We start from the raw sequence: 57,671 nt of genomic DNA, 5'->3' as shown, positions 1-57,671 counted from the left end.
TGGTCTAGTCGATCATCCGGTGACCTCTTCGAAACGCTCCACGGATCGAGCGCTGCAACGTCGTCGCCGCTCTCCCAGATCGCAAAGAGGCAGACATGGCCCCCCGCACTCGCCAAGGGCTCAACGACTACGGTCTCTACAACAGCGTGCGCGATGAGCGCGACGCCTGTGGTTTTGGCATGGTCGCCCAGTTGGACGACCAACCTTCCCGCTCGCTGGTGGACACCGCAATTGCGGCGCTCTCGCGCATGACCCACCGCGGCGGCGTGGCGGCCGACGGCCTCACCGGCGATGGCTGCGGCCTGCTGATCCGCAAACCGGATGCGTTCCTGCGCGGGCTGGCGCGCGATGCCGGTATCGCCCTGGGCACGCGCTACGCGGCCGGCGTGGTGTTCCTGCCGCTGGACGAAGCCGATGCCGCACGCTGTCGCACCGAACTGGAAACCCAGTTGCACCGCGCCGGCGTGCAGTTCCGCGGCTGGCGCGTGGTGCCCACCGACGACAGCGTCTGCGGCCAGCTGGCACGCGACACCTTGCCGCGCATTGAACAGGTATTCGTCGATGCCGGCGCCGAGCAGAGCGAAGACGGCTTCACCCTGGCGCTGTTCCTGGCGCGCCGCCGCGCCGAGCAGGCGCTGCGCGAGGTGGAAAATTTCTACGTCACCACGCTCTCGCCCAACGGCATCAGTTACAAGGGCATGGTGCTTCCGGACAAGCTGAGCACGTTCTACCCGGACCTGCAGCGCAGCGACCTGTCCTCCAGCGCGATCGTCTTCCACCAGCGCTTTTCCACCAACACGCTGCCGCGCTGGCCGCTGGCGCATCCGTTCCGCCTGCTCGCCCACAACGGCGAGATCAACACCATCGAAGGCAACCGCCGCTGGGCGCAGGCGCGCAGCAAGGTGTGGCAGACCCCGCGTTTCGACATCGCCGAGTTCGACCCGGTGATCTCCATGCACGGCTCGGACTCGCAGAGCCTGGACAACATGCTCGAGCTGCTGATCGCCGGTGGCATGGACCTGCTGCAGGCGCTGCGCATCCTGGTGCCGCCGGCGACCCAGTCGCTGGAGTTCAAGGACGCCGACCTGGCCGCGTTCTACGAGTTCTACGGCCTCAACACCGAGCCGTGGGATGGCCCGGCCGGCATCGTCGCCTGCGACGGCCGCTATGCCGCCTGCATGCTCGACCGCAACGGCCTGCGCCCGGCGCGCTGGATGCTGACTTCCGACCGCCATTTCCTGGTCGCCTCCGAGGCCGGCGTGTGGGAGCTGCCCGCTGAGCGCATCACCCGCAAGGGCAAGCTCGGCCCGGGCGAGATGATGGCGATCGACCTCAAGCGCGGCGATCTGCTGGACTCGGACGCCATCGACCGCATCAACCGTGCGCGCGCGCCGTACAAGCAATGGCTGCAGCAGGGCGTGACCTATCTGCAGACCGAACTGATCGACCCTTCGCTGGTGGAAGAACCCTTCAGCGAGCAGACCCTGCGCAGCTACCACAAGCTGTTCCAGCTCAGCACCGAGGAAGTGGAGCAGATCCTGCGCCCGCTGGCCGAGACCGAGCAGGAAGCCACCGGCTCGATGGGCGACGACACCCCGATGGCGGTGCTCAGCCGCCAGACCCGGCCGCTGTACGACTACTTCCGCCAAGCCTTCGCGCAGGTCACCAACCCGCCGATCGACCCGCTGCGCGAAGGCATCGCGATGTCGCTCACCACCCAGCTCGGCAAGGAGACCAACATCTTCCACGCCGGCGCGGAGACCGTGAACCACGTCATCCTCAACTCGCCGGTGCTCAGCCAGCGCAAGCTGCGCCAGCTGCTGAAGATGGAGCAGTACGTCGAGCGCAACCGCCTGATCGACCTGTCCTACAGCGTGGAGGAAGGCCTCAAGGCCGGCCTGGAACGCATCTGCCAGGAAGTGGAGGCGGCCGCACGCGCCGGCGCCGTCATGCTGTTGCTGTCCGACCGCTACCCGGTCCCGGACCGGCCGATGGCGCATGCGCTGCTGGCCACCGGCGCGGTGCATCACCACCTGTGCAAGGTGGGCCTGCGCTGCGACGTCAACCTGATCATCGAAACCGGCACCGCGCGCGATGCGCACCACATGGCCTGCCTGCTCGGCTTCGGCGCCACCGCGGTGTATCCGTACCTGGCCTACCAGACGCTGTTCGACCTGGGCCGGCGCGGCATCCTGCAGCTGAGCAAGGGCGGCGAGCAGTCGCAGATCGGCCGCCGCTACCGCAAGGGCATCTACAAGGGCCTGTCCAAGATCATCTCCAAGATGGGCATCTGCACTATCGCCAGCTACCGCGGCGCGCAGTTGTTCGAGATCGTCGGGCTGGATCCGGACGTGGTGGAGCTGTGCTTTGCCGAGACGCCCGCGCGCATCGGCGGCGTGGGCCTGTCACGGCTGGATACCGAGGCGCGCGAGCTCACCGCACGCGCCTGGAACGACCAGCTCAAGCCGGAAGTGGGCGGCCTGCTCAAGTACGTGCACGGCGGCGAGTACCACATGTACAACCCCGACGTGGTCATGACGCTGCAGCGCGCCACCCGCACCGGCGATGCCGGCGACTGGCAGAAGTACGTCGATGCGGTGCATGCGCGCCCGGCCTCCACGCTGCGCGATCTGGTCCAGCTCAAGCGCGCCGACACCCCGACCCCCCTGGACGAGGTGGCCCCGGCCGAAGATGTGTTGCGTCGCTTCGACACCGCCGCGATCAGCCTGGGCGCGTTGTCGCCCGAAGCGCATGAGGCGCTGGCCATCGCGATGAACCGCCTGGGCGGGCGCAGCAATTCGGGCGAAGGCGGCGAAGACCCGGCGCGCTATGGCACCGAGAAGCGCTCCAAGATCAAGCAGGTGGCCTCCGGCCGCTTCGGCGTGACCCCGGAATACCTGGTCAATGCCGAGGTGCTGCAGATCAAGGTCGCCCAGGGCGCCAAGCCCGGCGAAGGCGGCCAGCTGCCCGGCCACAAGGTCAACGAGCTGATCGCGCGGCTGCGCTACGCCAAGCCCGGCATCGGCCTGATCAGCCCGCCACCGCACCACGACATCTATTCGATCGAGGATCTGGCCCAGCTGATCTATGACCTCAAGCAGGTCAATCCGACCGCGCTGGTGTCGGTGAAGCTGGTGGCGCATGCCGGCGTCGGCACCATTGCCGCCGGCGTGGTCAAGGCCGGCGCCGACCTGATCACCGTGTCCGGCCACGACGGCGGCACCGGCGCCAGCCCGGTCAGCTCGATCCGCTATGCCGGCGTGCCGTGGGAACTGGGCGTGGCCGAGTCGCACCAGGCGCTGGTGGCCAACGACCTGCGCGAGCGCACCATCCTGCAGACCGACGGCGGCCTGAAGACCGGCCTGGACGTGGTCAAGGCGGCGTTGCTGGGCGCCGACAGCTTCGGCTTCGGCACCGCGCCGATGATCGTGCTGGGCTGCAAATACCTGCGCATCTGCCACCTCAACAACTGCGCCACCGGCGTGGCCACCCAGGACGAGCGCCTGCGCGCGAACTACTTCACCGGCCTGCCCGAGCGCGTGGAGCATTTCTTCCGTCTGCTGGCCGAGGAAGTGCGCCAGTGGCTGTCCTACCTGGGCGTGCGCTCGCTGGACGACATCGTCGGCCGCACCGACCTGCTCGAACAGCTGGAGGTCTCGCCACGTGCCGGGGTCAAGGTCGATCTCTCGCGCCTGCTCACGCATGCGCAGTACGACGGCAGCCATTGCGCGGCCCAGCGCCTGTACGAATCGCCCGACAGCCTGGCCACGCAGATGGACGGCCTGCTCGCCGATGCGATCGCCAACAAGCGCGGCGGCGACCACCGCTTTTTGATCCACAACACCGACCGCTCGATCGGCGCGCGCCTGTCCGGCGCCATCGCGCGCGTGCACGGCAACCACGGCATGAGCGATGCGCCGTTGAACCTGCGCTTCCGCGGCACCGCCGGGCAGAGCTTCGGCGCGTTCAACGCCGGTGGCCTGCAGCTGGAGCTGGAAGGCGAGGCCAACGACTACGTCGGCAAGGGCATGGCCGGCGGCCGCCTGGTAGTGCGCCCGCCGCGCGGGGCGCGCTTCGAGGCGCGTAGCACGCCGATCGTGGGCAACACCTGCCTGTACGGCGCCACCGGCGGCGAGCTGTTCGCGGCCGGGCGGGCGGGCGAGCGCTTTGCGGTGCGCAACTCCGGCGCGCTGGCGGTGGTGGAAGGCGCCGGCGACCACTGCTGCGAGTACATGACCGACGGTGTGGTGCTGGTGCTGGGCAAGGTCGGCCTGAACTTCGGCGCCGGTTTCACCGGCGGGCTGGCCTACGTGCTGGATATCGAACGCGACTTCGTGGACCGCTACAACCACGAACTGATCGACATCCACCGCGTCTCCGCCGAGGGCTTCGAGAACCATCGCCAGCACCTGCACACCCTGATCAGCCGCCACCGCGAGCTGACCGGCAGCATCTGGGCGCAGCAGATCCTGGACGAGTTCCGCGACTACATCGGCAAGTTCTGGCTGGTCAAACCCAAGGCCGCCAGCATCGAGTCGCTGACAGAGTCACTCAGGCGTGCCGCCTGAGTGACGGGATTGGGGAGTCGGGAATCGGGAATGGTGAAAAGCCCGGTTCGTCGGCTCCACTCCCGTCTCGCAGAACCGCCGTTGCGATTCCCCATTCCCCATTCCCGATTCCAGCCCTATGAGCCGCAAGCAAGCCTTCCAATTCCTCGACCTGCCCCGGACCATGCCCACGCGCATTCCGGTGGAGCTGCGTACGTCCGGTGACTGGGGCGAGCTGTACGGCAAGTTCGACAAGGCCGACGCGCAGTACCAGTCCGGCCGTTGCCTGGACTGCGGCAATCCGTACTGCAGCTGGAAATGCCCGGTGCACAACGCGATCCCGCAGTGGCTGCAGCTGGTGCAGGAAAACCGCATCGAAGAAGCCGCCGCGCTGTGCCACTCCACCAATCCGCTGCCGGAAGTGTGCGGGCGGGTGTGTCCGCAGGACCGCCTGTGCGAAGGCAGCTGCACGCTGGAGGAATTCGGCGCGGTCACCATCGGCGCGGTGGAGAAATACATTGTCGATACCGCCTTCAAGATGGGCTGGCGCCCGGACCTGGGCAACGTGCAGCCGAGCGGCTGGCGGGTGGCGGTGATCGGCGCAGGCCCGGCCGGCCTGTCCTGCGCGGACCGCCTGGTGCGTGCCGGCATCGAGGCGGTGGTCTACGACCGCTACGAGCAGATCGGCGGCCTGCTGCAGTTCGGCATTCCCAGCTTCAAGCTGGACAAGTCGGTGATCGGCAAGCGCCGCGAGATCCTCGAAGGCATGGGCGTGCAGTTCCGCCTGGGCGTGGAAGTGGGCCGCGACGTCAGCATCGAGCAGTTGCTGGGCGAGTTCGATGCGGTGTTCCTGGGCACCGGTGCCTACCGCTACACCGATGGCGGGCTGCCCGGGCAGGACCTGAAGAACGTGCTGCCGGCATTGCCGTTCCTGGTGCAGAACAGCCGCATCGTCAGCGGCAACGACCCGCACGGCCGGCCGATCGCCGGCTGGGAAGACCAGATGGCGCTGCCCGATCTCAACGGCAAGCGCGTGGTGGTGCTGGGCGGCGGCGACACCGGCATGGACTGCGTGCGCAGCGCCATCCGCCTGGGTGCGGCCAAGGTCACCTGCGCGTACCGGCGCGACGAGGCCAGCATGCCGGGCTCGGCACGCGAGGTCGCCAACGCGCGCGAGGAAGGCGTGCGCTTTTTGTTCAACCGTCAGCCGCTGTCGATCGAATCCGGCGCCGACGACGAGGCGATCGGCGTGACCGTGGTGGAAACCCGGCTCGGCGAACCCGATGCCAGCGGGCGGCGCAACGCCGTGCCGGTGGAAGGCAGCGAATCGCTGCTGGAAGCGGACGTGGTGATCATCGCCTTCGGTTTCTCGCCGACCCTGCCCGACTGGCTGGCAGCGCAGGGCGTGGAAGCCGGCAGCAACGGCCGCATCGTCGCACCGGCCGACGACAATGGCCGCCTGCCCTACCAGACCAGCAATCCGCGCCTGTTCGCCGGTGGCGACTGTGTGCGCGGCGCCGACCTGGTGGTCACCGCGGTGGCCGAAGGCCGCGATGCGGCCGGCAGCATCGTGCAGCTGCTGGGTGTCAAGGCGCAGGTCAAGGAACCGGCCGCGGCCTGAGTGCCGACCAGCGCGTGGGCTCGGCGCCCACCGCTGGTTACCGGCTCGCACGCAGCGTTGGCAGCCAGGCCGCATGACGCTCCTCGATGCAGCGCATCCACCGCGACCCACCGTGCGGAAGACGCTCCTGTAGGCGACCAGACTCTCGCCTGACTCATGCCCCAGGGCTCCACCTGCCTGCCACGCAGGCCAGACGCCTCGTGGCGCAACGCCGATATCGCATCGCAGGGTCGTGGCTTGTCCGACCCGCAGCGCGCGAGGACACACGCACCTCCTCCGCGATCGACACCTCGCTGGACACACCGCGCGCCGGACAGCAGTGCCAGCAAACGCAAGCGCCCAGCCGCCATGCAGCCTTTCGCACGCACGCTCGAGCCTGCCATCGGCATTCACGCAGGCCCGCAGCGATCTGCAGCCTCGACGATTGCAGCCACTATCAAAGTGTGATTTAAGTCACACATCTGCTGTCGCCCTCTAACGCGATCCTGCCGACCCACCTCCAGACGCGCAGGACGCCCTGCGCCGAACCGGATGTGCTCGGCAACGACGGCAGTCGGTCCCATCCCGGTGCGCGATACCGCCGCCGCGGACTCCAGACCTCAGTCATCTGTCGCCGCGCCCCGCGGCGGCGAAGCCGTGGGCCTCACCTAAGGAAGCAACCTCATGACACAGCAACTCACTACCGGCCAACACGGACGCGACGACTGGGTGGACTGGCTCCGCGGTGCCAGCGTGTTGATGGTGATCGTGCTGCACGCCTATGGCTTCGCCTTCGATGCCTACCCGGAACTGCGCGGCGGTGCGGCGGAAGAAAGCAGCGCACTGATGCTGTCGATCGAGCGCCTCAACCGCTCGCTGGCGCCGCTGCGCATGCAGCTGATGTTCCTGCTTTCGGGCCTGTTCGTGGCACGGGGGCTGGACAAGGGCATCGCGCCCTACCTCGGCGGCAAGCTGCGGCACGTGTTGTATCCCTACCTGCTCTGGTCGGTGCTGATCTTCGCCCTGCGCGAGGCAGGCTCGGTGCTGGCCAAGGCCGAACCCATCGCCTGGCTGGACCTGGGCAAGATCGCGGTCGGCAACGTGGCACTGACCTGGTTCCTGTTCTACCTGTTCGTGTTTCTGGTGCTGATGCCCTTGCTGCGCCGGCTGCCGGCGCCGTTGGTCCTGGCCGCGACCGTGCTGGGCTCGGTCTGCCTGGGTCCGCTGCTGCGTCAGGGTGCCGATCCGTTCTATTACTTTGCGTTCTTCTACATCGGCACGCTGCTGGCCGGCCGGGTGCCGGCACTGCTACGGCAGGCACCGCGCTGGATCTGGCCACTGTCGTGCCTGAGCCTGTGCGCCATCGTGCTGATCGCCAATCTCACCGCGCTGCACGGCATCTGGATCGGCTACCTGCCGCTGGTGCTGATCGCGCTGCCGCTGCTGATCACCGCGGCGATGTGGGCGAACCGGCAACCGGCCGCACAGGCGATCCGCTATGTGGGCCGCAACTCGGTGGTGTTCTACCTGAGCCACTTTCCGCCGTTCATCGTGCTGGCCTACCTGCTGCCGCGCTGGATCGACGAGGGAACGGTGCTGTTCTTCGCCTTGTTGAGTGTCGGCGTACTGGGGCCGGCCGTGCTGTGCCTGCTGCGTGCACCGGGCCGCCTGCCCGCGCTGAATCTGCTGTTCTCCGCACCGCTGCCGGTGCGCCGCCCACGCAGCTTGCCTGTCGCCGGCAAGCTGCATGCCTCGCCGGTGTCCGCATAGCGGGAGTCCATGCCGGCAGTGCCGCTCAGTGGCGCTGCCGATCCGGCTGGTACGGCTGATGTCGTGCGGTCATACGACCACGCACTGCCGTCAGAACCCGGTGATGCATTCCATGCCGCATCACCTAGCCGACCGTAGGGCCGGCAACCGACCTACAGCCCTGTGGCAGGGCTGCAGGCCAGGCGATCAGGCCGCCTTGTCCAGCGTGGCCATGTCGATCACGAAGCGGTACTTCACGTCGCTCTTGAGCATGCGCTCATAGGCCTCGTTGATCTGGTCGGCGCGGATGGTTTCGATGTCCGAGACGATGTTGTGCTTGGCGCAGAAATCCAGCATTTCCTGGGTCTGGCGGATGCCGCCGATCAACGAACCGGCCAGGGTGCGGCGCTTCATCACCAGATTGAACACACTCGGCGAAGGATGCGACTCTTCGGGCACGCCCACCAGCACCATCGCGCCGTCGCGCTTGAGCGCATTGAGGAACGGGTCCAGGTTGTGCGGCGCGGCCACGGTGTTGAGGATGAAATCCAGCGTGTTGGCCTGTGCGGCCATCTGCGCCTCGTCCTTGGACACCACCACTTCGCTGGCGCCCAGGCGCAGCGCATCGGCGCGCTTGCTCTCGGAGGTGGTGAACAGCACCACGGTGGCGCCCATCGCCTTGGCGATCTTCACCGCCATGTGGCCCAGGCCGCCCAGACCGACCACGCCCACCTTCTGACCGGGACCGACCTTCCAGTGCGCCAGCGGCGAATACGTGGTGATGCCGGCGCACAGCAGCGGCGCCACTGCGGCCAGGTTGTCGCTGTGCGAGATGCGCAGCACGTATTTCTGGTCGACCACGATGTGGTCCGAATAGCCACCGTAGGTGTTCTCGCCGCCACCGAACATCGGGCCGTTATAGGTGCCGGTGAAGCCCTGCTCGCAGTACTGTTCTTCGCCTTCCTGACAGGACGCGCAGCTGCGGCAGCTGTCGACCATGCAGCCGACGCCGGCCAGATCGCCAACCTTGAAGCCGGTGACCGCATCGCCGACCGCGGTAACGCGGCCGACGATTTCGTGGCCGGGCACCGACGGGTAACGCGTGTTGTGCCATTCGTTGCGAGCGGTGTGCAGGTCCGAGTGACACACGCCGCAGTAGGCGATATCGATCTGCACATCGTTGGGGCCGGGCGCGCGCCGTTCGAACACGAACGGTGCAAGCGGCTGATCGGCAGTTTGGGCGGCGTACGCGTGGGCTTGGCTCATGGGGAGACTCCAGGATGTGACGTCCCCCGCGACAGTGCGGGAGACTAAAAAAGGGTGGCGCTAGCTTAAGACAGGCGCCTGTCGCACTCCTGCGACAGTGCGTCTTGCCTGCCGGGTTGCGGACGCGACCGCAGCGGCATGGTGCACCCCGCAGGTGTTTGCGCACGATCAAATCGGCGTTTGCCGGCGTGAATGGCGCGCTAACGCCGGAGCTTCTACGCTGACCAACCACCATCCTGCGCTGCACCATCCCTGCTGGCCGTGCCCTCCCCCCGCGGCCGCCTACGTCGATGCCGAAGGAGGCTTCCATGTTCCGCTCTCCCCCCAAGCTCCCATCCTTGCGCAGTGCCGCACTCGCACTGACCTTGCTGGCCGCACTGCCGCTGGCGCACGCCAAGGAGCCTGCGCGCCCTGGAAAGGAATCCAGCGGTTTGAAGTATGTCGGCGTCAATCTGTCCGGCGCCGAGTTCAACTCACGCAAGAAGCCCGGCACCCTGTTCAAGGACTACACCTATCCGGCCGCGTCGGATTTCAGTTATTTCGCCGGCAAGGGCATGAATACGATTCGCCTGCCGTTCCTGTGGGAACGCCTGCAGCCACAGCTCAACGGCGATCTGGATGCGGCGCAACTGGCGCTGCTGAAGAAATCGGTGGATGCGGCCAAGGCCAACAAGCAGTACCTGATCCTGGATGTGCACAACTATGCCAAGTACAACGGCAAGCGCATCGGCAGCAGCGAGGTGCCCACCGCCGCGGTCGCAGATCTGTGGCGCCGGCTGGCGCTTGAATTCAAGGACGACAAGTCGGTGATCTTCGGGCTGATGAATGAGCCCAACGGCATTTCCGCCACCGATTGGGCGAGCGCGGCGCAAGGTGCGATCAACGCGATCCGCAAGACCGGCGCCAGGAACCTGATCCTGGTGCCGGGCACCGCCTACAGCGGCGCGCACAGCTGGCGCAGCTCCAACTATGGCGTCTCCAATGCCAAGGCGCTGGAAATCCTCAAGGACCCGGGCAATAACCTGGCCTTCGAAGCGCACCAATATCTGGACAACGACTACAGCGGCACCAAGCCGGTGTGCACCAGCGCCACAGTCGGCGAGGAAAAGCTGCGCGGCTTTACCGCATGGCTGCGCGAGAACAAGCAGAAGGGCTTTCTGGGCGAATTCGGCACCGCCAACAATTCGGTCTGCGACCAGGCGCTGGAAGGCATGCTGACCTACATGGAAAAGAACAGTGACGTGTGGCTGGGCTGGACCTGGTGGGCTGCTGGCGCCTGGTGGAAGCCGGAATATTTCTTCACCGTGCAGCCGGGCAAGGACGGCAGCGACAAGCCGCAGATGTCGATTCTGAGCAAGTACGCCCGCCGCGCGACCAAGTAAGCCGCGCGGGAAGGTCGATCACGGTGGTCGCAGCGGTTGCTGCAGCCACCGTTTTTTTTGCGCGCCATCCGCGTTGTCCTGCCCCGTGTCACCGATGACATCCACCGAAGATTGCAGACCGCGCGCTGCATCCATCGCAGCCGCAATCCCATCTGCCTGTTGCAGGTTGCAGCAGGCGCACTGGCTGCCCGCTGCGGAAAGCATGACGCAGCCCACACCTATCGCGCGCTGCACTTGGCAAGTGCCGAAGTTCCGCAATCGCACCAGGTGACTTTGCACGTGCATGCGTGTTGATCGCGCAGCAGCACGGTGGCGATTGCGTGTGCTGCGCCGCGCGTTGGGTTCTGATAATTCCCCGCGCAGTGCGGCGCATGTCGCAATTGCGATGTGCATCGCTGCCGCGCGTGCGACGCCAGCAACCTGCGGCGTTGCGATCGCACCACGGCCGGCCAGCGATGCGGGATGCGGCGCATTTCCGCAGCCATTCGGCGCAGATTGCAACCGGCATGCAACGCGAGTGACCGCGCGGTGTCGCTTTACCACAACAAAGCATGTGCATGTTTGGCAATAACTGCGAAGTCGCTCACAGCTCGAATTAAGTGATAGCTCGCATTCGTAGTTTGAATGTCTCGATGCGCTTAGGGTGAAACGCGATGCAGTGTCGTCATGCACGTGGCAGGTCCACGCCAGGGCAATGCATCTCCCCCGCGAATGTTTCAGGAGTCACCCATGCTGCCCTCCCCTACTCCGACGCGCCGGCTGTCCAGCCGTGCGTTGTCATTGCTGCTGCTTGTCATCGTGCTGCTTGCAGGTGTGCCGTTCGCACACGCACAGAACCGCCTGAAGTACGCAGGCGTCAATCTTTCCGGTGCCGAAATCAAATCCTCGCAAAAGCCCGGGGTGCTCAATGTCGACTACCTGTATCCGGCTGCCAGCGATTACCGCTATTTCGCCGGTAAACACATGAACATCGTCCGGCTGCCGATCCTGTGGGAGCGCCTGCAACCCAAGGCTGGCGGCGAGCTGGATGCGGCGCAGCTGGCGCTGATCCGCCAGGCCGTGGCCAACGCAAAAGCCGCCAATATTTACCTGATTCTGGATATCCACAACTACGCCAGGTATTACGGCAACAAGATCGGCAGCGCGCGCGTGCCGATCAGCACCTTCAACGATCTGTGGCGACGCCTGGCGATCGCCTTCAAGAACGACAACAGCGTGATCTTCGGGCTGATGAACGAGCCTTACGACATCAATCCGCAATCATGGGCCAATGCCGCGCAGGCATCGATCGACACCATCCGCAAGACCGGTGCCAACAATCTGATCCTGGTGCCCGGCGCGCTATGGAGTGGCGCGCACAGCTGGTATTCCACCGTTGCCGGCCAGTCCAACGCAGTGGCGCTGGCCTCCATTCGCGACCCGCTCAATCGCTACGCCATCGAAGTGCATCAGTACCTGGATACGGACTCCAGCGGCACAAGCGCCGGCTGCGTCAGCAGCACCGCCGGTGCCGACCGCCTGCGCAGTTTCACCCAATGGCTGCGTCTGAATCACAAGCAAGGCTTTCTCGGCGAGTTCGGCACCGGCAACAACGCCACCTGCAACAGCGCACTCAACGGCATGCTGGGCTACCTGGAAACCAACCGCGACGTGTGGGTGGGCTGGACCTGGTGGGCCGCTGGCGCATGGTGGAACCGCAGCTACCCCTTCAACGTGCAGCCCGATGCGCAGGGCCGCGACAAGCCGCAGATGTCGATCCTGAGCGCACGCGCAAAACGTATCACCCACTAGTCGGAGCAAGCAGCGTGCGATGGGCAACCGTCGCACGCTGCGGAGCAAACACCCAGCTCACGCATGTACGCCCGGTACATGCCGATGCCAGGCAGCAGCCGCGCCCAGCCGCGGTGGGCACAGTCCTCACGCAATAAAACGCCAGCACTCAGCGCGCGCTCTAGCGCTCGCTACGTGCGCGCGCGCAACAGCGGTGCAGCGTCAGTGATCCGACGTCGCACCGTTGACGGCGAGCGCATCCATTCGCCGATTTTTCGACAGCGCCATGCATGCGATGGCGGTGTCGACAAGCGTGCGCGACCGCTTTGCAACGCGGCGCGTCACAGCGTGCTGTTCCAGAACGTGACCCTTGCGGTAAGTGACTGCGACCCAGCCTACACATTTAATTCACATTCGATGTGGTGGGCATTTCGGCACGGCAGATGCATTGGTTACGACAGGTGTGGCGCACCTCGCGCAGATCGCACGCAAACCGCTGCGACACACCATCCCCGTCGTCGAAGGAGTTGTTTTTATGTCTGCTGTCTCTCAAACGCTGCGCACCGTTTTCCGCTGCGCCCTGCTCTGCATTCTGTTCGGCACATTCGCACCCGTCTACGCACAAACACGCGCACTGACGTATGCCGGCGTCAATTTATCTGGCGCCGAATTCGCATCGTCCAAAAAACCCGGCGTCCTCAATAAGGACTATATGTATGCCTCGGCCAGCGATTACACCTATTTCGCCGGCGTCGGCATGAACACGATCCGCCTGCCGGTGCTGTGGGAACGCCTGCAACCAAGCGCACGCGGTGAACTGGATCCGACCCAACTGGCCCTGGTGCAGCAAGCCGTGGCACGCGCCAAGGCATCGGGCATGTATCTGGTGCTGGACATCCACAATTACGGCAAATACTACGGCTACAAGATCGGTGGCGACGAAGTGCCGATCGCGACATTCGCCGACTTGTGGCGCCGCCTTGCGCTGGCATTTCCCAGCGACAATGCGGTGATCTTCGGGCTGATGAATGAGCCCAATGGCGTCTCCGCCAGCGCCTGGGCTGCCACTGCACAGGCAGGCATCAATGCGATTCGTGCCACCGGTGCGAACAACCTAATTCTGGTGCCCGGCGCATTATGGACCGGTGCGCACAGCTGGTATTCGCCCACCAACGATGGCTATTCCAACGCAACCGCATTGGTCTCGATCTACGATCCGCTCAATCGCTACGCGTTCGAGGTGCATCAATACCTGGATGCCGATTCCAGCGGCACCACCAATGTCTGCGTCAGTGCCACCATCGGTGTCGAGCGTCTACGTAGTTTCACCGAGTGGCTGCGCACCAACCACAGGCGCGGGTTTCTGGGCGAATTCGGCACCGCCAACAACCCCGTCTGCAATGAAGCACTGCGCGGCATGCTCCGCTATATCGATGCCAATGCAGATGTCTGGTCGGGCTGGACCTGGTGGGCTGCCGGTTCGTGGTGGAATGTCAGCTATCAGTACAGCGTGCATCCCAACAAGGACGGCACCGACAAGCCGCAAATGTCCATCCTCTCGCCGCAGGCGGTGCGCGCCACACGCGCCATTCCGTAATCTGAGGCAGATGGGTTGAGTCACGCGAGCCGCCGCAAGGCGGCTCGCTTTTTTTTGCATCTTTCGTAATGGCCATCTTTGGATGACAGGCAGAACAAGACCGTCTCGAGGTGACAATGTTCACGTCGCTCTGAAGCACACTGCGTGCCCATTGCGCTGCAACGCCGCAAACACCCGTTGATGAACGTGCTTGCGGCATCAGGTGCACCCCCGAGCGCATCATCACCGAAGCTTGAGCTCACTGAACTCTTGCTGCGGCTTCTGACGGCCATTCACCTGGCAGCGATAAAGCCGCGTCCAGCATGGGCGTACTTCACTGCAGGAGAATCACATGGCACATCGACTGATGAAGACCGCGCTGATCGGCGCACTCGCATTGGCAGCGCAGGGCGCGTTTGCGCAGGCCGCCGCCGACAAGCCGGCCAAGGCGCTGACCGCCCGCGAGGTCACCAGCATGCTGACCGACAAGGGCTATACCAAGGTGCACGACGTCAAGTTCGAACATGGCGTGTGGACCGCCGACGCACGCAGCGGCGACGGCAAGGATGTGGATGTGCGTATCGATCCGGTGACCGGCCGCGTGTATGGCGACCAGACCACCTCCAAACTGAGCGAGGCCGATATCCGCGCCGCGTTGTCGACCGGCGGCTATTCCAACGTGCACGACCTCAAGTTCGAAGACGGCTTGTGGAAGGCCGATGCCGAGCAACGCGGTGGGCAGAAGGTGGATCTGCATGTCGACCCGGAAGACGGGCACGTGGTGAGCGTGGATAACGATTGACCAACGCATCCCGGAGTCGGTGACGCGCCGACAATGCGCCGCGTTGATGGCAACGCGTTGTCGGCAGCACGATTGAAGGCCTCTCCCAGGCCGGTGGCATCCTCTCTCAGAAGAGCACCGACCAAGAGACATACTTCAGTGGGATGTGGCACATGATCTGACGCATCGATGCACTGCATTGACACGGATCGTGACCTCGTCCGCAACCGCCACGATCAGGACGAACCAACACAAAGGGCCTCCAACAGGAGGCCCTTTGTGTTGATCGCGATACGCGGGCGCGCCGCTGCCGCTCACCTTGCAGGCCGCATCGCGACGCCATGTATCGGCTGCATGCCATCGCATGCGGTGCTGGCGTCGTTCAACGCGCCGGCGCCGCCTTCTTGCCCTCGGCAGCGGCGTCCTTTTCGGCGTCAGGCGCCGCTGCCGCGGCACCCGCAGCGGGCTTGCCGGCCATCATGCGATCGCGCGCAGCCTTGAACGGGTTGCCGGCATACCAGTTGGGCCAACGCTGGCCGGCGGCCACCTCCTTGCCCACGCCATACACCGCCTGCAGGTCTTCGATGGTGCCATCGAGCTTCCAGCTGGCCGCATCGTATTCGTCGCCCGGGGCGTGATAGCGATTGCGCCCATAGTCTTCGGCAGCCGCGCGCCCGGCCGCAGTACCGCCCTCGCGCAGGTCTTCGCCGCCATCGGCATATAGCGCCGGCACACCGGCCTTGGCGAAGTTGAAATGATCCGAGCGGAAATACGAGCCGCTTTGCGGCGTGGCTTCGGCATGCAGGGTGCGGCCCTGCATCGCGGCGATCGGCTTGAGGATGTCTTCCAGCTCCGAACTGCCCATGCCCACCACGGTGACATCGCGTGCGCGCCCGGCCACCGACATCGCATCCAGGTTGATCACCGCCGCGATCTTGTCCAGCGGAAAGCTCGGGTTGGCCACGTAGTACTTGGAACCGAGCAGGCCGGATTCTTCCAGCGTCACCGCAACGAACACCACCGACCGCGCCGGCTTGGGATCCTGGTGCGCGAACGCGTCGGCAATCTCGAGAATGCCGGCCACGCCGGTGGCGTTGTCCACCGCGCCGTTATAGATGTTGTCGCCACTCTCGCCCGGATGTTTGCCCAGGTGATCCCAGTGCGCCATATACAGCACCGCCTCGTCGGCATGGCTGGTGCCCGGCAGCACGCCGACCACGTTGCGCGAGGATTTCTCCGCGATCGCGCTCTTCAGGTCCACCGACCAGCTGGCCTTCAACGGCACCGGCTTGAAGCCACGCTTGCTGGCGTCCTTGTAGGCCTGCGCCAGATCCAGCCCGGCATTGGCGAACAACTGCTTGGCGGTCTCGGCGCTGATCCAGCCCTGCACCGGCAGGCGCGGATCGGGATCGTCCTTGGCCGGCAGGTCGTATTGCGGGCCGGCCCAGGAGTTCTTGACCACGTCCCATCCGTAGCTGGCGCCCGGGGTGTCGTGCACGATCAGCGCCGCGGCCGCACCCTTGCGGGCGGCTTCCTCGAACTTGTAGGTCCAGCGGCCGTAGTAAGTCATGCGCTTGCCGTCGAACAGCTTGGCATCGCCGGTGTGGAAGCCGGGATCGTTGACGAACATCACCACCGTCTTGCCCTTCCAGTCCTGGCCGGCGTAATCGTTCCACTGCTGTTCGGGCGCATCCACGCCGTAGCCGACGAACACCAGCTCGCTGTTGTCCAGCTTGACCTCGGCCTGGCCGGTGCGGGTGCCGACCACGATGTCGGTGCCGAAGGCCAGGGTGCGGGTCTGCTCGCCGCTGCGCAGGCTGGGTGCGGTGGCCGCATCGGCGGTGGTTTCCACCATCGGCACGTCCTGGAACCAGCTGTCGCCGTTGCCCGGCTGCAGGCCGATGCGCTGCATCTGGTCGCGGATGTATGTGACGGTCTTCTCCTCGCCCGGCGTGCCGGGGCCGCGTCCCTCGAACTCGTCCGAGGCCAGCGTCTTGACCAGCTCGGCAAAGTCGCCGCTGGTCAGCTCCGGCGAGAAGGCGTGGCGACTGGCCGGCGTGCTGGGCGCGCTGTCGACCGGTGCCTGCGCGGCGGGCGCGCTCGGCGCATCGGCGGGTTCACGCTTGCAGCCGGCCAGGGCCAGCGTCGCGGCCAGGCACAACAGGATCTTGCGGGGCATCGGAACTCCTCGTGCGGCGAAGATCCCCCGATTCTAGGCGCTGGGCCCGTGGTGAGCGCGTCAGTCCTTGGGCGCCACGTCGCTGTCGAAGCTGCGCGCGGTGGCCCCGGTGACGGCACCGATCTTCGCAGTGCGGTGCACGTACAGGCTGACCTCGCGCTCAAACTCCAGCGGGCCATCGACCACCGCATCCGGGCCGATCACCACGCGCGGCTTGCGCGCAGGCTTGAACGAGAAGCTGAAGTTCGGCTTGGTGACCTCGATCCCGCCACGCACATGCGAGCGCACCCCGACGGTAATGTCGCCGTTGACGGTCTCGATGCCCTCGCCGAGCTCGGTTTCCACCAGGCCGATGCTGCCGTTGACGGTTTCCACGCCGCCGCTGATGCGGCTGCCGCGCTCCACCAGCACACTGCCGTTGACCGTCTCCAGCCCGCCGGACACCACCACCTTCTGACCCAGCGTGATCGCGCCATTGACCGTGGAGACATCGCCGGTGCGGGCGTTGTCGCCGATCTGGATACTGCCGTTGACCGTTTCCACGCTCCGGGTCTGCGCGCCGGCGCCGACCTCGATGGAGCCGTTGACGGTGTCCAGCCCGCCATAGACCTTGCCGGCCTCGGCGCTGATGCGGCCGTTGACCTTGCTGATGTCCTCGTCGGCCCAGGCGCTTGTGCAGACCAGGGACAATGCCAGAAGAAGATGCTGGGGCTTCATGCTGAACCTTGCGCGGCGGCGGCTGTCTTGGGCGTGGCGGCGATCACACCATGCTTGGCTACAATCGCGCACCTGCCTGAAGTCACTGGACCTTTCGTTGCCCCTGTCGCCCGCCCCGCGATCGCGCCTGCCGTCCGCCCCCGCCACCAGCCGCTCCCGCGCGTGGCTGGCGGCGACCGTGCTGGCCTGCACGCTGCTGGGCAGCACCGCGGCCGGTGCGCAAAGCCAGCGCGAAACCGAGCGCAAACTGCAGCAGCTGCGCGACGAACTCAAGACCATCAGCGCCGACCGCCGCGAGCTGGAGGGCAAGCGCGGCAACGCCGCCCAGCAACTGCGCCAGGCCGATGAGAAGGTGGCCCGGACCTCGCGTGCGTTGAGCGAGACCGAAACGGCGATGCGCGAGCAGGAACAGCACCTGGGCAAGCTGCAGCAGGACCGTGCGCAGCTGCAGCGCGGCCTGCAGAACCAGCGCGTGCAGCTGGCCGCGTTATTGCGCGCTGCCGACCAGGTCGGCCGCAATGCGCCGTTGAAGGTGCTGTTATCGCAGGACACCGTGGGCGATGCCACCCGCATGCTGGCCGATCATCGCTACGTGCAGAACGCGCGTGCGCAGCGCATCCAGGCACTGACCACGCAGCTGGATGCGCTCACCAAGGTGGAGCAGGACATCGCCAACCGTCGCCAGGCACTGGATGCGGCGCGTGCGCAGCAAAAGGCGCAGGCCGCATTGCTGCAGAAGGATCGCTCGCAGCAGGCGGCAACCGTCGCGCAGCTGGACGACCGCTACAAACAGCGCGCCGAGCGCGAAAAAGCCCTGGGCCAGGACGCCAAATCGCTGGAGCAACTGCTCGCCAACCTGCGCGCGGCCGCCGCCAAGGCCGAGGCCGAACGGCGCGCGGCCGCCAAACGCGCCGCCGCCGAAGCCGCCGCGCAGGCCAAACGCAGCAAGACCGAGCGCCCCGAGCGTCCCGGCAAGACCCCGCCCAAGGTCATCGCCAGTGCGCCGGCGCCCAAGGTCGGCGGCCTGAGCTGGCCGGTGGCGGGCAACCTGCTGGCGCGCTTCAACGCCACCTTGCCCGACGGCCACACCAGCAAGGGCGTGCTGATCGGCGCGCCCAAGGGCAGCACCGTCACCGCGGTGGCCGATGGCACGGTGGTGTTCTCCGACTGGATGACCGGCTACGGCATGATCCTGATCGTCGACCACGGCAACGGCTACATGAGCCTGTACGCGCACAACGACACGCTGTTGCGTGATGCCGGCGCGTCGATCAAGCGCGGCGAAGCGGTGGCCAAGGTCGGCAGCTCGGGCGGGCAGGGCGTGCCGGCGCTGTACTTCGAACTGCGTCGCAACGGGCAGCCGGTGGATCCGTCGAGCTGGTTGCAGCGCCGCTGAGCGCACGCGCACGCTTCGCGTGTGCCGGTGCATGACCGCCGCCATACCTGGCCCTGCCAAGTCAACGCGGATTTACCGCGGCTTCGCGCATAATCCAGGCTGCTCCGTTGCGGGGCGTCTTATCTCTTTGTCGGAGTGCTTCATGCGCGTAGCCGTCCTGTCCGTTGCCCTGTCGCTGGCGTTGTTCGCCTCACCCGGTTGGGCGCAGAAAGCCAGTCCCGCCGCCGCCCAGGCCACTGCGGACGATCCGGAGGCCAACGAAGCCGCCGTCTCCAAGGTGCCGCTGGATGAGATCCGCCGCTTCGTGGCGGTGTACAACGCGGTCAAGCAGGCTTACGTCGACCCGGTCGAGGACAAGAAGCTGATGCACGCCGCGGTGCGCGGCCTGCTCTCGGACCTGGACCCGCACAGCACCTATTTCGACAAGGAAGATGCCGAAGCCTTCGACGAGCAGGCCACCGGCGCCTACGACGGCATCGGCGTGGAATTGCTGCAGCAGCAGGACAACACGCTCAAGGTGATCGCGCCGATCGACGACACCCCGGCCGCACGCGCCGGCATCCGCGCCGGCGACGTCATCGTGGCCATCGACGGCAAGCCGATCGACGCCAGCAAGGCGATGGAGCCGCTGCGCGGCGAATCCGGCAGCAAGGTCGTGCTGACCATCGTGCGCGACAAGGCGCCCAAGCCATTCGATGTGACCCTGCAGCGCGAGACCATCCGCGTGGCCAGCGTGCGCAGCAAGCTGCTGGAACCGGGCTATGGCTATATCCGCATCAGCACCTTCCAGGCCGACACCGGTGCCGACTTCCAGAAGAACCTCAAGCAGCTGCAGGCCGGCGGCAAGTTGCGCGGCCTGGTGCTGGACCTGCGCAGCAACCCGGGTGGTCTGCTGACCTCGGCGGTGCAGGTGGCCGACGATCTGCTCGACAAGGGCAACATCGTCAGCACGCGCGGGCGCATCTCCATCAGCGATGCCAAGTTCGACGCCACCCCGGGCGATCTGCTCGGCGGCGCGCCGGTGGTGGTGCTGGTGGACGCCGGCTCGGCCAGTGCCTCGGAAGTGCTGGCCGGCGCGCTGCGCGACAACCAGCGCGCGCGCATCATCGGCAGCCGCACCTTCGGCAAGGGCTCGGTGCAGACCGTGCTGCCGCTGGACAACGGCGACTCGGTCAAGCTGACCACCGCGCGCTATTACACCCCCAGCGGCAAGTCGATCCAGGCCAGCGGCATCGTGCCGGAGGTGCTGCTCACCCCGGAACCGCAACCGGGCGACGCCGACGTGCCGGCCAGCCTGGCCGACTTCAGCGAAGCCACGCTGCCGGGCCATCTGCGTGGCGATGCCGAAGGCGAGGAGGGCTACAGCGCCGGCGACGTGCTGCCGGGCGATGGCCCGATCGCCTCCGCGCTGGCCGAGCTCAAGCAGCCCGGCTCGGCGGCCAAGGCGCAAGCCGCGCGCAAGGCCAAGGCACAGGCAGCGCAGAAGGCCAAGGCCGCCAAGACCGCGGCCGAGCCCAAGCCGGCCGCCGCGCGCCCGGCCGCGACCGACAAGCCCAAGCCTGCCGACAAGCCGAGCGAACCGGCTGAAAAGGCCAAGCCCGCGCCGCCAGCCGCACCAGCGGCGCCGGCCGAACCGGTCAAGTAATCCGGCCACAGCGCAGCGGGTCAATCACCCGCTGCGCGCCAGGCCCGATCGCTACGCGTCGGCACTGCGACGCCACCTGCACGCATCCCTGGATCACCCGGCCACCACAGCGCCGGCGGGTTTGGACCCCGAGGCGTTTGTAGGAGCGAGCCCGGTCGCGACAAGCCTCGCCAGTCGCACGATCACCACCGCGTCAACCACGCGCTATCGCGCAATCGCCAACGCCTCGGGATTGACCAGGTTGCGCGGCGCACCGGCGGCAAACGCCAGCACATTGTCGAACGCCGCTTCGAAGTACAGCGCATAGCTGTCGCTTTCCACGTAGCCCAGATGCGGCGTCGCCAGCACGCGTGGATGCTGCAGCAGCGGGTCGCGCGGATCCAGCACCGGCTCGCGCTCGAACACATCCACCGCTGCCTGCGCCGGCCGGCCCGCATCCAGCGCGGCCAGCAATGCGCCGGGCGCGATCAGCTCGGCACGGCTGGTGTTGACCAGCAACGCATCCGGGCGCATCCAGGCCAGATCCTGCGCACTGATCTGGTGGCGGGTCTGCGCGGTCAGGCGCCGATGCAGCGACAGCACATCGCTGCGTTCGAACAGGTCCTGCCGGCTGGCGGCGATGTCGAAGCCATCGCGCGCGGCCTGTGCGCACGAGGCCTCGCCGCCCCACACCAGCACCTGCATGCCGAACGCACGCCCGAAGCCGGCCACGCGCTGGCCGATCCGCCCGTAACTCCAGATGCCCAGCGTGCGCCCGTGCAACGCGCGCCCCAGGCCGGGATCGCCCAGCGCCTGCCAGCGGCCCTGGTGCAGCGCGCGCTGGTACTCGCCCAGGCGCCGGCTGGCCGACAGGATCAAGGCCCAGGTCAGTTCGGCCGGTGCCACCGGCGAGCCGACGCCTTCGGCCACCGCCACCCCGAACTCGGTGCACGCGGCCACATCCACATGCGCGCCGACCCGGCCGGTCTGGCTGATCAACTTGAGTCGCGGCAGTCGCCGCAACAGCGTGGCGTCCACGCGGGTGCGTTCGCGGATGAGTACCAATGCATCGGCTTCGACCAGCCGCTCGGCCCATTCGTTGGGGTCGGTGGCCAGCGCGCCCAGCACCTGCACATCGTGGCCGTGCAGGCGCTGCAGGCAGGGCAGGTGACGCACGGCACCCTGGTAATCGTCGGGCACCAGGATGCGCATCAGCGCGGCTTGGTCGGCAACGGGAACGGCGTGACCACCTTGTCGCCGGTGGTGGCATCGCGGATCACCGACTGGCCCTTCTTCTCGACTTCCTCGATGCGCACGATGCTCTGCATCGGCAGGTGCAGCGTCTTGGTGTTGCCGAACTCTTCGCGCAGGCGCTCTTCGGTGGGGTCGACCACCAGCCCGTCGTGCACGTCGAACACCAGCTCGCCGATCTGGTTGAAGCCCCACAGATGGCTGCCGGTGACCTGGCGGGCGTAGAGCTCGTAGACCTTGCCGTGGTTGAGGAAGGTGACTTTGTACAGGGGCTTGGACATGCGGCGATTATAGGCGCGCCACCGCGCAGCGACGCAGCGCGCGGCCGGCGCAACACTGCGCCCCGGTGCGCCTTGCACAATTGCCGCCGCGCTAGAACCCGTGGCGCTTGCGCAGCCGCCGCGCGATCGCCGCGCGCACATACAGCCCGTACACGATGCCGAACACGAACCCGGCGATATGCGCCGACCACGCCACCATGCCGAAGGCCGGGCCGATATAGGCGAACACCACCTGCAGCAGCGCCCAGGCGCCGATCAGCAACGGCGCCGGTACCCGGATGAATTCCAGAAACAGCCCCAGCGGCAGCACCACGCCCAGCTTGGCGCCGGGAAACAGTGCCAGATAGGTGCCGATCAACGCCGACACCGCGCCCGAGGCGCCGATGATCACCCGGTCCGGGGTGCCGATCGCGAAGATTGCCGCCAGATTGGAGGCCGCGCCGCCGACCAGGAACAGCAACAGCAGGCGCCACGGCCCGAGGATGCGCTCGGCCGGCAGCCCGAAGATCAGCAGGAACACCAGGTTGCCGAGCAGGTGCGACCAGTCCGCATGCAGGAACAACGCGGTGAACAGCCGCAGCACGCTGCCGTCGCGCAGCGTCGCCCACCAGTCGCCCAGGTTGGACACGCCGCTGGACAGCGCGCCCCAGTCCAGCCACAGCGTATTGCGTGCCTCGCCGGGCCGGCTGATCGACCACAGGTAGGCCAGCCAGACGGCTGCGAACAGCAACGGCACTGCCCAGCGCGGGGTGGGTTTCTTGCGGGAAGGGAGAGAGACGAACATCGGAGTGGCACTCTAGCGGGTTCACGCTCCTGAACCCATCCCTAACCTGTCCAGACGATCAAAACGTGCTTCGTTATTGTTCGGTTAATTGTGGTGGGTATACTGCGTACGGCGTCGTATGTCGGGGGGGGGTCTCCGGCGCGCTCCAGCAGCCACTTGGCGCTGGGCGCGGGCGCTGTACCGACCACTGCAGTCTTTATCCGGAGAGCACCACCTTATGTCTACCGCTTCCACTCTCAGCCGCGCCACCCTGTTGGCCGTCGGTATTGCCGGCGTACTCGCCGTTGGCCAGGCCCACGGCGCCGCCTTCCAGCTGAAGGAAAACAGCGCCAAGGGTCTTGGCCGCGCCTTCGCAGGTTCGGGCAGCGCCCCGGACGATGCCTCGATCATCGCCAACAACCCGGCCGGCATGCGCCAGCTGGACGGTCGCCTGTTCCAGGCCGACGTCAGCGCCATCAGCTTCTCGGCCAAGTTCCAGCCCGACACCGCCACCTACGCCAACGGCGCCCCGGTCTCCGGCGGCAATGGCGGCGACGCCGGCATGATCGCGCCGGTCCCGGCGTTGTACTTCCACGTGCCGTTCGGCGAGAACGACAACATGCACCTGGGTACCTCGCTGACCGTGCCGTTCGGCTTCAAGACCGAATACGACCGCGACTGGGTCGGCCGCTACCACGGCACCAAGACCGAGCTGCAGGCGATCGACTTCAATGTCGCGTTCTCCTATGACGTGAACCCGTACGTGCCCTTCGGTGCCTCGGTGTTCGCCGAGCGTCTGGATATCGATCTGGCCAATGCGGTCGACTTCGGCAGCGTGCTGGCCGCGCGCCGCGTGCCGGGCTTCGCACCGGGCAGCGCCGATGGCTACTCGCGCATCAAGGGCGACAGCACCGAAGTGGGCTTCCCCCTCGGCGGCCTGTTCAGCATCGACGAGAACACCCACATCGGTTTCAGCTACCGTTCGCAAGTGGATCACAAGATCACCGACGGCGATGCCGACTTCACGGTCCCGGGTGGCCCTGCCGCGGTTCTGGCCGCCGCCGCGCCGGGCACCTTCGTCGACACCAAGGGCCGCGCCACCGTCAGGCTGCCGGCCAGCGCCACCGCCAGCTTCACCCACAACGTGAACGAGCAGTGGTCGATCATGGCCGACGTCACCCGCACCGCCTGGAGCAAGTTCGACCAGGTGACCGTGGACTTCGCCTCCAACCAGCCCGACAGCGTGCTGGACTTCTCCTACCGCGACACCACCTTCGCCTCGATCGGTGCCGACTACCGCATGAGCGAGACGCTGACCCTGCGTGGCGGCCTGGCGTACGACCAGACCCCGACCACCGCCGAGCACCGCGACGTGCGCGTGCCGGATGCGAGCCGCAAGTGGGTCTCGCTGGGTCTGAGCTGGCGTCCGTCGCAGCAGGCCGAATACAACTTCGGTTACACCCACCTGTTCACCAGCGACCCGACCAGCGACACCCGCAGTGCCACGGGCGACCGTCTGGCGGGCAGCTACAAGGTGAAGGGCGACGTGCTGGCCGCTTCGGTCAACTACAAGTTCTGATCGTCGTTGCACCACGCGTGTAACGAAAAACCCCGCTACGGCGGTAATGCTGTTCACTTAGGCGGAGCAGCCTTCCGATCTACCGGATAGCGGGTCTTCGAGATCTTCACCGTCCTTGGCCGGGTAGGCCTTGGACGGTGATCGAGGAACAGGCTCGCGATGCCTGAGCGAAGCTGGGATAAGCGTCTTCCTGTGGCGGAAGCTGGATTGGCTGCGGCCATCACGATGAGTTGCACTGCGATGTACTGGCAAACCGGTTTGAATCGGATGTCCGAAGGCGTTTTGCCAAACGCCTCCGCTGCCTGACCGGCTTCACGTCGAATGATGTTGTAAGCCAGCAGCAACCCCCAGACCTCCTGGTACACCAAGTCGATCTTCTTGCTACGTAAGGTCGTCGCGTTGTGCTGCATCGAGCTTTTGATGTCGCGCAAACTCAGTTCGATTTCCCATCGCTCCTGGTAAAGCAGTGCGACAGACTTGGTGCTGTAAGTGGTGACAGGCAACGAGGTCAGCACCGACTTTCTCTTCCCCTGATGCAGATAGCTCACTTCACGTACGTCCCAGTGCGTGGGAAGCGCTGGATTGCGTTTTCTGGCCTGCGGCGAGACACGCATGCGCAGTAACCGATCATCAGTGCCATAACGCGTGATTTCCTCAGCCACCAGGCCTTTGCGTGCTGGTGTCAGCCAGTGGCGTGCAGTGCCAGTGTTGGCTAGCGAAAGCAACAGATCAGCGCTCCAGAATCCTTTGTCGAACAAGGTGACCGAATGGTCGGGAATGGAGTGTAGAAACGGCTCGCTCAAGCGAATTTCGCTGCGCCGGTACGGACTGAGCTGGGCATTGAGCAAGACATGCGAGCGTACGTTCATCAGTGCAACCAATCGCAGCATGGGAAATGGTGTCTGACGGTCCGTGCTGGTATTACCGGAACCAAAATGTTCGCGCAGTTCTTCAGTGTCTGGCGTCCGCAGCAGCGCGCCATCCACGGCAAAGACCTGCAATCCCTGCCATTCATCGCCTTTGTAGCGTTCGCATCCCCACTGCGCCCCAGTCGTTGCAAACAGGTGGTGGACCGGGTCGGCGCCCAGTCGCGCGCGCGCCTGACTGACACCGCTGCGAGCCAACAGATCTTCTGAGGCCAGCCCTTGTGCGCAGATGTTCAAACGACGTGCGACCTCGTGCACCGGTTCGTCACGGAACAACGCCATGCCCAGGACAAGCCACAACACCTGATCACTGGGAAGACGCCGACGCCGGATGCTGGCCTTGGAAGACAGTTCCAGCGCGCTGGCCACCCACTCCACCGGAATATTCTGCGTAAACGTGCTCAGGTCGGAGAAGTTGAACAGATCGCCAAGGTCGAACAGCTGCTGTTGAAGGGACACAAAAAATCCGATACCAGAGGTCTGATACCAGATTTTCGGTAACTCAATTGCTTAAGTGAACAGCATTACGCTACGGCGGGGTTTTTCTTTGCTGCCTTGTGCGCGCTGCCACGCGCGTCGCAGGCCGGCGGCTGATTGCGGCTGCGCAAGTTCACCCAGCTCCATCGCAGTGGCGTACTGGCTGGCGTGGCGAGCGCGTGGTACATGCTGAGGCGCTGTCTTCTAGGCGCCGCAGCGCTGAAGCATGCAGCGGCGATGCCTGGGCGGAACGCGCCGATCCAGGCCACATACCCCGCATACGCGCTGTGCAGGCGGTAGCGCAGATTGCTATGGTCGTGCGATGAGCCAACCCGACTTCATCCAGATCACCGACAACGCCGTCTCGCGCGAGGATTGCGCGGCGATCGTGCAACGCATGCGCGACAGCCAGCAGCTGCATCCCGGCCGCATCGGTGGCGGCGTGTTTCCCGAACTCAAACACAGCCGCGACCTGCGCATCAGCGGCGTGGCCGAATGGGCGGCGGTGGAAAACCGCCTGCAGCAAGCGGTGTTCGAAGGCGTGCTGGCCTATCTGCGGCACTATCCACAAGCCCTGATCTCGCCGCTGATGCTGCAGGTCACCACCGCCGACGGCAGCCCGCACCGGCTGGTGGCCGAGGATATCGCGCAGATGAGCGACCAGGCGCTGGGCGACCTGGCCCGTACCTGCCTGCGCCCGGGCGCGATCAACCTGCAGTGGTACACCGCCGACCAGGGCGGCTATCCCTACTGGCATTGCGAGCTGTATCCACGCGATGCCAGCGCCGACACGCTGCACCGGCATCTGCTGTGGACGCTGTACCTCAACGACGAGTTCGAACAGGGCGAAACCGAATTCCTGTTCCAGCAGCGCAAGGCCCGCCCGCGCACCGGCAGCCTGCTGATCGCCCCCACCGCCTTCACCCACACCCACCGTGGCAACCGCCCGGTCGGCGGCGACAAGTTCATCGCCACCAGCTGGATCCTGTTCCAGTCGGCGAGTGCCTTGTACGGCGGGGAATAGGGAATCGGGAATGGAGAATCGCAACAGCAGAGCCGCGCTGTTGCGAATCGCTGTCGCCGTTACGATTCCCGATTCCCCAATCCCGATTCCCCGCCCCTAGAACAGACTGCCTTGCGGCGACTGCGGCACCGGCTTGGCCGGCGGAGCGGGGCGGCGGAACTTGGTCGTGTCCAATGCCGGCATGTCGCGTGCGTCGAAACCGCTGCGGCGGTGGGCCAGGGCGAAGCGGCGTGCCAGCAATTCCGCGTAGACGCCCTGGCCGCGCAGGCGCGTGCCGAAGGTACTGTCGTAATCCTTGCCGCCGCGCAGTTGCTGGATCGTGCTCATCACGTGCCCGGCGCGTTGCGGGTGATGGGTCTGCAACCAGTCGCGGAACAGCGGCGCCACTTCGTGCGGCAGCCGCAGCAATACGTAGCCGGCACTGTGCGCGCCGGCAGCGGATGCGGCCTGCAGGATCGCTTCCAGCTCATGGTCGTTGATCCACGGGATCACCGGCGCGGCCATCACCCCGACCGGCACGCCAGCCTCGTGCAGCGCCCGCATCGCGCGCAGGCGGGCATGCGGTGCGGACGCGCGCGGTTCCAGCCTGGCCGACAGATGCGGGTCCAGCGTGGTCACCGAAAAATGCACGTTGACCAGGCCCTCGCGTGCCAGCGGTGCAAGCAGGTCCAGATCGCGCGTGACCAACGCATTCTTGGTGATCAGCGTGAACGGGTGCCGGGTCTCCCACAGCACCTCGATCAGGCGCCGCGTCAGTGCGCGTTTGCGCTCGATCGGCTGGTAGGCATCGGTGTTGATGCCCAGTGCGATCGGGCTGGGCACATAGCCCGGGCGCGACAATTCGCGGCGCAACAGCTCCGGCGCATTGGTCTTGGCGAACAGCTTGGTCTCGAAATCCAGCCCGGGCGACAGATTGAGATAGGCATGCGAGGGCCGCGCAAAGCAGTAGCTGCAGCCATGCTCGCACCCACGATACGGATTGACCGATTGCGAAAAGCCGATGTCCGGCGATTGATTGCGGCTGATGATGCTGCGCGCGGTTTCCTCGGTGACCTGGGTACGCAGCGCCGGCGCGGCGAACTCCTCGCCGTCGTCGGCGTACCAGCCATCGTCCACCGGTTGTTGGGTGATGGTTTCGAAGCGTCCGGGCAGATGGCCGGTCGCACCACGGCCCTTGATCGCAGTTGCCATCGCGTCATCGTACGGCCGGCGGGTCTCAATCGATGCGACCAGGGGCGCGCCACGATGAAGCTTTCAGACCCGGCGCGGCAATCGTGTTGGCCGCATGGTCATCGCGGCGGTGCGTGCGCCCCGTAGAATCCGCGCATGCTCGCATCCGTACAGGGCGCGTGGGATCGGCTGGCCACCATTCCCCACCTCGAAGCGCTTCTCCTCGCCGCCTACGTGCTGTACCTGCTGTGGATCGCCAGCTGGATCGTGCTGCAGAAGCGCGAGCCCGTGGCCACGCTCAGCTGGGTGCTGTCGCTGGCGGCGCTGCCATACCTGGGCCTGCTGATCTACTACTGGCTCGGCCCGCAGAAGGTCAAACGCCAGCGACTGCGGCGCGGCCGTTCGCGCTCGGGCATGGAGAGCTATAGCAGCGTCTGCCCGCCGGATGCGGACTGCACCGAGCTGGCCAAGATCGCCCAGTCCACCACCGGGCTGGCCCCCAGCAGCGCCACCGAGGTGCACTGGCTGGTGGATGGCGCGGCCACCTATGCGGCCATCATCGAGGCCATCCGCGGTGCGCGCGACCATATCCATCTGCAGTACTACATCTTCCAGCCCGACCACAGCGGCACCGCGATCTGCGATGCGCTGATGGAGCGCGCACGCGCCGGGGTCAAGGTGCGCCTGCTGATGGATGCGGTGGGGTCGTCGGCGATGACCCGGCGCAGCTTGCGCACGCTGCGCGCGGCCGGGGTGGAGACTGCCTGGTTCCATCCATCCCAGCTGCTCAAGCCGTTCAAGCGGCCGTGGTTGAACCTGCGCACCCACCGCAAAGTGGTCGTGGTCGACGGCAGGATCGGCTTCACCGGCGGCATCAACGTCACCGACGAAGAGAACGAGCAGGTCCGCAGCGATGCCTACCGCGACCTGCACATGCGCCTGCAGGGCCATGTGGTGCGCAGCCTGCAGCTGGTGTTCCTGGAAGACTGGCTGTACGCCACCGGGCAGGGCCGCGCTGCCTTCCACGGCCAGCAGCTATGGCCCGAAGATGTGCCGAGCCGCGCGCAAGGCGATGTCGACGCGCAGGTGCTGATCTCCGGGCCGGATTCGTCGTGGGAGTCCATCCACCGGCTGATGGTCGCTGCGATTCACGAAGCCCGGCATCGGGTCTGGCTGGTCACGCCATATTTTGTGCCAGGCGAGGCCGCGCGCATGGCGTTGACCTCGGCCGCACTGGGGGGCCTGGACGTGCGCCTGCTGGTGCCACGCGTCAGCGACTCGCGCCTGGTCACCTACGCGGCGCGTTCGTATTTCGACGAGCTGCTCGAGGCCGGCGTGCGCATCTACGAATACGGCCCGCGCATGCTGCACACCAAGGCGTTGCTGGCCGACGACGATGTCTGCATCGTCGGCAGCGCCAATTTCGACAGCCGCAGCTTTCGCCTGAATTTCGAGTTGTCGATGCTGTTTCGCGACCAGGCGGTGGCCGCCGAGCTGGCCGGCTTGATCGACGCCGACCTGCAGCAGGCGCAGGAAGTGCGCTTCGTCCGCCACCGGCCGCTGTGGCGCTCGCGGCTGCCCGAAGCCTGCGCGCGGCTGCTGTCACCGCTGCTCTGAGCCGCATCGCCGCGCCCACGTGGAACCGTGCCGGGCGCGGCGCTACACTGCCGCCACTGATCGGGGAGCTCGTCATGCACTGGCTGTTTCTGCTTATGGCATTGGGTGCGCTGGTGCTGGCCTTCAGCACGCCGCACGTGTGGTTGCTGGTGGCCTCGCTGCTGGTGGCACTGCTGTTGCTGTTGCTGTGGACGCGCGGCTGGTTCGCCTCGCGCATGGGCGATACCCAGCGCGATACCAGCAGCCTGATCGACCCGGTCGAGCTGCGCCGCCTGCGCGAGATCGCCGAAGCCCGCAAGGCGGCCGCCCTCAACGCCACGCGCGACGGCGAGCCGCAGGCCTGAGACCGACGCAGTGACCACCCAGCTCAGCGTCAACGTCAACAAGATCGCGGTGTTGCGCAATTCGCGCGGCGGCCACGATCCGGATGTGGTGCAGGCCGCACGCACCTGCATTGCCGCCGGTGCGCACGGCATCACCGTGCACCCGCGTCCGGACCAGCGGCATATCCGCGCCGACGATGTGCTTGCGCTGAGCGCGCTGACACGCGAGCACGGCGTCGAATTCAATATCGAAGGCAACCCGTTCGCGCCACCGCGCGACGGCTATCCGGGTCTGCTGGAATTATGTCGTGCCACCCGCCCCGAACAGGTCACCCTGGTACCGGATGGCGATGGACAGCTGACATCCGACCACGGTTTTGATTTTGCCCAGGACACCGCCCACCTCGCCACGCTGATCGCCTCGTTCAAGGCGATCGGTGCTCGCGTCAGTCTGTTTGTCGATGCCGACAATCCCGCTATCGCGCAGGCGGCAGCACTCGGTGCAGACCGCATCGAGTTGTACACCGGCCCGTATGCGCAGGCGCATCTGAGCGGCCAGCCGGATGCTGCATTCAAGCTGTTTTCCGACGCAGCGCAACGTGCAGCTGCTGCAGGTCTGGGCGTCAATGCCGGACACGATTTGTCGCAGGCCAATCTCGGTGATTTTCTGAGCGCTGTCCCCGGTGTGCTCGAGGTTTCGATCGGTCATGCATTGATCAGTGAGGCCTTGTATCAGGGCCTGGACACAACGGTGCGCGCCTATCTGGACATACTGCGCGGCGCATCGATCAGCGCTTGAGATAATCAAGTCGATTATGTCAATGCGTTACTTAGTTATCGGATATTGAATCGGGGCAGGGTCTCTGCCCCGATTCAATCGTTATCGATGACTTACAGCTGATTTACCAGGCTGGTTAATCACCCATTTACTGCACAAAACTGATGCGATCCACCTGCGCATTCTTGGCTGCAGCCAGCACCTTGGCCATCACCGCGTATTCGGCATCCGCACTGGCGGCGATGCGCAGCTCTGGCTGATTGCCGGCTGCCTGGCGCATCTGTTCGATCAACCTGGGCTGCAATTGCTGCAGCATTATCGGGCTGGCATTCCAGAACACTTGCCCGCTGGCGTCCACACGCAACGCGATCGGTGCAGGCGGCTCCATGCGTGACTGGGCCTGCTCGCTGCGCTGTGGCAGGTCCATCGTGATTGGCCGCGCCAGCATCGGAGCGGTGACGATGAAGATGATCAACAACACCAACATGACATCCACCAGCGGTGTGACATTGATCTCCGCCAGCGGTCCCCGATTGCCTGCTGTACTGAAAGCCATGACTGCCTCCTGTGCGATGAGCGTGGGTGCTGCACGGTCGAGCATACACCTGGTCGGCAGTGAGGGAAGGGCAGGGCAGACGCCTCTGGCGGGCCAAGCCCCGAAGCGTGCCGTTGCGACTTGCCGCTGCAACTCCGGCGGTTTGCTTGCGCGGACGACCTGAGGGTCACTGCATGCATCACTCGTCCGGTGCCTGGGAAACGGATACCAACGTCCTGGCAAACAGCCGGCCGCATCCGTGCGTGTCGAACATAGCGGCAGCAAGCACCCGATTGATCGAGCATAAAAAAACGCCACCGTTTCCGGTGGCGTTGCAGTCGCGTCATGACTGTTGTGTTGCGGTCTTGCGATGTCTTACTGCATGAAGCCGATTTTCTTCATCTGCGAGTTTTTCGCCGCAGCAAGGACCTTGGCCATCACTTCGTACTCCGCATCTTCATTGGCGTCGATGCGCAGTTCCGGCTGATTGGTCGGATCGGCCTGCACCACTTCTTCCATCTTCTGCTGCAACTGCGCGACCGGGGTCGGGCTGTTGTTCCAGAACACCTGGTTGCTGGCGTCGATCCGCAACTCGATCGGCGGCGGCGGTTCGGTCGTCTGCGGTGGCGGGTTGAGTACCCGCTGCGGCAGATCCACGGCGATCGGGTAGGTCATGATCGGCGCGGTCACGATGAAGATGATCAGCAGCACCAACATCACGTCCACCAGGGGCGTGACATTGATGTCGGCCATCGGGCCGCGGTTTCCACCGGTACTGAATGCCATGGCTTACTGCCCCTTCTCTTTGGTTGCGACGAAGCCGACGTCCAACATGCCCTGACCCTGCGCGATCTTGGTGATCTCGTTGATCGTACGCATCTTGGTCGTGCGGTCGCCACGCAAATTGAGCGGCGGCTGCGGTGTCTGCTGTGCGGCGGTGGACAGGCGCGATTCCAAGGCTTCCTTGGAAATCGGCTCGTCGTTCCAGTACAGCGACCCGTCTTCCTTGACGGCCAGGGTGATCGGCGCGGCGCGTTTCTCCGCATCTTCCTTCTGGATCAGGTTGGCCTCTGGCAGCTCCACCTTGACCTTATGGGACATCAGCGGTGCCGTAATGATGAAGATGATCAGCAGCACCAACATCACGTCCACGAGGGGCGTCACGTTGATGTCGGCCATCGGGCCACCGCTGTTTCCACTACTGAAGGCCATAACGGGCTCCGTCTAAATCGTTGCGAAGTCGTTCTTTACTACGGATTAGCGAACGCGCGAACCAGTGGCGAAGAAGTCGTGCAGGTCGTGGGCAAAGGTGTCGAACTTGGCGATCACCGAGCTGTTGACCTTGGAGAAGAAGTTGAACGCGAACACGGCCGGGATTGCGACGAACAGACCGATCGCGGTCATGATCAGCGCTTCACCCACCGGGCCGGCAACAGCGTCGATGGAGGCCGAACCGGTTGCACCGATCTTGATCAGCGCGCCGTAGATGCCCCACACCGTACCGAGCAGACCGACGAACGGCGCGGTCGCACCGACGGTGGCCAGCAGGGTCATACCCGACTGCAGCTTGGTGCTTTCGCGGGTCACGGCCTGACGCAGGGCGCGATCGACGAATTCCGAACGGCTCAGGCTCTCGCCCAGACCACCGGTGCTGCCTTCGGCGCGCTGGTGGTGAGCCGCAGCCTGCGCTGCGTCCAGTGCGATCTTGGAGAACGGCTCGGAAGCCGGCTGCTCTTCCATGGCACGGATGGCGTCCTGTGCATTCGGGGCATCCCAGAACGCGGTGGTGACGCGGTCAGCCGCGCTCTTCAGACGGGTGGCACGGAAGATGTTGATGACGGTCCAGTACCAGGAGGCAGCGGACATGGCGATCAGGGTGATCAGAACGACCCAGGACACGGCGAAATCGCCGGGGCTGGACGTCATTTCAGTGATCAAGTGCTCGAAGCCCATCTGCGACAGGGCGGCCGACGGATTGGAGCCCCCTGCAGCGGCGGCGATAAAGAATTCCTGCAGCATGACGCTTACCTTTGTTGTGTGTGGTGATGAAGGGTGGAGCGAAAGGAAGACAGGATCCTGGGCCGACCGTGGTCGGCCCGTGGGATCAGTTCAGAGCAAAGTTGACCGGGACGCGGACACGTCCGGCGGCTTTCTGCCCGTTGACAGTGGAGGCGTTGAACTTCCACTTGCGTGCTGCGTCCATCGCGGCACGGTCAAGGTCGCGGTTGCGGCTGGACTTTTCGACCGACACATTGGTCACGTTGCCGCTTGCATCCACATCCACGATCAGGATGACCTCACCTTGGACACCGGCACGGAATGCAGCCGGCGGGTACTTCGGCGGGTTCATGTTCTTGGACGAGATATCGACACTGGCGCCGATGTCACTCGGCGGTTGCGGCGGAGCCGGCGGGCTCGGCGGCGTGACGATATCGCTGGGACGCGGTTCGGGAACATCGACAACCGGAGCTTCCGGCGGCGGCGGAACCGGTGACGGCTTCGGCGGCGACAGATTCTTGACCGGCGGTGGCGGCTTGTCTTCCGGCGGCGGCGGCGGCGGCGGCGGCGGGGGAGGAGGCGGTGCATCCACCAAGGTGACCATGGTGGTGCGCTCCTTCTCTGCCGGAGCCTTCGGCGCCACTGCAGGGATCAGCAACATCATCAGTGCAGTGAGGTGCAAGGCAATTACGAAAGCAATGCCGATAATGCGGGCCCAGCTCAGACCCTGGTTCCCGGCATCATAGTCATGCCTGTGGATAACGAGTTGTTCCGTCATGCGCCAATGGCTCTTTCAGTGGGGGCCCCGGATCACTGTGATGATCCCCAGGTTTTCGGACGGCTTTGACACCGCAGGAACCCCCAAGCTTATACCAATCCCGAGTCCTGTAACCACTAAAAACACAGGGATTTCGGGGGTTTATTTTCTTTTTTACTTCAGATTGATGATCTTCTTGGCGTCATCAGGTTTTTTGACACCCTTGGCGATTGCCTGCTGCGCGGCCTGCTTGGCCTCCGGGATGCGACCTTCCGAATGCAGCACCTTGGCCAGATTCAGATAGGTCTCGCCGTCCTTGGAAAGCGGTGCGGCTTTTTGCCAATTCTCGATCGCCTTGGGCACGTCTTCGCTGTAGTAATACGACTGTGCGAGCGCAAGGTATGTCTGATAATCGGGTTTAAGGATGCCTTTTTGCATACCTTCATTGATGACCGCGATGACGTCCTTTTCCTTGTTTTCGGTGTTGGCGTAGATGGAATACAACTGCTTGTACTCCTTTTCTTCGGTCAACTGCCCGGCAGCGCGCAGCTTGTCCATCACTGCGGCGGCCTTGTCCATCTGGTCGGCCTGCATATACATGCTGGCCAGGTTGAGCTGGGCCTTCTTGTCGTTCGGCGTCTTGGCGGCGAGCGCTTCGGCAGCAGCCACTGCTTCACCGGTCTGGCCGGCTTCGGCGTAGGACGCCATCAGCAACTGGTTCCAGGTGTCCTTCGGCTCGGGCGAGGCGGCAATGGCCTGCTTCAGCACCGGAATGGCTTCTTTGTAGCGCTCGGCCTGGTACAGCGCCTGGCCCTTGAGGATCAGGTCTTCCGGACGCTGCGACTTGCTCTCTTCCAGATACTTGTCCAGCGTGGCCAAGCCTTCGGCCTGCTGGTCGTCCTGCATCTGCAACTGCGCCAGCATCAGCATCGACTGGAACTGGCCGTTGTTGTCCAGCGCATTCAGGCCGATCGCCTGCTGCAGGTACTTCTTGGCAGCGGCGGTGTCGTCCATGTTGTACGCCGCCTGGGCGGCCAGCTGCGAGGCCAGTGCCTTGTCGGCTTCATTGGCCGAGCTGTTGGCGAGGATCTCGTCGGCCTGGGTGCGCACGGCCGGGAAGTCTTCGCCCTTGTTGAAGGTTTCGATCAGCTTCTGCAGCTTGCTGCCCAACTTGGACGAAGGCTTGATCGTCGGCGCGGCGCGGGTGGACTGCGGATACAACTCTTCGGCCTTGCCGCTGTTCTTGGACTTGCGGCTGGCGCGCTCGGACGAACGATCCGACTGCGCAACAGCATCAGTGACGACAGCCCCGCCCAGGGACGCGGCGATGAACAGGGACAACAGGGCTTGCTTGCGGTTGAGCAGTTTCATGTTTCACCTCGGACGAGCCGCCGTCGGGCGGTACGAAAAGCGGAATAAACGCTGTACGAAAAATCTGAGCCGGCAAACTTAGCAGAAAGTCTCAGTTCCCGAAAACGGTTTCCATGCTGTGTTGCGACATTCGGTACGTAAGCGCTGCGAAATCAGCCGCAACGCGGCACGCGCCCGTCCTGTCGCGCCTGCTGGTAAACCGGTTCGAGTTGGTTGACGTCTGCCTGTAGTTCGCGGATGCGATTGGCGGGGTCGGGGTGGGTGGACAGCCACTGCGGCTGGCGATTGCCGCTGGCGGCCATCATGTTCTGCCATAGCGTGACTGCCTGGGCAGGGTCGAAGCCGGCCTGGGCCATCAGGCGCTGGCCGACCACATCGGCCTCGCTCTCCTGCGTGCGTGAGCCCGGCAGCAGGAACACGGTCTGGGCGGTCATCCCGCCGACCTGGTTGATGGCATTGGCCGCGCCGTCGCCATAGGCCGCCCCGGCAAGCGCGCCGATGATGCCCAGGCCGGTCTGCGCGCCGAGCTGGCGGGTGATGCGCTCTTCGTGATGGCGGGAGATCACATGGCCGATTTCGTGCCCGAGCACGGCGGCCAGCTGATCCTGCGTCTTGGCGACGGTGAAGATGCCGGTGTTCACGCCGACCTTGCCACCGGGCAAGGCAAAGGCGTTGGCTTCGTCATCGACAAACAGCGCGGTTTCCCAACGGGTTTCTCGCCACTGCGGCGGCAGCTGCGCCACCAAGGCGTTGACCACGCACTGCACGTAGGCGCTCTGCTTGCCATCGGTGCTGACTTTTTCCTTGGCCTTGGTCTGCGCGAACGACTCGGCGCCGAGTTTGTCGAGCTGGTCCTGCGTGACGCCTCCCACCACCTGTCGGCGGCCGGTCGGCGAAGTTGTGGTGGCACATGCCGCCAGTGCAAAGACGGCAACAACGATCAACAGCTTGGCTTTCATCCAATCCCCCTTGAACCCTGGGGACATTTTGGCAGGCTCGTCTTAACTTTTCGTCAATCCGCTCAGCCGACGCCAAAAAAGTACAGCGCCGCCAGGGCGGTGGCATTGTTGACGCCATGCGCCACGATCGGTGCCCACAGCGTGCCGGTGCGCCAGTACAGCCATGCGAACGCCGCACCCATGCTGCCGTAGACCAGCCACAGTTGCGCGATGGCAGCCGGGCCGTTGCCACTGACGCCGGGCACTTCGTGCACCAGCGCAAAGATCGCACTGCTCAGCGCAATGCCCAGCCAGGGCCGGCCGGCGGCGAGCAGGCGGCCGAACAAGACGCGTCGGAACAGCAACTCTTCGTACGCCGGGGCGATCGCCACGGCAAACACCACCAGCGCCAGCGGCCATTGCTTGATGGCTTCTTCCATCAGCGGCAGGTTGGTCGGCACCGGTTTGATGCCCAGCGCGGACGCCGCGACGCTGACCAGATTGCTGAGCAGGAACACGCCAACCGCGATCAGCGCGGTCCAGCCCCAGGTGGAGGCACGCCTTGCAGCGGCGCGCGAGGCCCGGTGTTCGTCTGCGCTGGCTCGGCGGCGCCAGTAGTACAGCAGCAGCGCCGGTGATGCTGTACTGACCAGTGCGGTAAGCAGTTGCACCAGCACGCCGGGCTGGCCGATCGCGGCCATGATCTCGCTCGAGGACAGCGTCAGGCCCTGCGCTTTGGCGGCCTGCGCGGCACCGACGCCGCGGAACATGCCCCAGAGCGCAAATCCGGCCACGCTCAGCGTCAGCAGCATGCCAGTGGCGATCAGCACATCGATGCCGAAGCCGAGCAATGGCGGCAGCAGCGGGGCGGTGCCGGCGGCCGGCGTCGGTACCGGCCTCGGGGAAGGATCTGCGCTCATCGTCGTCCTGAAAAAACCGCAGGCGTCGGCGCAGCGCCTGAGCGATGCGCCGACGGGCGACGGTGGCTCAGATGTCCAGGTTGGACACCTTCAGCGCGTTGTCCTCGATGAAGTCGCGGCGTGGCTCGACCACATCGCCCATCAAGGTGCTGAAGATCTGATCGGCGGCCACGGCATCTTCGATCCGCACCTGCAACAGGCGACGCGTGTCCGGATTGACCGTGGTTTCCCACAGCTGTTCGGCGTTCATTTCGCCCAGGCCCTTGAAGCGCTGTACCTGGCGGCCGCGCTTGGCCTCTTCCAGCAGCCAGGCATGCGCCTGGGCGAAGCTGGTAATCGGGTGGGTCTTGTTGCCGCGCACGATCTGCGCGCCTTCGCGCACCAGGTCGTGCAGGGCCAGCGAGACCTCGCGCAGCGGACGCAGCTCGCCGCTTTCGAACGCGCCCATCGGCAGCACCTGGGTGAATTCCTCGCCCATGTGCCTACGCACCGCCACCAGCGACGCCGAGGCGCCATCGGTAGCCGGGTCGAAACGCAGCTGGTAGCGCGCCGTGCCCAGGGTGCCGCGGTTGAGCACCGCCTGCAGCGCATCCAGGGTGGGATGCACCTCGCCTTCGGCCTGCAGCTTGTCCACATCCAGCGGCGGCAGGTCGATCAGCGCGGTGAGCAGCGCCGGGTCGTAACGGTGTGCGTTGCGCGCGATCGCCTCGTTGGCGCTGGTGAACAGCATCAACAGCTTTTCCAGCGCCTCGCCGGTGATCGGCGGCTCGTCGGTGGCGGGGATCAGCGCCGCGCCTTCGACCGCGTTGCTGGCCAGGTAGGCATTGAGCGCCGCGTCGTCCTTCAGATACAGCTCGCTCTTGCCCTGCTTGAGCTTGTACAGCGGCGGCAGGCCAATGTAGATGTAACCGCGCTCGATCAGCTCCGGCATCTGCCGGTAGAAGAAGGTCAGCAGCAGGGTCCGGATGTGCGAGCCGTCGACGTCGGCGTCGGTCATCAGGATGATGCGGTGGTAACGCAGCTTGTCCGGGTTGTACTCGTCGCGGCCGATGCCGGTGCCCAGCGCGGTGATCAGCGTGCCGACCTGGTCAGAGGCCAGCATGCGGTCAAAACGCGCGCGTTCGACGTTGAGGATCTTGCCGCGCAGCGGCAGCACCGCCTGGTTCTTGCGATTGCGGCCTTGCTTGGCCGAGCCGCCTGCCGAGTCGCCCTCGACGATGAACAGTTCGGACAGCGCCGGGTCTTTTTCCTGGCAGTCGGCCAGCTTGCCGGGCAGGCCGGCGATGTCCAGCGCGCCCTTGCGGCGGGTCAGGTCGCGCGCCTTGCGGGCGGCTTCGCGCGCACGGGCGGCGTCGACGATCTTGCCGGTGATGGCCTTGGCTTCGTTCGGATTCTCCTGCAGGAACTCCTGCAGGCGCGCACCGAAGGCGTTTTCCACCGCCGGACGCACATCCGAGCTGACCAGCTTTTCCTTGGTCTGCGAGGAGAAGCTGGGGTCGGGCACCTTGACCGAGAGCACCGCGATCATGCCTTCGCGCATGTCGTCGCCGGTCAGCGCGACCTTGGCCTGCTTGGCGATGCCGTTCTGCTCGATGTAGGTGCTAAGCACCCGCGTCAGCGCGGCGCGGAAGCCGGCCAGGTGGGTGCCGCCATCCTTCTGCGGGATGTTGTTGGTGAAGCAGTACATGGTTTCCTGGTAGGCGTCGGTCCATTGCAGGGCCACGTCCACCACGATGCCATTGTGCTCGCCGGTCACCGAGATCACGTTCGGGTGCAGCGGCGACTTGAGCTGCGCCAGATGCTCGACGAAGCTGCGGATGCCGCCCTCGTAGTGGAAATCGTCGCGACGACCGTCGCCGCGCTCGTCGATCAGGGTGATCTTGACGCCCGAGTTGAGGAACGACAGCTCGCGCAGGCGGCGCGCCAGGATGTCGTAATGGAACTCGACGTCGCTGAAGATCGCCACGGACGGCTTGAAGCGCAGCGTGGTACCGCGCTTGGTCGAGGCTTCCAGCTGCTTGAGCGGGTACTGCGGCTCGCCGAGCGCGTATTCCTGCTGGTAGTGGAAGCCGTCGCGCCAGATGTCCAGCCACAGGTGCTCGGACAGCGCATTGACCACTGACACGCCCACGCCGTGCAGGCCGCCGGACACCTTGTAGCTGTTGTCGTCGAACTTGCCGCCGGCATGCAGCACGGTGAGGATCACCTCCGCCGCCGAGACGCCTTCTTCCTTGTGGATGTCGACCGGCACGCCACGGCCGTTGTCGGACACCGCAACCGAGCCATCGACCAGGATCTTGACCACGATGTCGTCGGCATGGCCGGCCAGGGCTTCGTCGACCGAGTTGTCGACAACCTCGAACACCATGTGATGCAGGCCGGTGCCGTCATGGACATCGCCGATGTACATGCCGGGGCGCTTGCGGACGGCTTCCAGGCCACGCAACACGGTGATCTTGCTGGAGTCGTAGGTGCCGTTTGGGGTGGGCGAGGTGTTTTGTTCGTCGGTCATGCGTTTGCCGTTAGCTCCACAACACGGGCGCAGGCGGCAGGAGCCGCATCGCACCGTGGGAAAAGGGGGATAGCCCGGAAATTATACCAGTCGGCCCACCTACGCCGCCGACGGCTACGCGGAGGGCGTCAGCACGGCCACATTGCCGTGTTCCACGTGGAACCGGTGCAGCAGTTTGCCGGATTCGGCCAGGCCGGGCAGCATTTCGGTTGCGGTGATCAGCACCTGCGCCGGTGCGGACGCCAGGCGGTGCAGCACACGTGCCTGGTGGTGGCGGTCCAGCTCCGAGCCCAGGTCGTCCAGGGCGATCACCGGCCATTCGCCGCGCTCGTAGGCGAAGTCTTCGGCCTGCGCCAGCAGGCAGGCGAGGGCGGTGAGCTTTGCCTGGCCGCGGGAGAGCGCATCCTTGCCCGGCAATGCATCGAAGGCAGGCGCCCAATCGGCTCGGTGCGGCCCTTGCGAGGTGTAGCCGTTCTGGCGATCACGCTCGCGTGCCAATAGCAGCGCGTCGGCCAACGACACCTCATGGCGCTTCCAGCCCGGTGCGAACGTCAGCGCGGACAGCCCGAGCGACGGGGCGATTGCGGTGGCGACCGGAATCAGTCGCTCCTGCAGGCGCTCCAGATAGCGAAGGCGACGCGATGTCAGCGTTTCGCCGGATTCGGCGAGCTCGTGATCCCAGGCATCGAGCATGCGCGGTTGTGCGCCCTGCTTGAGCAAGGCATTACGCTGTTTAAGCGCTCGCGCGTAGCGCCGCCACAGCGCCAGGAAGTCAGGTTCCACGTGGAACAGTCCCCAATCGAGGAAGCGCCGCCGCGGCTCACCGCCGCCACTAATCAACACATGGCTGCCGGGCTCGAAGGTCACGACAGCCAGCGCGGCACACAAGGCGCCCAGCTGGGCGACATCTTCGCCATCCAGCCGGCCGGTCCATTCCTGGCCGCTGTGGCGCAGGCCCGCCCGCCGCGTGCGTTCCCCGGTCGCGGCGGTTCTTTCGCGCCACTCCACGAAGACTTCCAGATCGCCGGCGCCTTGCTGGATCAGCCCGTCACGTACACGGCCACGAAAGCTGCGGCCGTAGGCCATCAGATGCAACGCTTCCAGCACGCTGGTCTTGCCCGCGCCGTTATCGCCGGTCAGCAGGTTCAAGGAACTGGCGGGATGGAGGTCGACGGTCTCGAAACGACGAAGTCGATGGATGGACAACCGCACTACGTGCATCGATCGGTCTGCTCTGCGCTGTGATCCGGCTTCCCGGTCGGAGCGGAGGATACGTGATCGATGCGGATCCTGCCCGTGCAGACGTGAAGCGACCCAAGGGACAGGCAGAGGACAACCTGTGGATAAAAAGTAGACCCAAGCAACCGCCCCCGCTTATCCACAGGTTGTCGCTCCCTCTACAGGGTTCTAAACACAGGGTTTCGAGACCTAAAAGTAATTTAAAAACAAGCACATAGGGTAGTTTCCGGCGAAATCTGGCCCTACTATCACCACCAAGCTCTTAAATTATGTATAGATTTAAAAGCAAAGCGCGATGTGCATAACTCAAAAACCGGTTTGAGAACGCGCAAGTTCAGACGTAGCTGTCGTCCTGGCTCGGATCGAACCACTTCGCTTTTGATGAACTGGTTCAGACTAATTCCAGTGCGGGTTACTTCGCTGGACGACAAACCGCAGCGCGCATGACTACTGAATCTCACTGGAGCTGCGACAAAGCCAGCTTTCCCAACGTTGGTTGGTGACCCGAGGAAAAGCAAGTTGTTCCACGTGCATGCCTTGGACCTGCCCATAGGGTCTTCGTAGCTCGACAGGTCCCGTGTAGGTTGCCCACTTGCGCGGAGCACACCGATTTCAGGTGGTACGTTCATTGAGCGAGACAGCTCACTGATCCTTGGGGCTACCTCGAATCACAGATTGGCCAAGCATCCATGCCGGCGACAGCAGCGCACCAGGCTCATGCCACTTTTTTGATATCGCTCTTCTTCCAACTCACGCCCGTCAATCCAAGCAAACGAACCAGTGCGCTTGTCCGGTCGTTGAAGTCTGACTACCCGGGAGTAGCGTCCATCGAACCGTCCCTGGCTTGGTAATAGTGCGGCGCTGCTACTCCGAGGATCCTGCCCGAAGGCAGAGCAGCTCCGGCTAATGCACCAGAGCAGCTTGGTACCTAACCAGTGCAGAGCGGATGCCCAGAGACGCTCAAGCCTCCCAAAGCCTTACACCGCAACGACTTCAGCGCTCTCGATCTTCAAAACGAAAAAGCCCGGCTGTCGCCGGGCTCTTCGTGTTCCACGTGGAACGCGGTGTCAGAGGCGCAGCGGCATCACCACATGGCGCGACTTCTCGCTGCTGGCTTCGCGCACCAGTGCCGACGAGTTCGCATCGCGCAGCTGAATGACTACGTGCTCGTCGCGCAGTGCAGACAGCGCGTCCAGCAGATAGTTCACATTGAAGCCGATCGCCAGGTCGTCGACCTTGGTGTCGGCTTCGATCTCTTCCTGCGCTTCTTCCTGCTCAGGATTGTGCGCGCTGATCTTCAGCTGACCTGGTGACACTTCCACCCGCACGCCGCGGTACTTCTCGTTCGACAGGATCGCCGCACGTTGCAGCGATGCGCGCAGTGCCTCACGGTCAACCTTGACCTCGCGGTCGGCGCCGATCGGAATCACCGCCTCGTAATCCGGGAAACGGCCGTCGATCAGCTTGGAGGTGAAGGTCACATCGCCACGCTTGACGCGGATATGGCTACGACCGACTTCCAGCTCCACTTCGCGGTCTGCCGCTTCCAGCAAGCGCAGCAACTCGGTTACGCCCTTGCGCGGCACGATGATCTGGCGCTTGGCACCGCCGGATTTCTCCAGCTCGGTCTCGCACAGCGCCAGACGGTGGCCGTCGGTGGCCACGCAACGCAAAAGACCCTCGCGCAGGTCGAACAGCAAGCCGTTGAGGTAATAGCGCACGTCCTGCTGGGCCATGGCGAACGCGGTGCGCTCGATCAACTCCTTCAACGCCGCCTCTGGTACTGCAACGCGCTCGGTGGCTTCGACTTCGTCCACCGACGGGAAATCGTTGGCAGGCAGCGTGGCCAGGGTGAAGCGGCTACGCCCGGCTTGCACCGTGACCTTGTCGCCGGTCTGCGAGATGGTGACGCGGCTGCCGTCGGGCAGGGCACGCAGGATGTCGAACAACTTGCGCGCCGGAATCGTGGTTTCGCCGTCCTGCGCGTCTTCCACCATCGTGCGCGAGATCATTTCCACTTCCAGGTCGGTACCGGTCAAGGAGACCTGCCCGTCCTTGACCTGCACCAGCAGATTGGCCAGAACCGGCAGGGTTTGACGGCGTTCGACCACATTGACCACCTGGGCCAATGGTTTGAGGAAGGCTTCGCGCTGCAGTGTAAAACGCATGTGGTTCCGTGCCCCTATGCTTTAAAAGATAATGGAATAAATCAAAAGCTTGGTGGTGATGGTAGGGCCGTTTTCAGCGGATAACCACCATAACTGTTTGTTTCCAAAGACAAATTAGCGCCTGAAAGTCGTTGGACTAGTGCCCCTGGTCTGGCGGTAAAACCTGTGGATAGTTTTCCGCCCGACCTGCGAGGCAACGTTATCCACAGATTCTCCCGCATTTGACCCCAACGTTTCCACGCTTTTCTCCAAGCGGGCGGTCAAGACCGTTGCCGGCTTACTCGCTGAGCTTGCGAATCAGCTTTTCCCAGTCCTCGCGCAGCTTGCCGTCGGCCTCCATCAGCGTGCGGATCTGCCGGCAGGCATGCAGCACGGTGGTGTGGTCGCGGCCGGCGAAGGCGTCGCCGATCTCCGGCAGGCTGTGTTCGGTCAGCTCCTTGGCCAGCGCCATCGCCACCTGGCGCGGACGCGCCAGCGAGCGGGTGCGCCGCTTGGAGAGCAGGTCCTTCATCTGCAGGCCGTAGTAGTCCGCCACGGTCTTCTGGATGTTGGGGATGCCGATCGCCTGCTGCTGGGCGCGCAACAGGTCGCGCAGCGTCTCCTGGGCAAATTCCACCGTGATCGAGCGGCCGGTGAAGTTGGCGCGTGCCACCAGCGTGTTGAGCGCGCCTTCCAGGTCGCGCACGTTGGAGCGCATCTTCTTGGCGATCAAAAACGCCACGTCGTCCGGAATCTCGGCGCCGCGCTCGCGCGCCTTGGCCAGCACGATCGCCGCGCGGGTCTCGAAATCGGGCGGATCGATCGCCACCGACAGGCCCCAGGCCAGGCGCGACTTCAGCCGCGGCTCCAGGCCTTCAACCTCGCGCGGGTAGCGGTCGCAGGTCAGAATGATCTGCTGGCGGCCATCGAACAGCGCGTTGAAGGTGTGGAAGAACTCCTCCTGCGTGCGGTCCTTGCCGGCGAAGAACTGGATGTCGTCGATCAGCAGCGCATCGATCTGCTGGAACTGGCGCTTGAACTGGTCCATCGCCTTGTCCTGCAGCGCCCGGATCATCGCGCTGAAGAACTGTTCCGAGCGCAGATACATCACCTTGGCGGCCGGATTGGCCTGGCGCAGCGCGTTGCCGGCGGCAAACATCAGGTGGGTCTTGCCCAGGCCAGTGCTGCCGTACAGCAGCAGCGGGTTGTGGGCGCGGTCACCCGGCTTCTGCGCGGCCTGGATCGCGGCCGCCAGACCAAGCTGGTTGCTGCGGCCCTCGACGAAGTTGGCGAAGGTGTAATGCGAATCCAGATTGCCGGCGAACGGCACGATCGGCGCGGCAACCGGTGCGCTGGGCGCGGCCATCGGTGCCGGCTGCGGTTCCGGCGCACGCGGGCGCGAGCCGACCGCCAGCGCCACTTCGCCGTTGCCGACGAAATACGCCACCAGTTCGCGGATGCGCGGCAGGTAGCGCTCGCGGACCTGGTCGACGATGAAGGCGTTCGGCGCATACAGCACGATGCTGTCGCCGCGGTCTTCGGCTTGCAGGGGTTTCAACCAGGTGTGGACGTCCTCGGGCGGGAATTCGGCTTCGAGACGTTCCAGACAGCGGGGCCAAGCATCCATCAAAGTATGATCATCTGTTGCTGGCTGCGGCGCGCAGAAAAGCGCCGTGCTCGCAGCCCGGTAGTGAAAAGAGGATGCGCCAGACTAGCACCGAGGACAGGGTTTTCCCAGACTTATTCACAGGTCCATCCACAGGGCTTGACCGCCATCACCTCAGCTAGCGTCTCTGGGGAGTTGACCCGGCCGCTGATGGCCCTATAGAATTGCCGGTTCTATTCGTCTCCATTCATGCAGAGGGCCCCATGGCCACCAAGCGTACTTTCCAACCCAGCAACCTCAAGCGAGCACGCGACCATGGCTTCCGCGCACGTATGGCAACCGCCGACGGCCGCAAGATCCTGGCTCGCCGCCGCGCCAAGGGCCGCAAGCGCCTGAGCGCTTGATTGCCGCGCCGCTCCCTGCGGCCGAGGCAGTCCCTAACGTGAACGCATCGGACCCGTGCAGGCGATTTCCTCGCTCTGCGCGGGTTCGTACGCGTGCGCAATATACGGTCGTTTTCGATACTGCACGTCGTACCTCGGACCCGTTGCTCAGCCTGCACTGGCGGACCGGCGATACGCCGCCGCGCCTGGGCATGGCGGTGTCGCGCAAGGTCGATACCCGTGCGGTGGGACGTAACCGGATCAAACGCGTGTTGCGCGATGCCATGCGGCATCTGCTGCCCGAGCTTGCCGGCGGCGATTACGTGATTGTGGCGCGCTCCGCAGCCGCAAAGGCGACCAATCCACAGATTCGCGACGCCTTCCTGCGTCTGCTGCGCCGTGCCGGCGCATTGCCCCTGCCTGCTGCGCCCGGCACAATGCCGCCCGCCAGGACGATGCACCCATCCTCCCTTTCCCCGACAGAGCCGGAACCCAGTTCCGACTGAGCGAGTTGCTGCCCGATGAACCAGACCCGTGTTTTCCTGATTTTTGCCTGGCTGATGGTCGCGGCGCTGCTGTGGATGGAGTGGGGCAAGGACAAGGCGGCCGCCAATGCGCCGGTGGTTGCGGCAACGCAGTCGGTGCCGGCTGCGCGCGATCTGGACACAGCGGCACCGGTGGCCAATGTGCCAGCGGCCCAGGCCATCCCGCAGGCGGGCGTGCCGGGCGCTGTCCCGGCGACCAGCACGACTGCCGCGACGCCGGCCGCTGCCGGTGCTGCGCCGGTGATCACCCTGACCTCCGACGTGCTGCGCCTGAAGCTGGACGGCCGCAGCGTGCTCGACGCCGAGCTGCTGCAGTTTCCGCAGACCAAGGACGGCACCGCGCCGGTCAGCCTGCTGACCGAAGACGCCGCGCATCCTTATAACGCCACCAGCGGCTGGGCCAGCGAGCATTCGCCGGTACCCGGCGTGGGCGGCTTCCGCGCCGAACAGCCGGGCACCGCGTTCGAACTGGCCAAGGGCCAGAACACCCTGGTGGTGCCGTTCGTGTGGAATGGCCCCAACGGCGTGTCGATTCGCCGCACCTTCACCCTGGAACGCGGTCGCTATGCGATCTCGATCAAGGACGAGGTAATCAACAAGAGTGGCGCGCCGTGGAACGGTTACGTGTTCCGCAAGCTGAGCCGGGTGCCGACCATCCTCAGCCGCGGCATGACCAACCCCGATTCCTTCAGCTTCAACGGGGCGACCTGGTACAGCCCGCAGGAAGGTTACGAGCGTCGCGCGTTCAAGGACTACATGGACGACGGTGGCCTCAATCGCCAGATCACCGGCGGCTGGGTGGCGCTGCTGCAGCACCACTTCTTTACCGCGTGGATTCCGCAGAAGGACCAGGCCTCGCTGTACGTGCTGAACCAGGACGGCCCGCGTGACGTGGCCGAACTGCGTGGACCGGCCTTCACCGTGGCGCCGGGCCAGACCGCGACCACCGAAGCGCGCCTGTGGGTGGGCCCGAAGCTGGTCAGCCTGATCGCCAAGGAAGACGTGAAGGGGCTGGACCGCGTGGTCGACTACAGCCGCTTCTCGATCATGGCCATCATCGGCCAGGGCCTGTTCTGGGTGCTGAGCCATCTGCACAGCTTCCTGCACAACTGGGGCTGGGCCATCATCGGCCTGGTGGTGTTGCTGCGCCTGGCGCTGTATCCGTTGTCGGCCGCGCAGTACAAGTCCGGTGCCAAGATGCGCCGCTTCCAGCCGCGCCTGGCGCAGCTGAAGGAGCGCTACGGCGACGATCGCGTCAAGTACCAGCAGGCGACGATGGAGCTGTTCAAGAAGGAAAAGATCAACCCGATGGGCGGCTGCCTGCCGCTGCTGATCCAGATGCCGATCTTCTTCGCGCTGTACTGGGTGCTGGTGGAATCGGTGGAACTGCGTCAGGCGCCGTGGCTGGGCTGGATCCAGGATCTGACCGCGCGCGATCCGTACTTCATCCTGCCGGTGCTCAACATCGCCATCATGTGGGCCACGCAGAAGCTGACCCCGACCCCGGGCATGGACCCGATGCAGGCCAAGATGATGCAGTTCATGCCGCTGGTGTTCGGCGTCATGATGGCCTTCATGCCGGCCGGCCTGGTGCTGTATTGGGTGGTCAATGGCGGCCTGGGTCTGCTGATCCAGTGGTGGATGATCCGCCAGCACGGCGAGAAGCCGAGCAAGATCATCCAGGCCAACGCCAAGTAAGCGCAGTTGCACAGAGCCCGCCGCAAGGCGGGCTTTCTGCATGTCGCCGCAGTTGCTGTCTGCCCTGTTGTCTTCATCGCCAAGGACGCCGTCGTGATGTCATCGCCGCTGTATCGCCTGTTGCTGTGCGCCGGTTGCGCCGGAATGCTGGCGATGGCCGGCTGCGGCAAGCAGACCGCCGGCGAGGCAGCGTCTGCTGCCAGCACCGCTGCGCCGGCCGCCGCTGGTGCGCCAGCCGAAACCGACAGCGACGACGCACGCGCACTGATCGCGCAGCTGCGCGAGCAACTGGACCGGCATCGCCGCATCATCGTGTTGCTGGCCGATGCCGATGCCCAGACGCCACGCGATCGCGCCACCTCCAGCAGCGTGGGACAGCAGCTGTTCCATGAAAACCTCCAACAGCGCGAACGCATCGCTGCGCGATTCGAGACGGTGCTGACGTCGAACGCAGCGCGTCGCTTCGCGACGATCGCCACGGTGCTGGACGAGATCGAATCGGCATCGGATCTCTACGATGCCGACCGCCTGGCGTTTGCCGAAGTGTTGCGCGACCTGCACGCACGCATTGGCCGCGATTCGGCACTGCCGGCGGTGAAGCTGCATCAGCGCATCGGCGAGGATCTGGAAGCGCTGGACGAGATCGAGCGCAGTTACAACAAGGAACTGACGCAGATTTTCAGCCGCTTCGATCGCAGCCGCGCGATCGTGCCCAAGCGCGAGAAGTGGGACGACTACGTGGCGCATCTGCGCAGCCTGTACACGCGCGAAAAGATCCTGCGCGATCATGGCGTGGTGGAGCCGTACCCATTTTCCGCACGCGACAGCGACAGCGAAATCTTCGGCCGCGACCTGCCGCCCAAGACGGTGGTGCTGACCTTCGACGATGGCCCGCACAAGGCCTATACCGAAGAGATCGTGGCCATTCTCAAACGCTACGACGTGCCGGGCGTGTTCTTCGAAGTGGGCCGCAACCTGGCAGCCTGGACGCGCAGGGCAAGCCGACACTCGCGCCGTTATCCAAGATCAGCCATGCGCTGATGGAAGAAGGTTATGCGGTTGGCAACCACAGCCTCACCCATGCGCAGTTGTCCAAGACCACCGGCGATGCATTGCGCAGCCAGGTGCTGGATACCGATACGTTGTTGCGTGCGGTGGACGACAAACGTGCGCCATTGTTCCGGTTTCCGTATGGGGCGCGCAATGCCGAAGGCTTGCAGCTGCTGGGCGAGGCGGGTTTGAAGTCGATCATGTGGAACATCGATTCGATGGACTGGGCCGACCCGGTGCCCGAGTCGATCGTGCAGCGCGTGCTCGACCAGGTGAACAAGGAGCAGCGCGGCATCGTGTTGTTCCATGACATCCACGACCGTGCAGTGAAGGCGCTGCCGCAGATCCTGGATCGCCTGATCGCCGACGGCTACCAGTTCGCCGGCTGGAACGGCCGCGAGTTTTCGGTGGCGCACGCGCCCAGCGCGGCGGCCGAGGCGACCGTGACCACCGGCTACGCCAACTCCTGGGCGATCGTGATCGGGATCGACGACTACGCGCACTGGCCCAAGCTCGAATATGCCGCCAACGACGCGCAGGCCATCGCCAGCACCTTGACCGGCCCGTTGGGATTTCCGTCCTCGCAGGTGGTCGTGCTCAAGAACGGGCAGGCCACGCGCAACAATATTCTTGCGGCGTTCCACGATCGCCTCGGCGAGGGACGCGCGCAGGCCAACGATCGCGTGTTCGTGTTCTTCGCCGGGCATGGCGCCACGCGCCGGCTGGCATCCGGGCGCGACCTGGGCTACATCATTCCGGTCGACTCGGATCCGCAACAGCTGGCCAGCGATGCGATCGCAATGAGCGACCTGCAGAACATCGCCGAAAGCCTGCAGGCCAAGCATGTATTGTTCGTGATGGATGCCTGCTACAGCGGACTGGGCCTGACGCGCGGCGGGCCGACGTCCAGCGCCTACTTGCGCGAGAACGCACGACGCATCGCCCGCCAGATGCTCACTGCCGGCGGTGCCGATCAGCAAGTGGCCGACAGCGGCCCGAACGGGCATTCGGTGTTTACCTGGGTGCTGCTGCAGGCGCTGGCGGGCAAGGGCGACCTCAATGGCGACGGCCTGATCACCGGCACCGAACTGGCGGCCTATGTCGCACCGGCGGTGTCGGCAGTGTCGGCGCAGACCCCGGCATTCGGCAGCCTGCCCGGCTCGCAGGGCGGCGAGTTCGTGTTCCAGGTACCGAGCGGCGAGGAGTTCCTGACCGCCGGCACCGCGCAGCTGTCTGCCGATGCGATCGCACTCAACGGACGCGTGGATGCGGCGCGTCCTGTCGCCCCGGCCAGCGGTGCTGCAACAGCTGCGGCGCCGGTGACGGTGAAGACATTGCAAGGTGGCGAAGCCAGGCTGGTATTGCCGACGGCGGTGAAGAGCAGCGACCGCCAACGCGCGCAGCTGGCCAACGAACGCGGCCTGCAGTTGTACAAGGAAAAACGCTACGCCGAAGCGGCCGAGCAGTTTGCCGAGGCCTTGAAGCTGCGTCCGGACTTTGCCTTGGCCGCCAACAACCTGGGCTTTGTGTACTACCGCCAGGAACGCTTTGCCGAATCGGCGCGCTGGCTGGAAAATACCTTGAAAATCGATCCATCGCGTGCGGTGGCCTATCTCAATCTCGGCGATGCCTACGCAAAAGCCGGTGATCGCGACAAGGCGCGCAAGGCCTATTCCACCTACCTGGAATTGCAACCGCAAGGCAGCGGCGCCGCGCAGGCGCGTACGCAGTTGCAATCGCTGTGATTCACGGCGGCTGACGCATCGGTGCGAACAGTCGCCAGGAGCACGCGTGCCGCGATGGAGGCGTTGATACACCAGGGACCCGGGCATCGGCACGATGCCGCTGCCGGTCGCGCAGTCGCTGCATCGCCGCGCTTGTCTTCTTCAATCCACCTCAGAGCAATGCCGATGTCGTCTTCCACTTCTACCATTGTTGCTATCGCCAGTGCTGCAGGAGCCGGTGGGGTGGGGATCGTACGCCTGTCCGGGCCGCAGGCGGCGCAGATCGCCGCCGGGCTGGGCGTTGCGCAGTTGCAGCCACGGCAGGCACGCTACGCGCGCTTTCGCGATGCGCAGGACGAGGTGATCGACGATGGCATCGCCTTGTGGTTTCCGGCGCCGCGCAGCTTTACCGGCGAAGACGTGGTGGAGCTGCAGGGACACGGCAGCCCGGTGCTGTTGCGGCAGCTGGTGGCGCGTTGCATTGCACTGGGTGCGCGGCAGGCACGCGCGGGCGAGTTCAGCGAGCGTGCCTTTCTCAACGGCAAACTCGATCTGGCGCAGGCCGAAGCCATCGCCGATCTGATCGCCGCCGGCGACCTGCGTGCGGCACGTGCCGCGCGCAGATCCTTGGACGGTGTGTTTTCGCAACGTGTCGATGCGCTTAGCGACAGCCTCACCCGGCTGCGTATCCACGTGGAAGCGGCGATCGACTTTGCCGACGAGCCGCTCGATACGCTGGGCGGGGCGCAGGTGCGCGACGGGCTACAGCAGGCGCGCGCACTGCTGGCGCAACTGCTGCGCGATGCCGAGCGCGGGCGCAAGTTGCGCGACGGCCTGCACGCGGTGCTGATCGGCCCGCCCAATGCCGGCAAGAGTTCGTTGCTCAATGCATTGGCCGGTAGCGAGCGTGCCATCGTCACCGATGTCGCCGGCACCACCCGCGACACCTTGCAGGAAGCCATCCAGCTCGATGGCTTCGAACTCACGTTGGTCGACACCGCCGGCCTGCGCGAGGGCGGCGATGCGATCGAGCGCGAGGGCATGCGTCGCGCGCGTGCGGAGTTGCAGCGCGCCGACCTGGCGCTGGTGGTACTGGATGCACGCGACCCGCAAGCCGCGCGCGATGCGATCGGCGATGCCATCGATGCGGTGCCGTTTCAGCTGTGGATCCACAACAAATGCGATCTGCTGGCCGGCCCCGCAGCGCTCGATCGCGACGCGGTCGCGGTCTCGGCGGTGACCGGGCAGGGACTGGAGCAGTTGCACGTCCGGTTGCGCGAGCTCGCGCTGGGCGATGGAGCGGACAGCGTGGAAGGCGAATTCTCCGCACGCACGCGGCATGTCGAGGCATTGCGCCGCGCCGAACAGCATGCAGACGCAGCGGATCTGGAGCTGGGCTTCGAACAACTCGAACTGGCCGCCGAAGAATTACGCCTGGCACAGGAAGCACTCGGCGAGATCACCGGCAAGCTGAGCGCCGACGAATTGCTGGGCAAGATCTTTTCGAGTTTTTGTATCGGCAAGTGATGCGGCGCGGCACCACGTGCAGCGATGAATGCAGCATTCGTCAAATAAAAATCCGGCCTCTCACGAGGCCGGACATCGCATGTAAGGCACGGATACTGCGAGTTAGAAGTCGTAGCGAGCGGTCAACCGGAACGAACGAGGCGTCTGATAGTTCTGATCGTTCAAATAGTTCGGGCTGATCACATCGCGAGACGCTTCACTGAACTCGTTGTACTCGGTGACGCGGTCATTGTTGAACAGGTTGAAGACATCCAGCTTGATACGCAGCTTGTTATCAGCCCAGTTCGGCATGTACACCGCAGCTAGGTCGAACGTCCAGGTCCAGGGTGTCCGCCCCTCATCACCACGCTGACGCAGCACACGCGTGCCTTCAGCATCCAAGCAATAGAAACTTGAACCACTGTAGTTGGTCAGCGTGCCTTGGTCGGGCTGCGGGATGTCGTCCAGCGGGATATAACCTTGGCAATTGACCGGACGGCCGGACTGCAGAATCAGGTTGCCGCCGAGCTGCCATTCCGGTGTGAGCGCGTAAGCGCCGAACAGCTTGAGTGTGTGCTGGCGATCGTTGGGTGTCGGCCCGTAGGTGCCGTCGGTGAACAGACGGTGGTCGAAGTCCTGCGTTAGGCCCGGATCTTCCTGCTCCAATGTGGAATTGACGTAGCCCTCCACATTGCCGCGCGTTCTGGCAAATGTATAGGAGCCCTGGAAATTGAATTTTTCCCCGGTGCGCTCCCAGAAGAACTCCAGTGCGGTGTGAATGCGCCGGTACTCGGGAAGGCCGAGATACGAGGCTGGCAGGGTTGCCAGTTCCACTTCACCATCGCCGTTCAAGTCGACATTGATGGTGACGTCGCTACCCGGATTCAGGAAGTAGCAGCTCGGGACCGAACTCGGATCAAAGTCGGTAAAGCCATTGTCTGCGGCCCAATCGATCCACGGGTTGGTCGTGCAGGTATCGTCCATGCCCGATTTCACTTCGCGGCGGATCATACGTGCGCCCGCCATCCAGTTTTCCGTCAGCTGCAGTTGCCCACCCAGAATCACCTCGTCCTGATACATGGGCGAAAGATTGGTGGATGCAACCGAAGCCGGGTTTGGCGCAACCAGCGAGCCGTTGGTCTGAGTCGCACCGATCTGGGCGCCCTGGCCGACCGGTGTGCCGTCTGCTTCACTCCAGCCGTTGACGAAGTACCAGTTGGAGACCGTGGATTCGGCACCCGTTGCACGGATGCTTGAGTTCGTGGCGACAGGAATGTAGTACCGACCGGCGGTTCCGAACAGCTTCAAGCTGGCATCGCCGAGCACGTCCCACGAGAAACCAAGCCGTGGCGCGAGTTTGTAATCCGATTCTACCCAGGCGATACCGTCGCCGTTCTTGTTCTCGAACTTCTCCCCGCGCAGACCAAGCACGGCGAGGAAGTTTTCCGTCACTCGCCAATTGTCTTCGACATAGAAGGCGCTGTTGATGTTTTCATAGGTGGAGCTGCTGGTCTGATAGACACGGGAGCGCGCGTAAAGCGCACCACGTGGTACCAATTGACCATTCACTGTCCGCCCCGGCTGGCCAGCAAAAGCGCCAGTGGCCACGGCATTGCCAGGAACCGTGTAATACGCCCAGTTGATTCCGCCGGCGTAGGTCTGACCGCGATGACTGGACTCGTACTTTTCCTGGTCCACACCAAAGCGCACGCGGTGGTCGCCCAACACCCACTCGCCATCAACGCGAAATGCCTTGCGGATGTCCTCGTCCGGCTCAGCATTGCGATCGGCAACCGTTGAGATCGTGCCAGGGTTACAGCCGATGTAGCGATCGACCACGCTGGTAGTCAGGCCGAAGCTGTAGGCCCACGGACACTCACTGCCGGCCGGATCGGTCGGCAGGCGTGAGTCAATGAGGTTGCTCAGATAGCCGTATTGCGCCGACAAGGTGAAGTTATCAGTGAAATAGCCGGTGTATTTGAGGATGCCGACCTTGCCGCCGTTTTCCATCTCGTACTGTTCGATCGGTGCTTCGTGTCGACCGACGTTGTAACGGCTCTCGCCGTTGGCGTCCGGGTTGTATTCGTAGGTGCTGTACTTGGTTTTGGCCTGGTTGTAGATGCCGGTGAACTCCACCAGGTTGCTGTCGTTGATGTACCAGTCGAGTTTGACCAGACCTTGCGGCGTGGTGTCGCGCCGACGTTCGCTGTTGACCGATCTGAAAATATCGATCGTTTCGTTGCGGCCCTCGGCCATGGCGAAGAAGAACAATCTGTCCTTGATGATCGGACCACTCGCATACGCCGAATAGATGGTGCTGTCGAACTGGTTGTCGCTGCGATATTGGTAGAGCGGATCCGCAGCATCCGGATCACGGTCACGCACGTTCTTGCCCTTGGCAGCCCCCCAATCCGGAGCCCACTCGACGCTGCCACCGTAATGCCAGTCATTGGAGCCGGACTTGGTCACGATGCTTACAATGCCGCCCAGCGAGCGACCGTACTCGGCCCCATAACCACCGGTCTTCACCTGCAGCTGCGCGATCCCCTGGAACGGCACATTGGCGAACGACAGGAACGTACGCATGTTGGTGACGTCGAAGCCGTTGATGTAATAGCCATTTTCGGCCACTGAGGAGCCACCGAACGAAGCAAGATTGCCGTTGCCGAGACCGTTGTCGCCCAGGCCGCCATCGCCTCTGGTGGCACCAGGAGCCAGCAAGGCAACCGAGGAAACGTCGCTGGCCACAGGCAGCGAGATCATCTGTTCGGCCGTGAATACCGTGGTGGATTCCACCGAGGACACGTCGATGGGATTGAGCGCGCGTGTACCCACCACATTGATCCTGTCCAACTCGGTGGTTTGCTTCCCGAACAGCACCTGCGAGCCGCTACCGACCTTGACCTCGACCTCGCGGGTGACCCCGTCTGCGGTGATCACATATCTGCCCGGAGGCAGCTGACTGAAGGTGAATCGGCCATCGGCAGCAGCGGTGGCCGAGCGGCTTACACCCGTCTGGGGGCTTTGGATGGCAATGGTGCTGCCAGGCTCCACGCTACCGAAGATGGAGCCAACCGCGCTCTGTGCTTGCACACCACCGGCAACGCACATGCTCAGCGCAATGCTCAACGCGCTGCGTGTGATGTTCTTCGACAAAGACCTACGAACCCCTGGACGTGTCATTCCTCTCTCTCCTGATGAAGTACCGTCACAACGACTGCAAACCGTAGAACCCAACTGCATTGCCGCAGTTGAGGGGGGGGAGCCTCTTCGAAGGGAGCCGACCAGCCCAGCTCGTCACTTTCCTGAAGGGTGTCTGAAGATTAACCCAAGATTTACGGCCGTGTCATTTTTTGGGAACTTTTTCGTGAAACAGGGCTTACGGACCAGGACTTGCTGATCCGTTTCGTGTAATGGCTGCTGGTCCGGTTGAATACGGATGTCGTCCGCGTCCGGGGTCCTGTACAGGCGACAGGTACTCGCTCTCCCAATAGTCATGAGCTCACCGATCAGCTAGGCGCAGCTAAATTGCGAAAGGGTCTTTACAGTGCGGGCGGCAGTGAGACGACGATTGCCGTGAACGTGCCAGCGCCACGCTGGATACACGGGTGCACGTCCGACACTCTCTGTACTGCGCGAGGTCAGCAACAGCCCGCAGGCGGAGTCATCCTGCTGCTACATCACACCCGGCAACACCGTCTGCAACGCCGCGTTCTCGGCATCGCATGCTGGCGATGCAGCGGCGGTGGCAGGTCGCTTCGCACGTGCCTTGTCGATCTCGCGGCGCGCAGCGGCTAGATCCTTTTGGAACTCGGGGTTGTCGTGCAGGGCGGCGACGGTGGCGGCGCCCATGATGCGGCCCTGCAGGACGTCACTCTGCCAGTGCACGTTGCAGACCAGGCGGCTGTCGCCGAAGGCGCGGCCGCGGGCGAGCAGGGCGTCGCGCTGGGCGGGTGCCAGCTCGGCCAGGATCAGGCCCCAGCTCCAGCCGATCGCGGTGTGGCCGGAGGGGTAGGAGCCGTTCTTGCGCAGCGCCGCGTCGTCGTCGGGCGTGCACATCGGCTGGTCGTTGCGCATGAACGGGCGTGGCCGCTGGTAACGGGCCTTGGCTGCGCTGGTGCTGGTGCTGGCGTCGCGCATGCTGCGTTCGAGCAGGCGCAGCAGGTGCGGGGTGTGCGCCTGGTCGATCTGGATGCCGAGCGCGCAACTGAAGTGATTGGCGGCCGCCGGGAAACTCAGCGCAGCATCCTGTGTGGCCAGGTCCCAGCGCGGTGTGCCGCGCAGGGCGAGCATGGATGTGGCGATGGCCTGATCGTTGGCGAGCGCGGCGCTGCCGTCCTGTGGCGGTGGCGGTACCAGGCGCAGGCTGTCGGGCACCTGTGCTTTTTCCAGGTAGCCATGTGCATCGGTGGCGATCACCGAGCCTGCCGTGGTCACCTTGTCGCGCGCGCTCGCACTGCCGCATCCCACTGCCAACACCGCGATGGCGACGCTGGTCAGCGTCCGGGAACAAGCGCGAGCAATGCGATCGGACATGGAGCAACCCTCGGACAACACAGATGGATGAGTGCGCAGATTACGACGCGCAGATGACATCTGCATGCCAGCGCAACGCAGCTGCGGCGCGGAATGCGCAGCCGCTGTCGCAGCACTGTCATGTCCCGGTCGCATCGACGCAAGACAGCTGTCGCACGCTTGCCGTCATCTTTTGACTCGTCCCCCCTGCCGCTCATGCCCAAGACCCATCTGTTAAGTGCCGCCGTCCTTACCGCGCTCGTGCTGTCGCCGGCCGCCCATGCCGCCGATCCCGAGGTGACTGCCGACACCGGCACGACCGTGCAGCAACTCGACGCGGTCTCGGTGATCGGCCAGGGCGAAACGCGTCAGGTGCAGCGCATCACCCAGCAGGACATTCCGGTGTTGCCGCCGGGCACCAGCATCCAGAAGCTGCTCAACCGCATGCCGGGCGTCAATGTGCAATCCAACGATGCCTTCGGTGCCAACGAGGAGTCGCAGACGATCAGCCTGCGTGGCTTCAACGGCACGCGCCTGGGTTATACGCTCGACGGCCTGCCGCTGGGAGACAACGCCTACGGCAACTACAACGGCCTCAACATCAGCCGCGCCCTGATTGCGGAAAACTTCGGCGGCGTGGAGCTGGCCTCGGGTATCGGCGCACTGGGCACCGCGTCCACCAGCAACCTGGGCGGCACCATCCAGTACTACTCGGCCGATCCGTCCAGCGTGTTCGGCGGGCAGCTGTCGCAGACGGTGGGCTCCGATGCCAACCGCCGCACCTTCCTGCGCGTGGACACCGGCGACTACAACGGGTTTTCGGCGTATCTGTCCGGCATCAATGCCGAAGCCGACATGTGGGCGCGCCCGGAGTCGCCGACCACCACGCGCCAGTTCAATGCCAAGGGCGTGTACCAGTTCGATGGCGGCAAGCTGACCGCGTTCGCCGACACTTCGCGGACCTCGCAGGCCGATTATTCGTATCTGTCCAAGAGCGGCATGGCGCGTGGCCTGGGCTGGGACTGGAACCTGTACGCACCGGACTGGAACCGGGCGTTGGCCGCAGCGTACTGTGCACCGGCCACGCGCAATGCGGCACGCTGCGGTTTCAGCGGCGGCGTGGACAACATCGACGATGCCTATTACCAGAGCCGTGCATTGCGCGACGACGATCTGTTCTATGTGGCCGGCGACTTCCAGCCCAACGATGCGATCAGCCTGCACACCCAGGTCTATCACCACGAAAACAAGGGTCAGGGCCATTGGTGGTCGCCGGGCCAGGCGTCCAACCCGGGCACGCCGCAGGCATTGCCGATCTCCATCCGCAGCACCAATTACTGGATCAACCGCACCGGCGGCATCGCCTCGCTCGGCTGGAACCTGGGCCCGCATCATCTCGAAGCCGGGCTGTGGTACGAGCGCAATCACCACGATGTGGAGCGCAATTTCTA

42 protein-coding genes and 1 pseudogene (1 of these 43 cut by a window edge) are annotated in these 57,671 nt (G+C 64.8%); 20 read left to right on the top strand and 23 right to left on the bottom strand.

Annotated elements, in window-relative coordinates; all coding sequences use genetic code 11:
* The first annotated feature begins 95 nt into the window (after positions 1–95).
* The 3 genes from gltB to XARJCFBP2528_RS06140 all read left to right on the top strand — a co-directional run bounded on the left by gltB (position 96) and on the right by XARJCFBP2528_RS06140 (position 7,917).
* Complete coding sequence (gene gltB, locus XARJCFBP2528_RS06150) at positions 96–4,568, top strand: glutamate synthase large subunit (RefSeq protein ID WP_026064117.1); 4,473 nt, start codon at positions 96–98, stop codon at positions 4,566–4,568.
* Between the two features lie 118 nt (positions 4,569–4,686).
* On the top strand, positions 4,687–6,168 hold the full coding sequence (locus tag XARJCFBP2528_RS06145; RefSeq protein ID WP_016901588.1) for an FAD-dependent oxidoreductase: 1,482 nt from the start codon (positions 4,687–4,689) through the stop codon (positions 6,166–6,168).
* Positions 6,169–6,831: 663 nt separating this feature from the next.
* On the top strand, positions 6,832–7,917 hold the full coding sequence (locus XARJCFBP2528_RS06140) for an acyltransferase family protein (RefSeq protein WP_016901587.1): 1,086 nt from the start codon (positions 6,832–6,834) through the stop codon (positions 7,915–7,917).
* Between the two features lie 186 nt (positions 7,918–8,103).
* Here the strand turns inward: XARJCFBP2528_RS06140 and XARJCFBP2528_RS06135 are convergent, their stop codons facing one another.
* A complete protein-coding gene (locus XARJCFBP2528_RS06135; RefSeq protein ID WP_016901586.1) occupies positions 8,104–9,162 on the bottom strand; it encodes an NAD(P)-dependent alcohol dehydrogenase in 1,059 nt (352 codons plus the stop codon).
* Positions 9,163–9,470: 308 nt separating this feature from the next.
* Here XARJCFBP2528_RS06135 and XARJCFBP2528_RS06130 point away from each other — a divergent pair, with 308 nt between their 5' ends.
* Entirely contained in the window at positions 9,471–10,544 is a 1,074-nt protein-coding gene (locus tag XARJCFBP2528_RS06130) for a glycoside hydrolase family 5 protein (protein WP_047124508.1), read from the top strand.
* An 18-nt stretch (positions 10,545–10,562) separates the two neighbouring features.
* Here XARJCFBP2528_RS06130 and XARJCFBP2528_RS06125 read toward each other — a convergent pair whose 3' ends face one another.
* Positions 10,563–10,829 (bottom strand): hypothetical protein, encoded by a 267-nt coding sequence (locus tag XARJCFBP2528_RS06125; protein WP_146011222.1) that lies wholly within the window; start codon positions 10,827–10,829, stop codon positions 10,563–10,565.
* A gap of 516 nt (positions 10,830–11,345) precedes the next feature.
* On the opposite strand from XARJCFBP2528_RS06125, the gene XARJCFBP2528_RS06120 reads away from it, so the two are divergent.
* The 3 genes from XARJCFBP2528_RS06120 (at position 11,346) to XARJCFBP2528_RS06110 (ending at position 14,692) form a co-directional block, all read left to right on the top strand.
* Positions 11,346–12,335, top strand: coding sequence for a glycoside hydrolase family 5 protein (locus XARJCFBP2528_RS06120; RefSeq protein ID WP_026064115.1), 990 nt, complete (start codon positions 11,346–11,348; stop codon positions 12,333–12,335).
* A 514-nt stretch (positions 12,336–12,849) separates the two neighbouring features.
* Positions 12,850–13,911, top strand: a complete 1,062-nt coding sequence (locus XARJCFBP2528_RS06115) for a glycoside hydrolase family 5 protein (RefSeq protein WP_026064114.1) — start codon at positions 12,850–12,852, stop codon at positions 13,909–13,911.
* Between the two features lie 331 nt (positions 13,912–14,242).
* Positions 14,243–14,692, top strand: coding sequence for a PepSY domain-containing protein (locus XARJCFBP2528_RS06110; protein ID WP_026064113.1), 450 nt, complete (start codon positions 14,243–14,245; stop codon positions 14,690–14,692).
* 361 nt (positions 14,693–15,053) lie between these two features.
* On the opposite strand, the gene XARJCFBP2528_RS06105 is transcribed toward XARJCFBP2528_RS06110, so the two are convergent.
* Together XARJCFBP2528_RS06105 and XARJCFBP2528_RS06100 are read right to left on the bottom strand one after the other, a co-directional pair.
* Complete coding sequence (locus XARJCFBP2528_RS06105; RefSeq protein ID WP_016901579.1) at positions 15,054–16,850, bottom strand: M28 family metallopeptidase; 1,797 nt, start codon at positions 16,848–16,850, stop codon at positions 15,054–15,056.
* Positions 16,851–16,910: 60 nt separating this feature from the next.
* The gene (locus XARJCFBP2528_RS06100) at positions 16,911–17,567 is read right to left on the bottom strand and encodes a DUF4097 family beta strand repeat-containing protein (protein ID WP_026064112.1); all 657 of its coding nucleotides are present in this window, start codon (positions 17,565–17,567) and stop codon (positions 16,911–16,913) included.
* A gap of 97 nt (positions 17,568–17,664) precedes the next feature.
* Here XARJCFBP2528_RS06100 and XARJCFBP2528_RS06095 point away from each other — a divergent pair, with 97 nt between their 5' ends.
* Together XARJCFBP2528_RS06095 and XARJCFBP2528_RS06090 are read left to right on the top strand one after the other, a co-directional pair.
* The gene (locus tag XARJCFBP2528_RS06095; protein WP_016901577.1) at positions 17,665–18,963 is read left to right on the top strand and encodes a murein hydrolase activator EnvC family protein; all 1,299 of its coding nucleotides are present in this window, start codon (positions 17,665–17,667) and stop codon (positions 18,961–18,963) included.
* 142 nt (positions 18,964–19,105) lie between these two features.
* The gene (locus XARJCFBP2528_RS06090; RefSeq protein ID WP_016901576.1) at positions 19,106–20,608 is read left to right on the top strand and encodes a S41 family peptidase; all 1,503 of its coding nucleotides are present in this window, start codon (positions 19,106–19,108) and stop codon (positions 20,606–20,608) included.
* A 204-nt stretch (positions 20,609–20,812) separates the two neighbouring features.
* Here the strand turns inward: XARJCFBP2528_RS06090 and XARJCFBP2528_RS06085 are convergent, their stop codons facing one another.
* From XARJCFBP2528_RS06085 to XARJCFBP2528_RS06075, 3 genes are all read right to left on the bottom strand, one after another.
* Positions 20,813–21,799 (bottom strand): D-2-hydroxyacid dehydrogenase family protein, encoded by a 987-nt coding sequence (locus XARJCFBP2528_RS06085; protein WP_016901575.1) that lies wholly within the window; start codon positions 21,797–21,799, stop codon positions 20,813–20,815.
* A complete protein-coding gene (locus tag XARJCFBP2528_RS06080) occupies positions 21,799–22,119 on the bottom strand; it encodes a DUF1820 family protein (RefSeq protein WP_016901574.1) in 321 nt (106 codons plus the stop codon). Before XARJCFBP2528_RS06080 ends, XARJCFBP2528_RS06085 begins: the two co-directional genes overlap by 1 nt.
* A gap of 91 nt (positions 22,120–22,210) precedes the next feature.
* Positions 22,211–22,903, bottom strand: a complete 693-nt coding sequence (locus tag XARJCFBP2528_RS06075) for a rhomboid family intramembrane serine protease (RefSeq protein ID WP_024939139.1) — start codon at positions 22,901–22,903, stop codon at positions 22,211–22,213.
* Between the two features lie 217 nt (positions 22,904–23,120).
* Between XARJCFBP2528_RS06075 and XARJCFBP2528_RS06070 the strand changes: the two genes are divergently transcribed.
* Entirely contained in the window at positions 23,121–24,461 is a 1,341-nt protein-coding gene (locus tag XARJCFBP2528_RS06070) for an outer membrane protein transport protein (RefSeq protein WP_047124506.1), read from the top strand.
* 53 nt (positions 24,462–24,514) lie between these two features.
* Here the strand turns inward: XARJCFBP2528_RS06070 and XARJCFBP2528_RS06065 are convergent, their stop codons facing one another.
* Positions 24,515–25,846: an IS4 family transposase gene (locus tag XARJCFBP2528_RS06065; RefSeq protein ID WP_016905121.1), complete on the bottom strand. Its 1,332-nt coding sequence runs from the start codon at positions 25,844–25,846 to the stop codon at positions 24,515–24,517.
* Positions 25,847–26,186: 340 nt separating this feature from the next.
* Here XARJCFBP2528_RS06065 and XARJCFBP2528_RS06060 point away from each other — a divergent pair, with 340 nt between their 5' ends.
* Positions 26,187–26,888, top strand: a complete 702-nt coding sequence (locus XARJCFBP2528_RS06060; RefSeq protein ID WP_016901829.1) for a 2OG-Fe(II) oxygenase — start codon at positions 26,187–26,189, stop codon at positions 26,886–26,888.
* A 96-nt stretch (positions 26,889–26,984) separates the two neighbouring features.
* Here XARJCFBP2528_RS06060 and XARJCFBP2528_RS06055 read toward each other — a convergent pair whose 3' ends face one another.
* Positions 26,985–28,079 (bottom strand): PA0069 family radical SAM protein, encoded by a 1,095-nt coding sequence (locus tag XARJCFBP2528_RS06055; RefSeq protein WP_016901830.1) that lies wholly within the window; start codon positions 28,077–28,079, stop codon positions 26,985–26,987.
* A 135-nt stretch (positions 28,080–28,214) separates the two neighbouring features.
* On the opposite strand from XARJCFBP2528_RS06055, the gene cls reads away from it, so the two are divergent.
* The 3 genes from cls (at position 28,215) to XARJCFBP2528_RS06040 (ending at position 30,797) form a co-directional block, all read left to right on the top strand.
* On the top strand, positions 28,215–29,675 hold the full coding sequence (gene cls / locus XARJCFBP2528_RS06050) for a cardiolipin synthase (protein ID WP_016901831.1): 1,461 nt from the start codon (positions 28,215–28,217) through the stop codon (positions 29,673–29,675).
* Positions 29,676–29,749: 74 nt separating this feature from the next.
* Complete coding sequence (locus tag XARJCFBP2528_RS06045; RefSeq protein ID WP_016901832.1) at positions 29,750–30,019, top strand: hypothetical protein; 270 nt, start codon at positions 29,750–29,752, stop codon at positions 30,017–30,019.
* Between the two features lie 10 nt (positions 30,020–30,029).
* Positions 30,030–30,797: a pyridoxine 5'-phosphate synthase gene (locus XARJCFBP2528_RS06040; RefSeq protein WP_016901833.1), complete on the top strand. Its 768-nt coding sequence runs from the start codon at positions 30,030–30,032 to the stop codon at positions 30,795–30,797.
* Positions 30,798–30,924: 127 nt separating this feature from the next.
* Here XARJCFBP2528_RS06040 and XARJCFBP2528_RS06035 read toward each other — a convergent pair whose 3' ends face one another.
* From XARJCFBP2528_RS06035 to dnaA, 12 genes are all read right to left on the bottom strand, one after another.
* The gene (locus XARJCFBP2528_RS06035; RefSeq protein WP_026064173.1) at positions 30,925–31,332 is read right to left on the bottom strand and encodes an ExbD/TolR family protein; all 408 of its coding nucleotides are present in this window, start codon (positions 31,330–31,332) and stop codon (positions 30,925–30,927) included.
* Positions 31,333–31,686: 354 nt separating this feature from the next.
* Complete coding sequence (locus XARJCFBP2528_RS06030; RefSeq protein WP_011035269.1) at positions 31,687–32,097, bottom strand: ExbD/TolR family protein; 411 nt, start codon at positions 32,095–32,097, stop codon at positions 31,687–31,689.
* 3 nt (positions 32,098–32,100) lie between these two features.
* The gene (locus XARJCFBP2528_RS06025; protein WP_011035268.1) at positions 32,101–32,523 is read right to left on the bottom strand and encodes an ExbD/TolR family protein; all 423 of its coding nucleotides are present in this window, start codon (positions 32,521–32,523) and stop codon (positions 32,101–32,103) included.
* Positions 32,524–32,568: 45 nt separating this feature from the next.
* Positions 32,569–33,330, bottom strand: a complete 762-nt coding sequence (exbB, locus tag XARJCFBP2528_RS06020) for a TonB-system energizer ExbB (protein ID WP_005912445.1) — start codon at positions 33,328–33,330, stop codon at positions 32,569–32,571.
* Positions 33,331–33,415: 85 nt separating this feature from the next.
* A complete protein-coding gene (locus XARJCFBP2528_RS06015) occupies positions 33,416–34,087 on the bottom strand; it encodes an energy transducer TonB (RefSeq protein WP_039518127.1) in 672 nt (223 codons plus the stop codon).
* 153 nt (positions 34,088–34,240) lie between these two features.
* Positions 34,241–35,437: a tetratricopeptide repeat protein gene (locus tag XARJCFBP2528_RS06010; RefSeq protein ID WP_016901837.1), complete on the bottom strand. Its 1,197-nt coding sequence runs from the start codon at positions 35,435–35,437 to the stop codon at positions 34,241–34,243.
* 152 nt (positions 35,438–35,589) lie between these two features.
* Positions 35,590–36,396, bottom strand: coding sequence for a M48 family metallopeptidase (locus tag XARJCFBP2528_RS06005; protein ID WP_047124505.1), 807 nt, complete (start codon positions 36,394–36,396; stop codon positions 35,590–35,592).
* A 62-nt stretch (positions 36,397–36,458) separates the two neighbouring features.
* The gene (locus XARJCFBP2528_RS06000) at positions 36,459–37,295 is read right to left on the bottom strand and encodes a CPBP family intramembrane glutamic endopeptidase (protein WP_047124504.1); all 837 of its coding nucleotides are present in this window, start codon (positions 37,293–37,295) and stop codon (positions 36,459–36,461) included.
* A gap of 67 nt (positions 37,296–37,362) precedes the next feature.
* The gene (gene gyrB, locus XARJCFBP2528_RS05995) at positions 37,363–39,807 is read right to left on the bottom strand and encodes a DNA topoisomerase (ATP-hydrolyzing) subunit B (protein ID WP_016901840.1); all 2,445 of its coding nucleotides are present in this window, start codon (positions 39,805–39,807) and stop codon (positions 37,363–37,365) included.
* 114 nt (positions 39,808–39,921) lie between these two features.
* Positions 39,922–41,028 carry a DNA replication/repair protein RecF gene (recF, locus tag XARJCFBP2528_RS05990; protein WP_026064174.1) on the bottom strand — a complete coding sequence of 369 codons (1,107 nt, stop codon included), beginning with the start codon at positions 41,026–41,028 and terminating at the stop codon, positions 39,922–39,924.
* 1,085 nt (positions 41,029–42,113) lie between these two features.
* Positions 42,114–43,214 (bottom strand): DNA polymerase III subunit beta, encoded by a 1,101-nt coding sequence (gene dnaN, locus XARJCFBP2528_RS05985; RefSeq protein WP_016901842.1) that lies wholly within the window; start codon positions 43,212–43,214, stop codon positions 42,114–42,116.
* A gap of 277 nt (positions 43,215–43,491) precedes the next feature.
* The gene (gene dnaA / locus XARJCFBP2528_RS05980; protein ID WP_016901843.1) at positions 43,492–44,820 is read right to left on the bottom strand and encodes a chromosomal replication initiator protein DnaA; all 1,329 of its coding nucleotides are present in this window, start codon (positions 44,818–44,820) and stop codon (positions 43,492–43,494) included.
* A 242-nt stretch (positions 44,821–45,062) separates the two neighbouring features.
* Here dnaA and rpmH point away from each other — a divergent pair, with 242 nt between their 5' ends.
* The 5 genes and pseudogenes from rpmH (at position 45,063) to mnmE (ending at position 51,726) form a co-directional block, all read left to right on the top strand.
* Positions 45,063–45,203 (top strand): 50S ribosomal protein L34, encoded by a 141-nt coding sequence (rpmH, locus tag XARJCFBP2528_RS05975; RefSeq protein WP_002805908.1) that lies wholly within the window; start codon positions 45,063–45,065, stop codon positions 45,201–45,203.
* A 38-nt stretch (positions 45,204–45,241) separates the two neighbouring features.
* Positions 45,242–45,688, top strand: a complete 447-nt coding sequence (gene rnpA, locus XARJCFBP2528_RS05970; RefSeq protein ID WP_026064175.1) for a ribonuclease P protein component — start codon at positions 45,242–45,244, stop codon at positions 45,686–45,688.
* Between the two features lie 15 nt (positions 45,689–45,703).
* Positions 45,704–47,425: a membrane protein insertase YidC gene (gene yidC / locus XARJCFBP2528_RS05965; RefSeq protein WP_047124503.1), complete on the top strand. Its 1,722-nt coding sequence runs from the start codon at positions 45,704–45,706 to the stop codon at positions 47,423–47,425.
* 93 nt (positions 47,426–47,518) lie between these two features.
* Positions 47,519–50,220: pseudogene (locus XARJCFBP2528_RS05960) on the top strand (polysaccharide deacetylase family protein).
* 165 nt (positions 50,221–50,385) lie between these two features.
* Positions 50,386–51,726 (top strand): tRNA uridine-5-carboxymethylaminomethyl(34) synthesis GTPase MnmE, encoded by a 1,341-nt coding sequence (mnmE, locus tag XARJCFBP2528_RS05955; protein WP_026064176.1) that lies wholly within the window; start codon positions 50,386–50,388, stop codon positions 51,724–51,726.
* A gap of 102 nt (positions 51,727–51,828) precedes the next feature.
* Here mnmE and XARJCFBP2528_RS05950 read toward each other — a convergent pair whose 3' ends face one another.
* Both XARJCFBP2528_RS05950 and XARJCFBP2528_RS05945 read right to left on the bottom strand, forming a co-directional pair.
* A complete protein-coding gene (locus XARJCFBP2528_RS05950) occupies positions 51,829–54,861 on the bottom strand; it encodes a TonB-dependent receptor (protein WP_016901847.1) in 3,033 nt (1,010 codons plus the stop codon).
* A 519-nt stretch (positions 54,862–55,380) separates the two neighbouring features.
* Positions 55,381–56,241 carry an acid phosphatase gene (locus XARJCFBP2528_RS05945; protein ID WP_016901848.1) on the bottom strand — a complete coding sequence of 287 codons (861 nt, stop codon included), beginning with the start codon at positions 56,239–56,241 and terminating at the stop codon, positions 55,381–55,383.
* A gap of 195 nt (positions 56,242–56,436) precedes the next feature.
* On the opposite strand from XARJCFBP2528_RS05945, the gene XARJCFBP2528_RS05940 reads away from it, so the two are divergent.
* Positions 56,437–57,671 carry the 5' portion of a TonB-dependent receptor gene (locus tag XARJCFBP2528_RS05940; protein WP_016901849.1) on the top strand. 1,066 nt of this gene lie beyond the right edge of the window, so the window shows 1,235 of its 2,301 coding nt (coding positions 1–1,235); its start codon is at positions 56,437–56,439; its stop codon lies beyond the right edge, outside the window.

This window comes from Xanthomonas arboricola pv. juglandis (genome assembly GCF_001013475.1).
Lineage (GTDB): Bacteria > Pseudomonadota > Gammaproteobacteria > Xanthomonadales > Xanthomonadaceae > Xanthomonas > Xanthomonas arboricola.
Note: the sequence above shows the minus strand (reverse complement) of the source record. Positions and strands in the feature narration are given on the sequence as shown.

What these genes read in the sequence shown, in the direction of transcription:
- XARJCFBP2528_RS06035 (WP_026064173.1), bottom strand. Translation starts at nt 31,332, where the DNA reads ATGGCTTTCAGTACAGCAGGCAATCGGGGACCGCTGGCGGAGATCAAT.
- XARJCFBP2528_RS06010 (WP_016901837.1), bottom strand. Translation starts at nt 35,437, where the DNA reads ATGAAACTGCTCAACCGCAAGCAAGCCCTGTTGTCCCTGTTCATCGCC.
- gyrB (WP_016901840.1), bottom strand. Translation starts at nt 39,807, where the DNA reads ATGACCGACGAACAAAACACCTCGCCCACCCCAAACGGCACCTACGAC.
- XARJCFBP2528_RS06115 (WP_026064114.1), top strand. Translation starts at nt 12,850, where the DNA reads ATGTCTGCTGTCTCTCAAACGCTGCGCACCGTTTTCCGCTGCGCCCTG.
- yidC (WP_047124503.1), top strand. Translation starts at nt 45,704, where the DNA reads ATGAACCAGACCCGTGTTTTCCTGATTTTTGCCTGGCTGATGGTCGCG.
- XARJCFBP2528_RS06060 (WP_016901829.1), top strand. Translation starts at nt 26,187, where the DNA reads ATGAGCCAACCCGACTTCATCCAGATCACCGACAACGCCGTCTCGCGC.
- XARJCFBP2528_RS06100 (WP_026064112.1), bottom strand. Translation starts at nt 17,567, where the DNA reads ATGAAGCCCCAGCATCTTCTTCTGGCATTGTCCCTGGTCTGCACAAGC.
- XARJCFBP2528_RS06135 (WP_016901586.1), bottom strand. Translation starts at nt 9,162, where the DNA reads ATGAGCCAAGCCCACGCGTACGCCGCCCAAACTGCCGATCAGCCGCTT.
- exbB (WP_005912445.1), bottom strand. Translation starts at nt 33,330, where the DNA reads ATGCTGCAGGAATTCTTTATCGCCGCCGCTGCAGGGGGCTCCAATCCG.
- XARJCFBP2528_RS06125 (WP_146011222.1), bottom strand. Translation starts at nt 10,829, where the DNA reads ATGCACGTGCAAAGTCACCTGGTGCGATTGCGGAACTTCGGCACTTGC.
- XARJCFBP2528_RS06075 (WP_024939139.1), bottom strand. Translation starts at nt 22,903, where the DNA reads ATGTTCGTCTCTCTCCCTTCCCGCAAGAAACCCACCCCGCGCTGGGCA.
- XARJCFBP2528_RS06145 (WP_016901588.1), top strand. Translation starts at nt 4,687, where the DNA reads ATGAGCCGCAAGCAAGCCTTCCAATTCCTCGACCTGCCCCGGACCATG.
- XARJCFBP2528_RS06045 (WP_016901832.1), top strand. Translation starts at nt 29,750, where the DNA reads ATGCACTGGCTGTTTCTGCTTATGGCATTGGGTGCGCTGGTGCTGGCC.
- XARJCFBP2528_RS06085 (WP_016901575.1), bottom strand. Translation starts at nt 21,799, where the DNA reads ATGCGCATCCTGGTGCCCGACGATTACCAGGGTGCCGTGCGTCACCTG.
- XARJCFBP2528_RS06025 (WP_011035268.1), bottom strand. Translation starts at nt 32,523, where the DNA reads ATGGCCTTCAGTAGTGGAAACAGCGGTGGCCCGATGGCCGACATCAAC.
- XARJCFBP2528_RS06130 (WP_047124508.1), top strand. Translation starts at nt 9,471, where the DNA reads ATGTTCCGCTCTCCCCCCAAGCTCCCATCCTTGCGCAGTGCCGCACTC.
- XARJCFBP2528_RS05945 (WP_016901848.1), bottom strand. Translation starts at nt 56,241, where the DNA reads ATGTCCGATCGCATTGCTCGCGCTTGTTCCCGGACGCTGACCAGCGTC.
- cls (WP_016901831.1), top strand. Translation starts at nt 28,215, where the DNA reads ATGCTCGCATCCGTACAGGGCGCGTGGGATCGGCTGGCCACCATTCCC.
- XARJCFBP2528_RS06110 (WP_026064113.1), top strand. Translation starts at nt 14,243, where the DNA reads ATGGCACATCGACTGATGAAGACCGCGCTGATCGGCGCACTCGCATTG.
- dnaN (WP_016901842.1), bottom strand. Translation starts at nt 43,214, where the DNA reads ATGCGTTTTACACTGCAGCGCGAAGCCTTCCTCAAACCATTGGCCCAG.
- XARJCFBP2528_RS06080 (WP_016901574.1), bottom strand. Translation starts at nt 22,119, where the DNA reads ATGTCCAAGCCCCTGTACAAAGTCACCTTCCTCAACCACGGCAAGGTC.
- XARJCFBP2528_RS06090 (WP_016901576.1), top strand. Translation starts at nt 19,106, where the DNA reads ATGCGCGTAGCCGTCCTGTCCGTTGCCCTGTCGCTGGCGTTGTTCGCC.
- dnaA (WP_016901843.1), bottom strand. Translation starts at nt 44,820, where the DNA reads ATGGATGCTTGGCCCCGCTGTCTGGAACGTCTCGAAGCCGAATTCCCG.
- XARJCFBP2528_RS06055 (WP_016901830.1), bottom strand. Translation starts at nt 28,079, where the DNA reads ATGGCAACTGCGATCAAGGGCCGTGGTGCGACCGGCCATCTGCCCGGA.
- gltB (WP_026064117.1), top strand. Translation starts at nt 96, where the DNA reads ATGGCCCCCCGCACTCGCCAAGGGCTCAACGACTACGGTCTCTACAAC.
- XARJCFBP2528_RS06005 (WP_047124505.1), bottom strand. Translation starts at nt 36,396, where the DNA reads ATGAAAGCCAAGCTGTTGATCGTTGTTGCCGTCTTTGCACTGGCGGCA.
- recF (WP_026064174.1), bottom strand. Translation starts at nt 41,028, where the DNA reads ATGCACGTAGTGCGGTTGTCCATCCATCGACTTCGTCGTTTCGAGACC.
- XARJCFBP2528_RS06070 (WP_047124506.1), top strand. Translation starts at nt 23,121, where the DNA reads ATGTCTACCGCTTCCACTCTCAGCCGCGCCACCCTGTTGGCCGTCGGT.
- XARJCFBP2528_RS06140 (WP_016901587.1), top strand. Translation starts at nt 6,832, where the DNA reads ATGACACAGCAACTCACTACCGGCCAACACGGACGCGACGACTGGGTG.
- mnmE (WP_026064176.1), top strand. Translation starts at nt 50,386, where the DNA reads ATGTCGTCTTCCACTTCTACCATTGTTGCTATCGCCAGTGCTGCAGGA.
- XARJCFBP2528_RS06105 (WP_016901579.1), bottom strand. Translation starts at nt 16,850, where the DNA reads ATGCCCCGCAAGATCCTGTTGTGCCTGGCCGCGACGCTGGCCCTGGCC.
- rpmH (WP_002805908.1), top strand. Translation starts at nt 45,063, where the DNA reads ATGGCCACCAAGCGTACTTTCCAACCCAGCAACCTCAAGCGAGCACGC.
- XARJCFBP2528_RS06030 (WP_011035269.1), bottom strand. Translation starts at nt 32,097, where the DNA reads ATGGCATTCAGTACCGGTGGAAACCGCGGCCCGATGGCCGACATCAAT.
- XARJCFBP2528_RS06015 (WP_039518127.1), bottom strand. Translation starts at nt 34,087, where the DNA reads ATGACGGAACAACTCGTTATCCACAGGCATGACTATGATGCCGGGAAC.
- XARJCFBP2528_RS06000 (WP_047124504.1), bottom strand. Translation starts at nt 37,295, where the DNA reads ATGAGCGCAGATCCTTCCCCGAGGCCGGTACCGACGCCGGCCGCCGGC.